This window comes from Mesorhizobium sp. B2-4-18 (assembly GCF_006441385.1).
GTDB lineage: Bacteria > Pseudomonadota > Alphaproteobacteria > Rhizobiales > Rhizobiaceae > Mesorhizobium > Mesorhizobium australicum.
This window is the reverse complement of sequence record NZ_VFUW01000013.1, coordinates 55,080-110,549: the sequence shown is the minus strand read 5'-3', so window position 1 is coordinate 110,549 and position 55,470 is coordinate 55,080. Positions and strand designations below refer to the sequence as shown.

The window sequence follows — 55,470 nt, the reverse complement described above, 5'->3', positions numbered from 1 at the left end:
GGCGACGCGCCCACCCATCGACTTGCCGCCGATGATGAGCTTGCCCGTTACACCCTTCGCCCTGAGGTCGGCGATCGCCTTGATGTATTCCGGGTTCACCGTTTCGGCACGCGGTGGCGGCTTGCGCTGGCCGTAGCGGCGCGCGGCCATATAGTGGAACTCGAAGCGCACGACCTGGAAGCCAGCGGCGGCCAGCGCCTTGGCGGTGGCTGTCATGGAAGGAGAGTCCATTGAAGCGCCGGCGCCATGGGCAAGCAGGATGGTGACGGGAGCGGTCTCGTGGCCGTCGAAGAGGAAGCTGGTCATGGGTGTCTTCCTCATGAAGGCCGAGTTCCCGGTGTTCAAGCGCAAACATTTCAGCCCGCCGACTTCTGCGCCAGCTCCATATCCACGAACTGCACGCCTTTGGCGGCGACCCCGGCCCACTCGGACTTGGAGTCGAGTTCCAGATAACGAGACCACAGCCGCCGCGCCTCAAGCAGATTGCCGGCGTCAAACTCCAGCCGCGCCAGATTGAACACCGGGTCGGCATAAGTCTTGTCGAGCGCGATCGCCTTCTGAAAATGCCTTCGCGCCGAAGCGTCGCGCCCTTGCTCGCTCATCAGCCCGGCCAGGTTGAACCAGGCTTCGACGAAGGCCGGATCGAGCTTGATCGCCCTGGCATAATCATGCGCGGCTTCCGCCACGCGCCCGGACCCGCGCAAACAGTTGGCGCGGTTGAAGGCGGCGATGGCGTCGGTGGGATCGATGGCGAGGCAGCGCTGGTAGAGTGCGGCGGCCCCGTCATGGTCGCCGCTCTCCTCGGCGGCTTCCGCCTCGGCGAACAAATCTTCCAGCGTGTCGTCGCCTTGTGCGGCGGCGCCGAGATCGAACAGCAGCTGCCCGTCGAGCTCGCTCTGGCCGCCTTCGAGGTAGATGGCGTCGGGGCGGCCGTGCTGCGAGCCGACATTGAGCGACTTGGCGGTCAGCGAAGCCACCGGGCCGGAGCGGTGGACGGAGCGCGCGATCGCGCCCCATGTCGCGCCCCCGGCGATCAGCCCCGCATATTTGCGCGCCAGGATCAGGTCACGGAAGGAATAGGGCTCGCCATCATGCTCGAAGGCGTCGAACAGGCTGAGCCTGTCGAGATCGGCGCCGGACAGCCTTGACTGGTCGATCAGCGATTGGCGCGACAGCGAAGAGGCCTCGGGCGCCTTCATCAGCCCGAGCAGCCGCAGGAAACCGTTCTCGCTCATGAGAATGCGCCCGGCCGCGCGCTCGGCGTCGAGGCGACGTTCGATCTCGCTATCGCTATTTTTGGTGAGTCCGGCCTTGGTCAGTCCCGCCTTGACCAACAATGCGCGTCCGAACACGACATGCGTGGTGCGGCGGGTGACGCCGCGCCTGAGTTGGCCGTGCTGGCGCTCCACCTCGCGTGCGGCGAGCCTGAGCGGAAACGCCGCCAGTGCGCCGATCGTGCCGAAGACAGCGCCCGGAACGGCCGGAGCCGTCATTTCTTGCTCTTGCCGACCGCCTTGAGCAGGTTGGCCTTGAGCGGATTTTCAGGCGCACCACCCGCAGCCGCCTTCTTCGCGGCGGGCTTGGCGGGCTCGTCGGCCTTGCTCTTCGACTTGGCCGGCGGCTTCGACTGAGACAGGCTGGCCTTCAGCGCATCCATCAGGTTGATGACGTTGCCGCGCTCCGGTGCCGCCGCGATGATCGGCTTGTGGCCCTTCAGCTTCTCGCGGATCATCGTCATCAGCGCGACCTCGTAGCGGTCCTCGTAATTCTTCGGATCGAAGGTGGTTTCCTTCTGCTTGATCAGCGCTTCGGCAAGCTGCAGCATTTCCGGGTCAGGCTTGCCGGCTGGAATGTTGCCGAAATATTCAGCCGTGCCACGCACTTCGTTCGGGTTCCTCAACGTGCACACGAACATCCCGTTCTCGCGCGCGCCGATCGTCACCACGCGCTCGCGGCTGGACAGCACCAGCCTGGCGATGGCGAGCTTGCCGGATTTGCGCATCGCTTCGCGCAGCACGGCGAAAGTCTCTTCCGCCATCGCCCCGTCCGGCGCCATGTAATAGGGCGCGTCCTGGTAGATGACGTCGACCTCGTCCTCATCGACAAAAGCCTCGATGTTCATCGTGTGGTTGGATTCGATGCGCACCGCGTCGAGGTCGGCATCGTCGATGATGATGTACTGCTTGTCCTCGTACTCGTAGCCCTTGACCAGATCCGCCCGCTCGACGAGCCCCAGTTCAGGGTCGACCGGCTTCATGTTGATGCGGTTGTGGGTCTTCTTGTGCAGCTGGTTGAACGAGATGCGCTCGCTGGCGCTGGTGGCGGGGTATAGCCGCACCGGACAGCTGACGAGACTGAGTTTGAGGTAACCCTTCCAACTTGCCCTGGGCGCCATGATGAACTCCTACGCGGCCATGCACTGACTGTTACTTCGCAGCGCTTCGTCCGAAGGACGAACAAGGCTGCGCAAATCCTACACCGACCCCGCACAATACCGACAAATCCCTGACGAAATCTTCCCGCCGGGGCTGCGAGAGGACCGGCGACAAGATAATTCAAATTGTCGAAAGCGTCGATGGCGTTTGAGCCGACACGCCGGCGACCACAGCGAACGCTCCACGCTTCGTCATCCTAGGGTCTTCGCGACGGAGCTTCGCTCCTGCTTCGCCCTAGGATGACGAAGTTCAGGAGCCCTGGTCGTCGAAGGGTGCCTCAAAGCCCGTTTACCTTTCCCGAGACCACCGGCAAATCCCTGGCGAAGTCGTCGATCTCAGCCCACGGATCGCCCGACGTCTCCAGCAACCCCGGCAGCGACGCATAATTTAAATCCTGCGGTGCATCGATCGCCTCCAGATCGGCCCAGCTCACCGGTGTCGAGGCCGGCAGGTTGGTGCGGGCGCGCAGCGAATAGGGGGCGGCGGAGGTGTGGCCGCGCGCGTTGCGGTGATAGTCGATGAAGATGCGCCGCTTGCGGTTTTCCTTGCCCATTGTGGTGGTGAAGGTGTCGGGCGCGGTGGCGGCTAGATGCGTTGATATGGCGCTGGTTGCCTGATGCAGCTTCTTCCAGTTCTGCTTTTGCGTCACCGGCACGGTGATGTGGATACCGCTGCCGCCGGAGGTCTTTGCGAACGGCACCAGGCCGAGCCCCTCCAGCTCGCCCTTGATGTGCACGGCGGCCTCCACCACCTCGCGCCAGGAAATCCCCTCGCCCGGGTCGAGGTCGAGGACGATCTGGTCGGGCTTGTCGAGGCTCGAGCGATGCGTGCCCCAGGTGTGGAACTCGACGACGCCGAACTGCGCTAGCGCCAGGTATCCTTTCGCGCCCTCGACCGAGAGATAGGACTTGGTCTCGCCCTCGGAATTGCTCGCCTGGAACGTCACCACCGAAGGCGGCATGCCGGTGAACGCATGACGCTGGAAGAAGCAGTCCTTGGGCAGGCCGGTCGGGCAGCGCACCAGCGACACCGGGCGGCCAAGGATGTGCGGCAGCATGAAGTCGCCGACCAGCGCGTAATAGACGGCGATGTCGAGCTTGGTCGGGCCGGTCTTGCCGAACAGCCGCCGCGTCGGGTTTGTCACCCAGATGGTGGCGAGATCGGCTTCGGCGATCAGGCGCTTGCGCGTCGAGGAGACCGGCGTCGACAGGCCGACATCCCTGAGGCCCCGGAACACACCGTGGCGCAACGAATTGTCCGCGGTTCGATTGGCGTAGTGGATGCGCGCCGAAAACAGCGGCTTGACCCAATGCATCTCGCGCATGATTTCACGCGGCACGCCTTCCGGCGGCGTGGCGCCGGATGTGAGCGGCCCAAGCCGGGCCAGCAGGTCGGCCGCGGTCCCGGCATCGAAGCCGGTGCCGACCTTGCCGCGATAGTGCAGTTCGCCGTCCACCCACTCGGCCATGCCGAGCGCGGCCAGCCCCTCGGCCGCGTCCGAAATGGTGTAGCCGGCGATGACGAAATCGTCCTTTTCGAGTGCCTTGGTCTTGGTCCAGCTCTTGGTGCGGCCGCTCTGATAGATCGCGGTGGCGCGCTTGGAGACCACGCCCTCCAGGCCGAGTTCCGTCACCTGGTCGTAAAGCGCTTGCCCGGAACCTTCGACATGGTCGGAGAATTGGATGGCGGAGTTGGCGCCAAGCCCGCCAAGCAGTTCGGCCAACAGCGCCTTGCGCCGGATGAGCGGCACCTTGATCAGGTCCCAGCCGTCGAGATGCAGCAGGTCGAAGGCGTAGAAATGCAGCTTGCTGCCGGCGCCCGCTGCCAGCGCGTCCTGCAACAGCGCAAAGCGGGAAATGCCCTTGGCATCGAGCACGACGATCTCACCGTCGATGATCGTCTCGCGGCACGGCAGCTTGGCGAACGCATCTGGCAAGTCGCCATAGCGTCTCGTCCAGTCGATGCCACCGCGCGTGATCAGCCGCACCTGCCCGTCGGAGATATGCGCCATGGTGCGGTAGCCGTCGAATTTGATCTCGTGCAGCCAGAGCTCGTTCGTATTCTCGGCAAGGCCTTCGCCGCCCGGCGGCTTCGGCACCTGGCTCGCCAGTTGCGGCTCGATGCGGCTCAGCGCTGGCGCCTTGGCCGCGCCCGGCAGGTCGCCCGGCTTCAGCGAACCGGGCTTTGGCGCGGACTTCGCGGCCGGCTTAGGTGGCGCTGCCAGCTCCTCGATGCGCAAGCCGGATTTCACGCTTTCCGGCCGCGCTTCGAGGATATTCAGCCCCGTGTCGGCGGCGAGGTCGCGCTCCTTGAACAGCAGCCAGTTCTTCTTGTTCTCGTCTTCGCCGGGCTTTGGCTTCAGCCGGGTCAACATCCAGCCGCCATTGAGCTTTTCGCCGGCCAGCCGGAACTTGAAGGCGCCGGTGCGCAGGCTTTTGTCGACGTCGTCCATCGGCGCCCAGCTGCCGGTGTCCCAGACGATCATCGGCCCGCCGCCATATTCGCCTTCGGGAATGACGCCCTCGAAATCGATGTATTCGAGCGGATGGTCCTCGGTCTCCACCGCCAGCCTTTTGTCGGCTGGGTTGAGCGATGGCCCGCGCGGCACCGCCCAGCTTTTCAAGACATCGCCAACCTGCAGGCGCAGATCGTAGTGGTCCGCCGTGGCGTGATGCTTATGGATGACGAAGCGGTTGCCGCCCCCAGTCATCAGCCCGCCGGCCGGCTCCGGCGTCTTCGAGAATTCGCGCTTGGCGCGATAGGATCCGAGCTTGGCGGGCGGCATGTCAAAAGCCGAGCCTGGCGGAAACCAACAACCGCCTCGTTCCTTCGCGCCGTGGGGCGCTATCATGGCACCGCTCGCGATTTATCACGTGGTCTCAGTCGTCCGTCGCCGGCGTCAGCTCCAGCTCGGCCGGCGACAAACCCTGCTGCAACTGGCTCAGCCGAAACTCATCCACCCAGTAGGCCTCGCCGTCGACCAGCACGCGCGCACTGTAGGTGCCGCCTGAGAAACGCTGCGCGGTGACGTAGACCTTGTGGCGGTCAAGTGCCTTGCGCACCGCGGCGCGCTTGGAGTTCTGGCCGTTCACGGCAGTGGACATGCGCTTCGCCCTCGGTCGCCTGACACGGAACTCGGCCGCCTTTGGCGGCCCGGCGACTGGCCCCAAGGATGGCCGAGACACGCGCGCCTGTCAATTTCGCGGGCGGCGTCCTTCAGGTCTTCAACCGCCGCAAACGGCGCATCACGCCCTGCACGGCCTTGTAAAGCCGCGGCTTGGAGCGCACGAACAGCTCGGCCTTGCAGCGCAGCCTGATATAGGCGGTCGAGCCCCTGCCCTTCAGCGTCATCGCCTCGCACAGTTCGGCCAGCACCGAGTTCGAGGCGCCGATATGCTGCTTGTATCCCTGTCCGCCGACCGAGAGGTCGAAATAGCCGAGCCCTTGCGCCCGTGCCCACACCATCAGCTTGCCGATCATCGTCAGGCCCGGCGCGACGTTGGCCACCGCGTCCTGGTCGATCCCGAGCAGCAGGGCGTGCAAGGTGCCCTTCATGACCAGCACGTACATGACAGCGAGATAGGCCTGGCCGACGCGCAGCCCGAACAGCCGCACCGAGCCGTCGGAAAGCCCCTGCAGCGCGGCGTTGCGGTAGAACTCCACGATCGGCGCCTGCGTCAAAAGGTCGAAGCGCCCGAGTTCGCGAAAGCGGTTGAGCCTGAGGTCGAGCAGCCTGCCGAACTGCTCCTCGATCATCTCAGGCGTCTCGGCTTCGACCAGTGCGAGGCCTCCGAGTTGTTCGAAGCGGCGGCAGTGCTTGTTGAAATTCTTGGTGAAGGAGGATTTGCAGATACGCTTGACCAGCGTCTCCGGCTCGCCATCCATGACCAGACCCGAGGCGATCTGAATGGAGTCGCGCGCCGCCGAAAGCAGCGCCAGCGGATTGGCCACGCCGTGGATTTCCCGCGGAATCCCCGCAATATGGATGCGGTCGGCCGGCGGCAGCACGGCGCGGACCGCGGCCCAGGCGGCGTCGGCGTTTTGCCTGGTCCAAGGCCTGGCATCGGCCAGCAGCGGCGCCGAATAATCGCACACGCCGCAGCTCAGCCATTCGATCACGGAGTGGCCGAGCGCCCGGCGCCGCATCAGCGGCAGCAGCATGACATGCGCGCCCGTGGCGGCATCATTGACCTCGACGACGAGCAGCTCGGCGCTTTTGGGCATCAGCCGCCCGGCGATCCCTTCCACCCAGGCAAGGCCCTGGTGGCCGGTGCACAAACCGGTCTCCTCAAGACGCTGCCAGAGCTGCCTTACGGTGTCGAAGCTGGTGTGCAGCCGCGCCGTATAGTGCGCGGTGGCGCCCATGCCTGCTCTAACCGGCGAAATCGGTTGAACCGGTGCATCCGCCGTCGCGACCAACCGCACTGCCTGGCTTGCCACATGCCTCTCCCATTCGTTCTGGGGCGCATGGCATTATCCACGCAAGCGCCGAAAACCCCGCATTGTTCCCTGGACCGCGTTGAGCAGCCTTGGGCTGGAGCGTACGAAAGCCTCGACCCGCCTGCGGAACTCGATGGCGGTGGTCGCCACACTGCCCCGCATCGTGAACCCATGGCAGAGTTCGACCAATACCGAACCCTTGGCGCCCATATGTTCCTTGTAGCTCTGGTTGCCGACCGACAGGTCGAAATATCCAAAGCCTCGTTCGCGCGCCCAGCCGATCAACCTGCCCATGATTGCAAGCCCCGGCGAGACATTGGGCACGACGCCCTGGTCCATTGCTATCAGCAGAGCATGAACAGTCCCTTGATGCACGAGCAGATATTGTACCGCGATCAGAGCCTCGCCGACGAGCAGCCCGAAAAGCCGTACAGAGCCGTCCAACAGGCCCTGAATAGCCGCGTTCCGGTAGAAATCGACGATGTTCTCCTGGGTCAGCAGATCGAAGCGACCAAGCTCGCGAAAGCGGTCGAGCCGCATCCGCACCAGTTCGCCGAAGATACGGTCAACCTCGGCCGGTGCCCCGGCCTCGACCAGTTCCACACCGCCAAGCCGTTCGAGGCGGCGCCAGTCCTTGCCGAATTCCTTGACGAAGGATGGCCTGCAGAGACGCTTGAGCACTGTTTCGGGATCGCCGTCGATGGCGAGGCCGAAAGTGGTCTGGATGGAATCGCGTGTGGCCGACAGCAAGGCCAGCGGATTGGCGACGCCCTGGATCTGTCGCGGAATCCCCACGATGTGGACGCGGTCCGCCGGCGGCAGCGCCGAGCGCACCGCCGCCCACGCAGCCTGCGCGGATTGCCGCGTCCACGGGCTGGCATCGGCCAGCAGCGGTGCCGAATAGTCGCAGACGCCGCAGCTCAACCACTCGACCACCCAATGATGGAAGGCCCTGCGCCGCATCAGCGGCACCAGCATCCTGGGTTCGCCAGTCGTGGCGTCGCCCACCTCGACGATGAGGAGTTCGGCGCCTTCCGGCAGCAGCCGCGTGGCGATCCCTTCCGCCCAGGCGTAATTCTGGTGGCCGGTGCACACACCGCTTTCCTGGAGGCGCAGCCAGAGTGGCCTGACCGCCTCGAGGCTGGTGTGCAGTTTTGCCGTATAGGCGTCGTTCGCCGCGACGGAGGTGGGATGCGAGACCTGCCCGCCAGGCAAGTCGGTCATCGCGGCAATTTGCACTGCGTGGCCTGTCACATCCTTCTCCTATCGCTTGACCGCGGCGAACGAAACCGCCCGTCGCCAGGAGCCCAGGCGGCTGTCGCGCTGCTGGTCCGGGTGTTCGATGTTCCACATGCGGTGATGCACGAAATACCATGATGCCACGAGCACGAAGATCTCGGACACCGCCGAACCCAGCAGCGCCCATGGCGGGGAGGCGATCGACAGCAGGATGGCGATCAACGCCAGCCCGACGATGGCGCCGCCCAGGGTTATGAACGCGACGATGCGGAAGTCACCCATTATCTCGAGCACGATGCGGGGCATGATGTAGAGCATGATCGGGACGAAATTCGCGATCACGAAAAACCCGATGAATCCCACCGACGCGTCCTGGAGGGCCTGGGACTTTATCATCGGCAGGACGAACAGGATGGCGCATCCATAGACAACCGCGCCAAGCCCCATGACAACGGCCCACAGCTTTGCCTGCGCCCAGACACGGCGCGTTTCGTTGTTGCGCATCAGCTTGGCGAGTTCGGGCTGCGTCATGTTCACGAAGGCAAGACTGCTGATGCGCAGCGGCGCGAACAACACCAGCACCGCCGCCAGCGGCGCATAGGCGGCCGGCCCGGCAATGCCCGCGACCAGCAGCGCCAGGCATTGCCCCTGGATGTTGGTGGTGGTGGCGCTGAATGCCGACCAGCAGAGCTGGGACCACAGCCTCGCATAGCGCCGCCGTGTCGGCATGCGGAAGCTGATGCGCATCGTGCGGCGCGCCAGCCTGACCAGGACGAAGATGCCAAACACATTGGCCGCCGCGAGCGCATAGAACACGGTCTGCAGCGCGTCCTTGGCCAGCCAGATCGCCAGGCCGGCCATGACCGTGCCGGCGATCGTGAAGGCGGCATCGCTGACGGAAACGATCACCTGCTGGCGGCGCGCGAAGAAGGCCGTGCGCATGTGGCTGCGCAGCGACCATGCGCCGACGAAACAGCCCGCGGCAATTCCGCTGGGGTCGCCCAAGAGACGCATCACGATCGCCGTGCCGACGGCCATTAGCAAGGCAACGACCAGCGCCGCCGTCCCGAAGGCGACGTCATAGGCATCGACGCCGGCGCTGTTGGTGCTCTTGCCCATCCATATCGAGGCCGGAACGGCGGTGAGCGACCTGATGTAGGACAGGCCGACGCCGCCCATCACCATGCCGATGGCAAAGAGGCCGTAGCCTTGCGCCGAAAGCATGTGCAGCAGCGCGATGTTGAGGGCGAAGTGGAAGCCGCTCTGCATTGCCTCGCCGCCGATCATCAGCACGAGACGCCGCACCAGATGGCCAGGAAGTTTCACGGCCGTGTCTCCGCCTGGCGGGCGGTTGCCGCCCGCCCCGGCCTGGCGATGGCTGTCTTCAGCTTGTCGGCGGCTATCGCCGCGATCGCCGCCGCCGCGACCGGTTCGCTGAAGACCGCCTCGTAGCGCGCCCGCCCGGCAGCGACAAAGGAGCGCCAGGCCTCGGGCCGCAGGATGATCTCCTCGAGTTTGGCTGCAAGGGCGGCGGCATCGCCGGGCGGAACATGCCAGCCGGCCTCACCGTCGCTCACCACCTCGACCAGCCCGCCGATCGCCGACACCAGCGGCGGCCGGCCATAGGCCATCGCCTCGATGGCGACGCGGCCGAGCGATTCGGGACGCCGCGAGGGCACGGTGACGATATCGGCCCAGCGATAATGCTCGGAGGGATCGGGGATGAAGGGCAGCACGCTGACGCGTCCGCCGAGCCCCATGCTGCCGACCAGTTCGGCGAGCGCGCGTTCGCGCTCGGTACTTTCGAAGGCGCCGCCGACCAGCCGCACCTCGATCCTCGACTTGAGTTCCGCCGGCAACGAGGCGATCGCCTCCAAAAGCACTTCCTGGCCCTTGATCCTGTTGATGCGGCCAAGCAGCAGCACCTTGAGCGGCCGCTTGCCGTCATAGGTCGTCGCTTCGGCCGCGGCCGGGCCGGCGACGCCGTTATAGACCACATGGGAGCGCGCGTATCTGGGCTCGCCGAACGCGGCGCGTGTGGCGCGCGAGTTGAAGATGAGATCGGCATGGCTCCAGTGCATCAGGCCGACTAGGATCCTGCGCATGGCGCCTTCGGGAATTTCGTGGATGTGCAGCACGGCCTTGTGCGGCAGCAGGCGCGCGGCAAGCGCATAGTCGGCCACGATCGAGGTGTTGACATAGGTGAGATCGCAGTCCCGGAGCCGCCGCCAGGCCCTCAGCACCGCGACCGGCAGCCGCGCCATCTCGATGGTGGCAAGGCGCGCAATCGCCTGGCGCCTCAGCACCCAGAGCGGCTCGAAGACGATCCGGGTCGCATGCGGTTCGAGGATCCGCACGATCGGTCCGCTGCGCGGCAGGACGACCTCGATATCGGCTGAAGGAAACGCGGCGCGCAACGCGGCGACGCTCTCCGCGAAGCTGCGATCGGAACCATAGAGTTCATAGCCCTGATGGACGCATGCAATCCGCATATTCCCATGCATCTTTCTGCCAGGGGTAATTTGACGATCCCGCCGCCTGACAGAACAGGCGACTGGAGACTTCAAGCCCAACACCCCTTTGGACTTCACTTGTTGCCGGCATGGTGACGAGCGGATGTAGAACCCGGATCACCATACCAAATGCTGCACGTCCTCCGCCGGTGTGGCGCACAGAAGTCCATGAGCAAGGATCATGCCGGCCCTGATTTCTCCGTCCGCAGGTCGCCCGGTCGCGGCATTGCCTTGTTTCGATACACATACGCTGGGATAGTTGACCGATAGTGAAACAACTCCGGCCGCTGGAAGAAATATTTTACACCCCGGTGCGATGATGGCTGGAACTGAGTCTGGCACGGATATTCGCTGGGCTGTGGTTTCCAGAGGGACGGCCGCGCATTGCGGAATCGAGCGGACTTGAAAGCGCCAGCAGCCATGAAACCTGAAATGCCCACCATCCTGATCCTCGGGACGCGCGGCATTCCAGCGGCCCATGGTGGCTTTGAAACCTTCGCCGAGAGGCTGGCGCTGTTTCTTGCCGGGCGCGGCTGGAAGGTCGGCGTCTATTGCCAGGAGGAGGTCGAGCGGGTCGACCAAAGGGTGCGGGTCGACACCTGGAACGGCATCGATCTCATCCATGTCCAGGTCGCCTCGAAAGGTCCCCGCGCGACGCTGGAATTCGACTGGCAATGCGTGCTCGACGCCGCCCGGCGGCCCGGCATCTGCCTGGTGCTCGGCTATAATGGCGCGGTCTTCCTGACCTGGCTGAGGCTGATGCGGCGCAAGATCATCACCAACATGGACGGCATCGAGTGGCGCCGGCCAAAATGGGGTATGGCTGCGCGCACATGGTTCTGGCTAAACGAATGGATCGGCGCCTGGGCCTCGCACCGCCTGGTCGCCGATCATCCGGTGATCGCGGATCACCTGGCGACGCGCCGGCCGCGCAGCGCCATCGCCACCATCACCTATGGCGCCGACCCGGTGACATCGGCCCCGGAGGCGCCGGTGCGCGCGCTCGGCCTTGAGCCTGGCAACTACCTGATCTCGATCGCGCGCATCGAGCCCGACAACAACATCCTGCCCATGGTCGAGGCCTTCTGCAGCCACAAGCGCGACATGAAGCTGGTGGTCCTGGGCACGCTTTCCCCCGATATCCCTTACCATGTCGCCGTCCGCAAGGCGGCGAACGCCTCGGTGGTGCTGCCCGGCGCCATCTACGACCAGGCGGCGGTGAAGGCGCTGCGTTTTCACGCGCGCGCCTATCTGCATGGCCACACCGTCGGCGGCACCAACCCGTCGCTGGTCGAGGCCCTGGCCGCCGGCAACATGGTGATCGCTCACGACAACCCCTATAACAGATGGACCGCTGGCGCGGCCGCCATCTATTTCACCGATGCGCGGAGTTGCGCCGAGCGGATGCGGCAGGCGATGGAGGATGACGCGTTGGTCAGGACCTGCGGCGCGGCCGCGAGAGCCCGCGCCAACGAAGCTTTCCGCTGGGACGATGTCCTGCTTGCCTATGAAACCGAAGCTTACCGGCTTCTGGGCGTGAGCGCCGCCGCAGCCCAGCCGGTCGACCGTCCCTCGCCCGGCGCCGTATGACGGGCTGGTCGCGACGGCGGCTGCTGAGGACCGCGCTGTCGACGGCGCTGGTGCCCGCCACGGCAGCACTCTCGTCCGCATCGCCCGCGCTGGCCGCCACCGGCGAATGGCGTTTTCACCGCGGCGTCAACGCCTGGCCCTGGTTCGCGCTGACGCGTGAGTTTCCCGCGCCGCGCACCGACTATGACTGGCCGCCCTTCCAGTCGCAGCGGCCGGTGCCGACACCGGACGACCTTCGCCGGCTGCGCCGGACCGGGCTCGACTTCGTCCGCCTGCCGGTCGATCCCGGCCCGTTCCTGGCCGCCGATGCCGCCACGCGCACAAAATTGCTGGCGATGCTGGACGATGCCGTCGCGGCAGTCATCGATGCGGATCTCGGCATCATCGTCAACGTGCAGGCCAACGGCGCCACCCATTACTGGAATCCCGACCGCATGGTCTCCAGCACAGCCGCGCCCGAATTCGAAGCCTATCGCGCGCTGGTCGGCACGCTTGCCAACAGGCTGCAGCGGTTCCCGTCGGGCATGGTGGCGCTGGAACCGGTCAACGAACCGCCGCAATCCTGCTCCTCCAACGTCTGGTCGAACGTCCAGGCGGCCCTCCTGACGGCGGCCAGGGCGTCATCCCAGACGTTGCCGTTGGTCGTCACCGGCGGCTGCGGCTCGATGGTGAGCGGGCTTGCCGCGCTCGATCCGGAACCGCTGGTGGCCTTCGAGCCGATCCTGTTCACCTTCCATTTCTACGAACCCTATCTGTTCAGCCATCAGGGCGCACCCTGGATGCGCGAGCCGGTCTACCGCGCGCTCAACAACGTGCCATGGCCAGCCTCCGCCGGTTCGCTCGAACGGACACTGGCCTCGGTCAGGGCCCGCATGGCCGGGGACACCGAAACCTCGGAAGCGGACAAGCAGGCCGCCTATGCCGAAACCGAACGCGTGCTGAAGGTCTATTTCGACGCCAGGCCAGATCGCTGGTTCGTCGACAAATATATCGGCCAGGCGCGCGATTGGGCCGACAGCCACGGCATCGCCCCGACGCGCGTCATCATGGGCGAATTCGGCGCGCTGCGCACCGACGCCCGCTACGTCGCCGCCCCCAATCCCGACCGCGCCCGCTACATCGCCGATGTCAGGCAGAGCGCCGAGGCATCCGGCTTCCCCTGGGCCTTCTGGGACCTGTTCGACGGCATGGGCATGATGGACGACAAAACCCGCTCGCTCGACCCGGCGATGGTGGATGCACTCGGGTTGAGGATGCCGGAATAACCGCCTTCCAAATGCGGCCGAGTTCCTTGTCGCCGTAGAGCGCTACCTCGGCACCCCTTGTGCGCCCGGACGCCCCGCCGTCCGCGCTGGCCGCACCGGCCTGTAAAGCGCCAGCGCGATCACCACGAACTTGGTCATCAGCGTCGTCTTGGACGCCAGGCTTTCGGAGGTGTTGAGCAGGATCAGCCAGCCCAGCATCGGCAGCCAGATGCCGGGATGGCAGCGGCGTGCCACTTCGTGCATGAACAGCGCGAAGCCGAAAAACAACAGCAGGGTGAAGAAGGCGCCCTGATAGAGGAGCAGGCGGATGATCGGGTTCTCGATACCCTGTTCGAGGCCGTTGATGCGGCGCAGGCTTTCGATGAGATCGATGTCGGGCCCCACAATCAAGTCGCGCAGTTCGAAATGCTTGAACAACTCGAACATTTCGACGCGGGCATTGGCGCTGCCGCTGTCCGACACGAAGCGCTCCAGCAGCGCGTCGAAGAAGCCGTAGGAGAACAGCATGACCACCACGACCGGCAGCAGCGAGGCGAGCATGACGGCAAGGGCGGCACCCGGCAGGCTGATGCGTCCTCGCCGCAGATAAGCCACGCCACTGAAAAGCAGATAGATGCCGCCGAGCGCGATCGTCGTCACCATCGCCGAGCGCCCGCCAAATACCACCAGCGCCGCGCATTGCAGGCCGATCAGCCCGAGCCGCAGCGGCATGGACAGGGATTTCGAACCGGAGAGCAGCGCCAGCACATAGATCGAGGTGATCGTGGCGTTGGACAGAGGATGGCCCTGGAGCGCCGTCGAGCGCAGGTCGTTCATGAACACCTCGCCGTCGAGCCGGTAGGGAAAGACCAGCGTCTTGGTGGCGAACTCGAACAGCGCCAGCAGCGCGTTGACCGTCATCACCGCGTGCACCACGGTTTGCATGCGGGCGAACGTCTTTTCGTCGGCCTCGGCCAGCATCATCGCCAGCAGCGCCGCCGCCACGAACGTGTCGATCATGCCGGCCATGCCGGGGCGCTGCCTGACGATGACGACGACCAGCAGCATGATCGACATGACGGCTAGCAGCGCGCTGGCAGGCCGCCTGTCGGCGATGGCCAGCGTATAGCCTACCGGGTTGCCGAACGTGCAGGCGCGCCAGGCAAACATCAGCACGAGCAGATAGGTGGAAGGATGGATCTTGGTCGCCGGATTGCCGGTCAGGCCGTCGTAATTGTAGCCCACCAGCCACAGCATGCCGCCCGAAATGCTGAACAGCAGCGCCACCACCGCGACCAGGCCGTAGCCGGTCACCCAGTCGACGGAATTGCCGGTGCGGGGCGCGGTCGGGGCTTGACCCTGGCCAGCCCAGCCGGCCGCCGGGGTGGCGGACCGGGCGGCGCCCCGGATGGCAGCCATGTCAGGCCGCCTCGTCGACCAGCAAGGCGCCGGTCGGCAACCGCCCCATGACCGAAATGGCTTGCGAGGCCGCCGTGACGTCGCGCATCGGCGTCGCGTTCAGCGTGGCGACGAGCACTATCTCGTCGACCATGGCGACCAGCGGTGAGGCGTTGAGATTGTCGGCCAGCGCGCCGCCATCGACGACGACGAGTTCGAAATTGCGGCTCGCCTGGGCCAGCATATGCTGTGTGAAATAGACGCCCTGCGCCTCGGAAAAAGCAGCCTTCGGCCGACCCTTGCCGAGAAGCGCGACGTTGCTGCCGGGCGCGTATTGGCTGAGCGCTTCGAAGGCGTATTCGCCGCGCAGCACGTCGAGGAGACCTGGCTGCGGCTCCTTCTGGCTGCCGCCGGCATTGTTGGTGTCGATGAACAGGACACGGCTGCCCCTGGCAGCCGCCGCGTTGGCCAGCAGGCGCGCCACCCGGCCCCGCTGCGCGGCGTCCTCTGGCGCCGACGTCACCAGGATCGACGGTACCAGTGGCCAGTTCGGCGGACGCCGGCTGGAGGAGAACAGGCGTCTCAACGCCAGGCCGGCGACGGCGTCCATCTTCTGTCCGGCCGGCGCGGCGGCGCCGCCGAAAGGCCACCAGCGGCGGCGCGCTGATTTTGCCGGCAGCACGCCCACCACGGGCGCGTCGATGGCCGATTGCATCTGCGCGCTGGAAAGCACCGTCGGCGATGAATATTCCGCGATCAGCGCCATGCCGGTGCCGAGCCCCAGCCCGCCGAAGAACGCGCCGAACACCAGCAGCAACAGCGGCGGCCAGCTCTTCTTCAGGGCCGGCATGGCGTCGGAGATGATGCGCGCATTGGTGCTGTCGACATTGACCTGCTCGCGCGTTTCCTGCGCCCGTTGCAGATAAGTGGCATAGACGGAGCGCACCGCCTCGAGATCGCGTTGCAGTTCGCGCAGCTTGACCGAGGCCTGGTCGGTGTCGAGCGACTTGCTCTTCATGCCCGCGACCTTCGCTTCCAGCGCCTGCTGGTTGGCCAGCGCGCGCTCGTAGTCGGTTTCGGCGGCGGCGGCGATACGACCGAGTTCGCGCGCGATGAGCGCGCGCGTGTCGCGCAATTGCTGCTGGGCTGCCATCATCGAAGGATGGCGCGGCCCGAGCTCCGTGCCGAGCTGCGAAACCTGGTCGACAAGTGTCGCCTCCTGCGCCCGCAGGCTCGAAATCACCGCCGAGCGCATCGCTTCCGAGGTCGCGTCCGGCGCGCCGCCGGACCGGCGCAACTGGTCGACCTGCGCCTTCAGCGTCGCGGTGCGGCTCTGCGCGGCGGCGAGCTGCGTGTTGATCTCGGTCAGTTCCTGGTCACTGACCAGATTGCCGGCGGCCATCACCATGTTGTTGGCCGACCTGTAGGCCTCGACCGCATTCTCGGCCCGCTGGACGCGCTTGCGCTGCTCGTCCAGCCGCGCCGTGATCGAGTCGGAAGCATCCGTGGCCATCTTCGCGCGCGCGCTCGCCTGATCCGCCAGGTAGGCCTGCGCGATGGCATTGGCGAGCTTCGCCGCCTTGTCGGCGCTCTTGGCGGTAACGATCACGTCGAGGACCAGCACCTTGTCGGCCCGCTTGACCGCAAGCCGCCGGCGCAGCGCATCGAGCGTCTTGCCCGCCTTGTCGGTTTCGGCCGAGCCCGAGCCCAGCACGCCGCCGAGCAGGCGGCTCAACAACCCGCCCTGCCCGTTGAATTCCGGGTCGTCGGTCAGGTTGGTCGCCGCGATTGCCCTGAGCAGCACGCCGCTCGACTGGACGACGGCAACCTGGCTTTCCACCATGGTGATGCCGCCATCAGGCGGAACGCGGCTCGGATTGACGTCGTTGGTGACCACCTGCAGGTCCTGCGGATCGACGATGATCTCCGCCACCGAGCTGTAAAGCGCCGGCGTGAACAGTCCATAGAGCAGCGCCCCGAGCGTCAGCAGCGCGGCGGTGGCGAGGATCAGGAAACGGCGGCGCACCAGAATGCGCTTCAGGTCACCCAGCTCGACGGTCGAGGACGGATAGGACGCGGCCGGCGGTGGCTCCGGCGCATATTGCATCACCTCTGGAGCGTGTTGTTGCGGCAACGAGAGCAGGGATGATTGCAAAGGTCGCTCCGACAACACTCCATGTGCCCCAAAAGCTTAAATTGCGGCTTAAGCTTAGCTATTACTCCAACTGTTAAAACACTGTTAATTATGTTGGGAGCTCTTCTGATTTTTGGCACGGAGTTTGCGTAGCAGAGGCATGGGCCGTGTTGACAGGGCGCGAGCGAGCGGGAAACGAATGGAATGGAGCAACATCTTCCTCCAGTCCGACCGTCGCCCACCGATCGTGCCTAAAAATCGAACACCGGCCAATACCGAATATCAGAATTCTAGGGGTGCGACATGCAGGTGAGCCTGCGCCTGGACAGCGACTGCCTCCGTGCCTTTCACCTGCTGCTGCTGCAGCGCCTGGCCGCGCTCGCCGAGGTCGCGGTCAGCGTCGACGCACGCCCAGCCGGGAGCGGCATTCCAGGCAGCGTCGCGGCACTGTTCCAGCTTGAAACGGTCATCCATGGCTTGCCCGCGGACGGACTGGCCAAGCGCCTGCCGTTGTCGGCGCTGGCACCCTACCGCACGCAGCCCGCCGCCGCGCCCGACCTCGTGCTCGACCTCTGCGGCGATGTGCGAATGGAAGGAACACGCGTCTGGCATGTGACCTATGACGGCGCCGGCGGCGAAGCGGCCCTGCTGGCGTCGATCCTCGATGGCCGGACCCCGCGGGCCTGCATCGAGGAGAACGGCGCCGTCGTCGCCGAAGGACGCCTGGGCACCGAATATGGCGGCATCGCGCTCGCCTCGTTCCAAGACATGCTGGCGCGCACGGCAAGCCTGATCCTGGCGGCGGTGACGGGCGCGGCGCGGGGCGCCCTGCCCGCCCTGCCCGAGCCGGAGGACGGCAGGGGGCCGCCATCGCTGCCCTCGGCCGGCAAGCTCGGCGTCAGGGCGGGCAAGGCATTGGCGCGCCGCGTCGTCCAGAAGATCTACCATCTCTGCTACAACGCCCCGCACTGGAAGGTCGGCTGGCGCCAGACCGGCGGGCGGGATCTGTTCGACCTGCGCGCGCATCCGGCCTCTGGCTGGCGAGAATTGCCCGACGACGGCAGCCGCTTCTACGCCGATCCGTTCCCGATCCTTCATCAGGGACAGGTAACCCTGTTCGTCGAGGACTATATCCACCGCCTGGGCCGAGCCATCATTTCCGCCGTGCCGTTTGGTCCGTCGGGGCCGATCGGCCGTCCGGAGCCGGTGCTCGATCTGCCCTACCATCTCTCCTACCCCTTCGTCTTCGAGCGTGATGGCGAGGTTTGGATGGTGCCGGAAAGCTGCGCCAACCGGACGGTGGATCTCTACCGCGCCACGGCCTTCCCGGGCGGATGGGTCAAGGAAGCGACGCTGCTGTCCGACATCGTCGCCAGCGACGCCACCTTGGTCGAGCATGGCGGCTCGTGGTGGCTGTTCGCCACCGTCCGGGACGGTGAAGGCAGCGCCCGGGACGGCGGCGGCGCCTTCTCGGACGCGCTGCATCTGTGGTCGGCGCCTGACTTTCGCGGCCCCTGGACGCCGCATCCCAGGAATCCGGTGCTGATCGACATCGCCTCGGCGCGGCCGGCCGGACGCATGGTCGAACGTGACGGCCAGTTGCTGCGTCCGGTACAGGACTGCCGCAGGAGCTACGGCGGCGCCCTTGGCATCGCACGCGTCACTCACCTTGATTTGAACGGCATGGAGCAGCGTGTCGAGACGATCTTAACCCCCGGCGCGCTATGGAGTGGGCGTAAGCTGCACACGCTCAACGAGGCGGGCGGCCTGGAGTTCATCGACGGCTCGGCGATCGCGCCGCGCTGGAAAAGAGGTGGCGGTGGTTAACCTAAACGTTTGTTACTACCGGCCACCCGCGCTGGTTGCTTGAGGTTGATTATGGTCCGGAAGATATTTTCCACCACGGATTGTGGAGACAGAAGATGACCAGCATGAAGGGCAGCGAAATCACCCCCGCCGACGCTGACCCCATCGAAGTCGACGTGGCGATCGTTGGCGCCGGAATGGCCGGCACCACGCTGGCAACCGTGTTGGCAAAAGCCGGCCGCAAGGTGGCACTGATCGATCCGCACCGCGTTCATCACGACGAGTTCCGGGCCGAAAAAATCGGTACCGATCAGATACGGCTGTTCGAGAAGCTCGGCCTCGACAAAACGATCATGCGGCTCGTCACGCCGTTTGACGACATTCATGTCTTCCGCCTTGGCCAGTTGTTCGCGCGTGAGCGCAGGCCCGAATACGCATTTTCCTATGGAGCGTTGATCAACGGGCTGCGCGATGCCCTTCCCCCGCAAGTGCCGATAACGGTCGGCAAGGTCGCCGAGGTCTCGACCGGACCGGACCGGCAGCGCCTTGTGCTGAACGACGGCAGGGTCATCACGGCTCGCCTGCTGGTGGTCGCCACCGGTCACAGCGAAGCGGTGCGGCGCGCCATCGGCGTCGAGCGGGTCGAGCAATCGAAAGCTCATTCGCTGTCGATGGGTTTCGACCTCGCCATTCCGCCGCGCGAATGCGGCTACCAGGCCGTCACCTGCTACGGCAGGCGGGCCAGCGACCGCGTCGCCTACATCACCGTCTTTCCTCTCGGCGACAAGATGCGGGCCAACATGTTCGTCTATCGCACCGTGGCCGAACAATGGACGAGGGACTTTCGGGCCAATCCGCAGAAAATGCTTTGCGAATTGATGCCTGAAATATCGGCGCAATGCGGCAACTTCGCTGTCTCAAGTCCCGTCGAGGTCCGGCAGATCAACCTGACCACGACGCAAGGCCATCGCCGCGACGGGGTCGTCTTCATCGGTGACGCGTTCTGGACGACATGCCCGACGCCGGGCGTCGGCATAGGGCGGGTCATGATCGACGTCGATCAGCTCCATTCCGTTCACATTCCACGCTGGCTGGAAACGCCAGGCATGGCGGCGGACAAGATCGCCGCTTTCTATGACGATCCGGTCAAGCTGGCCTCCGATGAGGCCGGCATGCGTGTGAGTGTCTATGCCAGGCGGATCACCACCGAAACCGGGCTGGAATGGCGCGCGCGGCGCCTGCGCAACAACACGGCACGCAGGCTGATGATCATCGGCCGCAAGGTGCGCCATTTGGGAATGCGGCGGGAGCCGGGCATGGCGTGAGGGGGCTTTCCACCCTCTATCGTCATCGTGGTTCTGTCCTGAGGGCCGTACCTCTAACCTGGCTCCACCCCTCCCGGAGAAGGAAACCGCTGGAGCGCTTCACCGGGACAGCGACATCGCGCTCAAAAAGCAGATCCAGTGCCGTTCGGTGGGAACAAGCGGCTTGCCGACAGGTTATTCCCGCAGGAGATCCTGTCATGGTCAAGAATATCGACCGCGCGTTGCAGGATGCTATTCTGGCAATGCGCATTCTTCGCAAATCCATCATTGATCATGGGCATATGGAAGCCATGGCCGAATTTGACGGCTTGATGAGCGTGACCATATCGGAGGCCGAGCGCCAACTCACCAGTTGGCAGACCGGTCATCGCGCCGAGCGATCGGACCACGCAGAATCCTGACGCGATCTCAAAGCTCGGACCCAACGGAACCTTGCCGAACGGCGTTGGTTTCATGGAATGCGACACGCTGCCGGAGGACAAAGTGGCCCGATTGGTCGACAAGCATAAGCTTGAGAGAGCCGATCGCGAGTCGCGGCTCATCCTCGACGCCGAACGGCAGGCCCGCGACGCAAAGACCGAGCGCCTTCGCAAGCAGCGACTGTCCGCGGAGCCAAGCGGCGAGCGACAGAAGCCCGCACCGCCGAAGCGGCGTGGGTGACGGCCTGCTCGTTCGCAAAGGCAAAGGCGCGATCGGTCGATCGCGCCTTTGTTTCAGCAGGCGAATGCGTTCAGGTCGGTAACCCTGAAGGTCCAGCGAGAGCAGTGACGGCCGAAAGCCGTTCGCGCTTCTGCCAGGTTGGCTTCTCGTATTTCTTCACCAGCCATCTCCCCTTGTTGGAAACCGCAGAGAAGACCGGCTTCGCCGCCAATGTCAATCGTACCAGGACGGCCGTGGTGATTGTTCGAAACGCCCCGCGCCGGGTGAATTGGTCTACCGTGCTTTCAAATCCGCCGGCACGGGATAGATTTAGGATCGAGAAAGCGCCACAAGGCGCGTGGGAGGACTTGCCAATGTCAGACACCGCCTTGCCGCTGGTGATCAGCGCGCCCGAGCCGCGCACGCTCGAACTGATCTTCACGCCGCCGCAGCTGGCGCGCCTCAAGGCGCATTATCGCATCGTCGAGACGACGCCCGACGGCGTGGCGCGGCTGCCGGCCCAGGTGCTGGCCGAGGCCCGCTACATCGTCGGCCAGCCCCCGATCTCCCCGCGGACGCTTGAAGCGATGAAGGCGCTGCGCTGCGTCTTCAATGTCGAGAGCAACCTCCTCGACAACATGCCCTACGAAACACTGTTCGCACGGGGTGTCCATGTCGTCACGACGGGCCTAGTCTTCGCCGAGCCGGTAGCCGAGCTCGGCCTGGCCATGGCGCTCAACCTTGCCCGCGGCATCGTCGATGCCGACCTTGCTTTCCGCAAAGGCGAGGAACTGTGGGGCGGCGACGGCAACCAGACGGCGCGGCTGCTTTCAGGAGCCGATGTCGGCATCATCGGCTTCGGCGATCTCGGCCGCGCCCTCAACCGCCTGCTGTCGGGCTTCCGCACCCACACGAAGGTGTTCGACCCCTGGCTGCCGCCGTCGATCCTGAGGGAAAACGGCGTCGAGCCGGCCTCGCTGGACGAGGTGCTGTCATCAAGCGACTTCGTCTTCGTCGTCGCCTCGGTAACCTCCGAGAACCAGGGGTTTCTGGGCGCCGATGCTTTTGGCAGGATGCGCAAGGGAGCCGCCTTCATCCTGCTCAGCCGTGCCGGCGTGGTCGATTTCCCCGCCTTGATGGCGGCTGTGAAGAGCGGCCACATCCTTGCCGCCAGCGATGTCTTTCCCGAGGAGCCGCTGGCAGTCGACCATCCCGTGCGCGCGCTGCCCGGCTTCCTGCGCTCCGCCCATCGCGCCGGCGCCCTCGACACCGCCTTCAAACGCATGGGCGACATGGTGCTGGAGGACATGGACCTGATCGACCGTGGCCTGCCGCCGCTGCGCTCCAAACGCGCCGAGCGCGAGACGGTGTCGAGGATGCGTTCGAAGCCGTCCGACAGGAATTGAGCAACCGCGCGGGTGTGCTCAACCGCATAGGCGGGTTTTGTACCAAACCGTACGCTGAATCCCCTTTGAGATGCACCTTCGGAGGCGTAAAAAACAACCTCAGGGAGGTAGCGATGGTTGGAAGCCATATAGACGTGGCGCGGGCAGCTATCGAAGCCTGCTTCCTGCTACGACATCGTTCCATTGCTGGAAACATCGCCTTTCGCCGCGAAATGGACCATTCCAGGCGCGCGATCGCGCAATCGCGCGAGCTTCTGAAACGCCTTTTCCAACGCGATGACAACGGTCAAGCCTGGGAAGCTACAGACCCGGTTCCCGTTGCCGTCTCAGCGTTCGATGCCGACATTCTGCGCGCTGTATTTCGAGATCTGGTCTCGCAAGCGAACGTGCCCGAGTGTCAATGGCGCGATCTGGCCAAAAGCCTGGTTCACGAGTTTACCGGCTGCGAGCTGGTCGAGACCGGCTTGATAGAATGGCTCATCCACAAATAGTGACCCGCAAAGGTCCGTGAGCCCGTCTCCCAGAGATGCCCGCGCTTCCTGATGGAACGATCGCGCCGCCGGCTGGTTTTGCAAATGGCCGGGCGGTGGGAAGCCCGGCGTACTCGGAAGGCCCGTCACGAGTCGCGTCGGTGGCGGGCCTTTCCATGTCCAGCAGCGATATTGGCCGAAGGTCCCATTCGTGGCCGTGCAGTGGGCGCCCTTCTCCGAACCGGTCCTGGTCGGCCAGGCCTTCGTGCTGACCGGAGCGGGGCCGGCCTGCCTGCCGGTCATCATGCGCCAGCAAGTCGGCAGGATCAGCCTGCGCCACGCGATGCGGATGTGCGGCGTCGTCAGCCTCGACCAGCTTGTGGCCAGCCTCGCGCGCGAACGCTAGAGTGGTCTGGGCCAATGACGATTTGGCCGGGCCAGCAAGAGGATCGCGATGCTCAACACGGTCGACTATGGCGGCAAGGAAGCCGATATCGTCCATGCGCTGGAGGAAGACATCATCTTTGGCCGGCTGGCGCCCGGCACGCGGCTGGTCGAGGACGTGCTGCTGGCCCGCTTCCCGGTCTCGCGCCACACCATCCGCCAGGCCCTCTACCAGCTGGAAAGGCTTGGCGTCGCCACGCGCGAGCGCAACAAGGGCGCCACGGTGCGCCGGCTCGCCCCCGAGGAAGTCCGCCAGATATATGAGGTGCGCGAGATGCTGCAGCGCCAGGCCGCGCTGATGATCCGGCTGCCGGCGAGCGAGGCGCTGATCGCCGAGCTGATCGAGATCCACCGCGTCTACAGCACCCATGTCGACGCCGGCTACCTCAGAGGCATCCATGAGGCCAACGACCGCTTCCACCTCACCATGTTCTCGGCCTGCGGCAACGCCTATCTCGTGTCCTCGATCGAGCACTATATGCGCCTCAGCCTGCCGGTACGGGCGAATTCGCTGGCCGACCGGGACAAGCTCGAAATCTCGCGCCAGCATCATCTGATGATGATCGAGGCGCTGAAGCGCAGCGACAATTGGGTGCTGGCGCAGCTCTGTGTCGATCACCTGCAGCCGAGCAAGGCGTTTTATCTCAGGGAGGTCGAGATGGGACCGGTGGGCCGCGACGCCGGCCAAGGATGATGACGGACAGTGCCGGGGTACAGGTGACGCGCCGCTGCCGCGCCATTCTATCTGACCTTGATGACGACCTTGCCTTTTGCCCGTCCGGTCCCGACATAGGTCAATGCTTCGTTGGTCTGTTCGAATGGGAAGACCCGATCGACGGCGGGGCGTACGGCGCCGGATTCGATGAGCGACGTGATCTTGCCCAGCTGGTCGCCCTGCGCCCACATGAACAGGAACGAATAGTCGACACCGGCGCGTTTTGCCTTGCGGCGTATGCCACGGCTGAGCAGGCCCACGATCAGCCTCAGGACGATGTTGAAGCCTTGTTTCCTGGCAAAGTCGGAATCCGGGGGACCGGAGATGGAGATCAGCTTGCCGCCCGGCTTCAGAACGCGCAGCGATTTTGCGAGCGTCTTGGCGTCCTGGCTGTTCAGGACAACGTCGTAGCCCTGCAGGACGTTTTCGAAATCATCCTTCTTGTAATCGACGACGATATCGGCGCCGAGACTTTTGACCAGATCGGTGCTCGCCGCGCTCGCTGTTGTCGCGACCGTCGCGCCGAGATGCTTCGCCAGCTGGATGGCGAAGGTCCCCACCCCGCCGGAACCGGCCTGGATGAAGACTTTCTGCCCCTTCCTCAGTTTGGCTTTCTCGACCAGCACCTGCCAGGCAGTCAGGCCGACGAGCGGGATCGAGGCGGCCTCTTCCATGCTGAGGTTTTTTGGCTTCAGGGCCACGTCGGCTTCGTTCATGGCTATGGATTGCGCGAATGTCCCGATCCGGCCATCGCGCGGCCGGGCATAGACTTCGTCGCCTGGCTTGAAGCCGCGGACTTTCGATCCGACCCGCACGACGATCCCTGCCACGTCGTGGCCCAGAAGGAAGGGCGGGCGATAGGGCAGGATGGGTTTGAACTCTCCGTCCCGGACTTTGGCATCCAGGAGGTTCACGGCGGCGGCATGGATCTCGACCAGGACATCATCGTCCCGCAGATCCGGCTCTGGCATTTCGGCCAGCCGCAGGGCGCCCTTCTTCTGATATTTGTCGACGACAAAGGCTTTCATCATGGTCACTTTCTGAAAATCGTTTGCTCAGGCAGGCAAGCGGAACTGCTTGCGCAAGATCTTGTCGAACATCCCGGCGGGCGCGAAGCGACGCAGCAGGCTGACCTGCCGGGCCGCCTTGCCCGCGGTGTAGCGCCGGCGCGGCTGGCTGGCGGTCGCCGCTTTGACGACCACATCCGCCACCACTTCCGGCCGATCGGCTTTGGGCATCACATCGGCAAGCAACGCCTTGAAGCCGGCTCGCGCCCGATCGTATTCCTTCAGCACGGAATCCGGTTCTATTCCATTCTGGTCGAAGACGGTGCGCACGAATGCCGGCTCGATGACCGAGACGCGAATATTGAAAGCACGAATCTCATGATCGAGCGATTCCGAATAACCTTCGAGCGCGTGCTTGACCGCGGAGTAATGCGCCGAATATGGCGCGGGTACCAATCCCAGGATCGAGCCGATATTTATGATGCGTCCTACGCCCTGCCGCCGCATCGACGGCAACACCGCATTGGTCACGCGCATGACGCCGAACAGATTGACGTCGAACAGCGCCTGCACCTGCGAGATCGAGGATTCTTCGGCTCCTCCAAACATGCCGACGCCGGCATTGTTGACCAGCAGATCGATGCGGCCGGTCTGCGCGTGTATGGTTGAAACGAGTGCATCGATGGCCTTGTCGTCGGTCACATCGCAAACCAGCATGGTTACTCCGTTCGGGCTGTCGCCGAGCTTGCGGCGGCTTGTGCCGAACACGGTAAATCCCGCTCGCGCCAGCGCTTCCGCGCTGGCGCGGCCGATGCCCGAGGAGGCTCCCGTGACGAGCGCGGTCTTTCCCGAATTCCTGTTCATTTGGTGCTCCAAAATCATGAGGGCTAGCTTTTTCGCCTCGTTAGAATTATGGTCGTAATATCATATTACACTCATAATGCAATAGAAGAAAGGAATCGCAGCCATGCGCTATGAAAAAGGCCGGAAGGACGCCTCGCGCAGCCGGATCATGGAGGTTGCCGCCAACCGTTTTCGCGGTGACGGTATCGCCGCGTCCGGGCTCGCAACCATCATGAAAGACGCCGGCCTGACCAACGGGGCCTTCTATCCGCACTTTCAATCCAAGGCGGCGCTTGTCCGTGAAACCGTGGCAGCGGCCTTGGAGGATCAGTCGGACCAGATCCGCGAAGCTTTGGCTGCCGGCGGCCTGGATATGGCCATCGACACTTATCTGTCGACGGCACACCGGGATAATCCGGGACAGGGCTGCGCGTCCGCCGCATTGCTGCCGGAGATCGCACGCGAGCCTTCCGAAACACGTCAACTCTATACCGAGCGCTTGCTGACCCAGGTGCGCCAAGTGGCGGCGGAACTGCCGCCGCGGACCCGGAATCGGGAAAGCGTTGCGCTGGGCATCTTTGCGACCCTTATCGGCGCCCTTCAGATGGCCCGCGCCGTGGACGGAACGGAACTCTCGGAACGCATCCTCGCGGCAGGGGCAGACGCGGCGCGCACGCTGATCCAGCGGGATAGCGAGGCTTCCTCCTAGGTTCGAGCGAAGCTGTAGCTCAGACGAAGTCTGCAAGGTGCCGGCAAGCTGATCTCGGCTCTCGTAGCAGAGGCGCTTGACGGTCGCTGGGCGCTGAAACTTTCCGCAAGCCGGCCTCGTTGCTGCGCAATCGCTTCCTGAGGCGATGACAAGTCCCTCCAATCAATGCCTCGCTGGCTGCGCCCGCGAGGCCTTTTTTGTGCGGCGACAAGGCCGTCCTGCCGGAACCCGGAACCATCCGCGAGCCGCGAAGTTGTCCAGACGACCTGAAGCCTGGTCGTCCAGCGTCAGCGGCGATGAGCAGCAGCGGGGAAGATTGCTCAAAACCAAGCAGTCGCCTGGAGCCGTGGCTCGCGTTCCAAATACCGCAAATATTTCAAAGGTTAGACAGAACACATTTTGGCTGAATTAGGGTTTTTGGTCTGATAAAACCGGAACTTTCGGGCAAACTGTTTCGTTATAACCTTGATCGTTGCTTCGACGATCACAAAGCAACAGGGAAGGATCCAGTCATGAACATCAAGATGATCTGTCTTGGCGCGATGGCGCTTTCGATGGCCACCGGTTCGGCTCTCGCGGGAGGCAGCACAGGAACATCCGCTCTCGACGATCCTGCCAAGATGAAGCCGTTCTACACGGACTCAGGCATGAAGAAGATGGTCGGCAATGATGACTTCGTCAAAGCCTGGAAGGCCCTCACGCCCGAGGACCAGACCGCCATGAAGACCGCCTGCGCCGACGAGGCCAAGAACGCCAACCCGACCAACACGCATCCGGAGTTCTGCAGCAGCGTGAAATTGAACGGTGGCAGTTGATAACGCGCCGCAGCCGTGAAAACAGCCCCGTTCGCGGGGCTGTTTTCGTGACCGCCGTGCTTTGCCCTGCCGCTACTCATTCGGCCCCCACTCCAAGTGCCTGATCCCACGAGTTTTTGCCTCGATCAACACATTTCCCGCTTTTTTCAAGAAGAGGAAAAAACAGCGTCCTTGCTCTGGCCATGTTGCACTGCGAAATATATGCTGCATTGCAATATCGGCTACCCGGCCGGACAGGTGACGGCTGGGCGCAAACGAAGGAGCTGTCGTGGCGGCATCGTTTCGGCCTGACATACAGGGCTTGCGCGCGCTGGCGGTTGGCGGCGTCGTCGCCTACCATTTCGGCCTGACGGCGCTGCCTGGCGGCTTTGCCGGGGTCGACATCTTCTTTGTCATTTCCGGCTGGCTGATCACCACGCATCTGATGCAGGAGATCACCGAGACCGGCCGGCTCGACCTCTGGCGCTTCTATGCCAGGCGCGCACGGCGCCTTCTGCCGGCCGCCATCTTCGTCATCCTGGTCACGCTCGCCGTCGGCACCTTCATCATGGCGCCGCAGGAACAGGCGCTCTATTCGCGCGGCGCCATGTATGCCGCGGCCTACACCATCAATCTGTGGCTGCTGCGCTGGTCGTTCGACTATTTCGCCGCCGATGCCTTGAGCAACCCCTTCATCCACTTCTGGTCGCTGTCGGTGGAGGAGCAGTTCTATCTCGTCTGGCCGGCACTGCTTGTCTTCGCCGCCTGGCTGCATCGGGGCCGGCGCATGACGGTGGTCGTGATCGGTACCGTCGGCCTCGCCTCCTTCGCGGCTTGTCTCTGGCTCACCAGTCTCTCGCCGGCCTGGGCTTTCTATTTCTCGCCGCTGCGGGCCTGGGAATTCGCCGCCGGCGGCCTGGCGACCTTTGCCGCGCCAATCTTGTGGCGGCATCAGTCCTGGCTGCGGGCGGCACAGGGATGGCTGGGCTTGGCGCTGATCGCCGTCGCCTATCTCTGTTTGAGCGAAGACCTGCCCTTCCCCGGCTGGTACGCGCTGCTGCCGGTTGCCGGCTCCGTGCTGGTGCTGTTGAACGGCGCCGGCGAGCAGGGCGATGCCCCGGCCAGGACTCGCTGGGGGGCCTCGGCGCCCGCCGCCATGCTCTCGCTGCCGCCCTTGCAGTGGGTCGGCACGCTCTCCTATTCGCTCTATCTCTGGCATTGGCCCGTCATCGTCTATGCCACCATGCTGCAGCCCGACCTCGGCGTGGCGCAGCGCATCGGCTGCGCCGTGCTGGCGCTGGCGCTGTCGGCGGCCACCTACCGGCTGATCGAAAACCCCGCGCGGCGCGGCGACTGGCTGGCGGCGACAGCCAGAGCCTTTCGCTTCGACGCCAGCCCGGCCGCAGGACTGCTTCGGCTTTTCCCCGGGCTTGCCCTCGCCCCGGCCCTCGTGCTGACCGCCGCCGGCGTGGCTGCGGCCTACGCCAACGCGCATCTGGCCACGCGCAACATCGACCCCACCCAGCGCGGCATCGAAGAGGCCGCCGAACAGCCGTCCATCGCGCGCGCCGTCGACAAGGACTGCCTGCTCGATTTTCACAAGGTGGAGCCGAAACCTTGCACCTTCGGGCCGGCCGACGCCGCCCACACCATCGTGCTGTTCGGCGATTCGCATGCCGACCACTGGTCGACGCCGCTGGTCGAGGCAGCAAAACGCAACGACACCAAAGTGATCACCTACCTCAAATCCTCGTGCCGCGCTTCACGCCTGTCGACCTTCAACGCCGTGCTCAAGCGCGACTACACCGAATGCGACGCCTGGCGCGAACAGGCGATTTCAGACATTATCCGCAGCAAGCCGCGCCTGGTGGTGATCTCGGAATTCTCGATCGGCAATCTGACACGCGACATGTCCGCCGCCAGCCGCAAGGCCGAGATAGCTCGCTGGCAGGCTGGCCTGCGCTCCACCTTGGAGGCCTTCAGCCAGGCAGGCGTCGAGGCCGCCGTCATCCGCGACACGCCGATCGGCGACAGCTTCGCGAACGCCTGCGTCGCCCGCGCGCTGTGGTGGCGCGAGGCGCCGTCGCTGTGCGACACGCCGAGGGCCGAGGCCGCCAATGACGACGTGGCCGCCGCCGAGCGCGCGGTGGTGAAAAGCATCCCCGACACGCTCTATGTCGACCTCACCGACCGCTTCTGCGGCCCGACCGAATGCCACGTCTTCATCGACGGCAAACTCGCCTTCCGCGACAGGCATCATCTGGCGACGGCCTTTGCCGAGACACTGACAGCACCGCTGGAAAAGGCGCTGTTTTAGAGGGTTCCTTTCCCCTTGTGGGAAAAGGAAGAGCGCCCGCTTACTCGGCCCCCGTGGTCCAATCTCCCTTGGTGGTTGCATGCCTTGCTGGTTGCATCCAGGGGAAATGGACGGCGGCGGCCAAGGTTCAAAACGCGCCCCACCATGCTGACAGGTACGGCCAGGGCGGCATCGCCGGACAGGTCCTTTCGCGCCCCGGCAAACAGCTCGAACGATCGATCCACCGATTTATGGGAACAGGGCCGCGGCTGCAGCGTTTATTAGGCGCACCTTAAGAAGGAGGTTGTCATGAAAAAGCTCTTGCTTGCATCCGTGATCGCGGCCGCTTCGGCGATGGCGGTGATCGCTCCGGCAAATGCCGCCAGCATCACGCTCGGCATCGGGAACGGCTATGATGACGACTACTACGTTCCCAGACATCGCGACTATTACCGTCACTACTCCGACGATAGCGACTATTACGGTGGCTACTCCGACGATGGAGCCTATTACCGCCGTCACCACTATCGTTATGGCGTGTACGACGACGGCTACCGGCCGCGCTATTACGGCATGTACCATCGCCGCTGCCACACCGAGTTGGTGAAGCATTGGCGCCATCACCACCGTGTAATCGAGAGAGTGCGGGTCTGCGGCTACTGACCTTGGGATTTTATCCGGCCGGCGTTAGCCGGCCGGATCAATATTACCGTCCGGCTTGCGTAAAACACCAGCATTGCCGGCGCGCCCGCATCGTCGGGGTTGAACAATCCTAACGTCCCATCATCATCCCATAGTGCACGGCCAGCAGGTCGAGCCCTACCTTCAACAGCTTCGTCACCACGTCGCGGCCTTCGCCATCCTGTTCGGCCACGGTCTTCACCGGCTGTTCCAGGCAGACGACCTTCCGCACGATTGCCGCCACGTCCCAATGCCCGAGCGCCCGTGTCGCGGCGGCGTGCGCGCGGCCGGCGTTGAGCACGCTGTCGGCGATGCCGCCGCCGATGCGGCCGCCGTCGACGCGCTCCGTCCAGCGCATCGGCTTGATATCGGCCTGCTGGCTGCACCGGAAGTGCTCGCGGTAGCGCATGCCGGCCTCGCGCTGTTGGCGGGTCAGCGAGGTGATGCCCAGCAGCGGGTCGACATTGCGCACCCGCACGATGCCGCCGGTGGAAGTGTGGCCGTCATTCGACACCTCGTAGACGCGCCGCGCCTCGGCCGTGCCCGGTGTCAGCCGCTTGCGGCCGAAGGCATCGTCCTTCAGCGCGAAATCATGGCCGACCTCGCGGCGGATGCGCACCTGCTCGGCCTCGCCTCTCGGCAGTTTCGGCGCTTGCGGCCTGGCGGCCTTGGTTTTTTTGGGCATGGGTGGCTCCTTGGTTGCGTTCGAGTGGTGGCCTTGCAGAACCTGGGCTCCTCGGCCTCGCAAGGCGTGGCGGAGGTGGGCCGCGAAGCGGACGGAGCGGAGGCAGCGCCGACAGTCGAAAGTCGCTTCTTCAGGGGTGCGCATTGCGATGCTCAATTCTCAGTCGGCTCTGGCGTGGCCGACGGCGTCCCCCTCTCGGTCCCGGCTTCGCCGGGCCGCCTCTCCCCCGCTTCGCACAGGCGAGGAAACCAGGCCGGCGCCCCTCCGCGCCAGCAACTCCCGCATCACCCGCCGCTCGCGCACTTCGATGCAGAGCTGCGCGCTCGAAGGGCAGAACTGCGCGTTGCCGCTCCTCACCTCGCTCGGTCGAGAGTTGCAGCGTGTCGCCGACGAAATCGGAGACGTAGAGCTGCATGAAGGGCCGTTCGCTCATGCCGTGCACCACCTCGTTCTTACAGCCGCGCTAATGGAACCCGCCGCCGGTCCGGACGTTGTGACGCGTCCATGCCCAAGGGGAGGATTGCTCATGACGGCTTTCATGCCGGTGACCCTGCGTTTCTGCGACAACAAGACCATGCTGGTCGGCTCGGTGGCCGATGCGGCGACAGCGCTTCGTCACCAATGGCCCGACAAAACCGCGCCGGGCTATCTCGAGGCGGCGCGGCTCGTCCGGCTCGCGGTCGAGGGCACTTGCTGCCCGCGCCCCGCCTTCGAGGCCTTCCGCGAGGCGGCCAGGCAACAAGGCATATTGGTGGCCAAGCCAAGAAGCCGCGCGCATGAGTGGCTCGACGCGGCGGCGAGCCCCTGAGACGGCCGCGATGCAACCGGCGGCAGGCCTTGTGCGTTTATGAGCGTCGGCTCGGGAGCCGCGCCAGCACCGAAGGTGAATGCCGTGGGTACGATGAAGACCGGAGTGCCGCTCAAAGTCTCCCTGGACGGCCACGTCGAGGAGATCGAGACTGTCAGCGAGGCCGCCGATTTCCTGCAGCGCTGGCCGATCGAGCGGCGGGGCCACGTCTATCGCAGCGCTCTCAACGCCTGCAGCGCCGCCATCGCGGCGCAGATCTCGCAATCCGATGCAATGAAAGTGTTCACCGGCTTTGCCCGGGTTGCCGGCATTCTGGTTGCCGGTGGCGGCCCGGCGACGATGCTGGAGCGACGGGCGGTGCAGCCGCCCAAACAAGGGCGCCAGATGCCGAAATAGCGGTGCAGCGCGATAGGCGTTCACGGTAATTCTCCCGGTATTGGCGGCGATCGAAACTGGTGACGGCGGCGTGAGAAGCGCCTTTTCCTCCATTCAACGGGGAGAAGGGACCGAGCTTCACCCGGCTTCGCAAACAGGGCGGTGAAAGCGCGCCTGATGATAGCTGCAGTAGCTTTTCATCGCCGTGATGCGCATGCCGCAGCACAGCATGTCCTGGCCGGGCCGTCCGCCGGACGCACCATCTTTAGCATCTTCCTCCAGCGCCAGGTCGAGCGGTGCGCGGCAGCGGGTGAACAGGCAATCGATGAAGCGCATGGCCACGCCATGCGGCTGCCGGCCGATAGGACCGCGCGGCGACGCCGGCACCTTGAAGCGGTAGGTTTGCCCATCAGCGATCAGCACGCCCGCCTCGCGTTGGAAAAGCCGTGGCCGGACGGGCGAAGGGGCCTGCTTCGGCCGCACGGCCGGTGTGCTCCCCGGCTGCGGGATGGCGCCGGCACGGCTCGTTGGAGGTTCCGCCTTGGCGGCTCGGCTCGCCGCCTTGGCCATCGCCGTGCCAGCTGCCGACGGGCCCTTGCCATTGGCGAAGCCGATCGCGCCCAGCATGGCATTGCGATGGACGATGCCGATAATGGCGTTGCGCGATACTGGGCTGCCGCGCTGTGCGCTGAACGCCGCCGCGATCCTGGAGGCCGAAAGCCCATCCCCGAGCCAGGCGGCAATCGCCTGCAATTCGCTGTCACTGTAGCTTGCCATGTCCGTCTCCATTGCGCGGCCAGCGGCCGCCGTGGACGGCGCCGTCAGGCAAGCGTGGGGTTTGCCCGCGGCCGTCATGGGCGCTGTCGGGCCTGGTCGGCCTGTCGGCCGCTGGGATTGCTGTGGACGAGCCGGCTCTCAGCCTCGCCGGGCGACCTGCGGCGAGGCGCGCAAGCCGCGCCCGCGCCAGGTCTCTATCGGGGGGCCGAACCAGCCCTGCCCGTCATCGGCTCGTACGGATCTACGGTGCCGTTCTGCGTGCGACAGGCAACACCCGCGGCCGGGTCGAATGGGGGGCCGGAGCCGCGGGGAGCGGCGGCTCCGGCCGTTCCAGCCGCCGGGAACGGGCGGACCGGACGCAAGGCCGATGCACCAAGGCAATCGGCTTCGCGCTTCGCCCCGGCCGGGGAGGAGGCGGCCGGGGCGGAAGGGAAAGGGCAGGCCGGCAAGGCCGGTCTGGAGGTGCTGTCGACTCTGAGAGGGTTGAGCTTTTGCATAAGTTGATATAAGCATAACTCAAAAATTCATGCAAGCCATTCTTTCATGGACGAAAGCAGGACTTGCCGGTCACATGAGGCCATGGTGAAAACGCAACTGTCGATCAGGGTCGGGGCCGCGATCCGCCAGGCACGCAAGCAGCGTGGCCTGGTCATGCGCCACATCGCCGAGCACAACGACACCGATGTCGCCGCCGTCGGCAACTGGGAAACCGGGCGCAACCTGCCCAAGACCGAAAACTTGCTGAAGACCGCCGCCTTCCTGCGCGTCGACCCCGTGGCGCTGGGCCAAGGGCAGGTCGTCTTCCTCGACGATGCCGGCCCGGTGGCGGACGCCGAGATCGTCACCGACGCCGGCCCGCTGCCGGCCGGAGCGATGGACATTCCGGTGCTGGGCGCCGCCGTCGGCGGCGACGACGGCGACTTCACCTTCAACGGCGAGCCGGCAGGATACGTGCAGCGTCCGCCAGGGGTCCGCAACCTGCCGAGAGTATTCGCGCTCCATGTCCTCTCGGATTCCATGGTGCCGCGCTACGAACCCGGCGACATGATCTATTGCGGCGGCCGCGACGCGGTGCCGGGCGACCATGTGGTGATCGAGACCTTTCCCGACGAGAACGAGAAGAATGGCAAGGCCTTCATCAAGAAACTGGTCCGGCGCACGGCGGGCGAGCTGGTGGTCGAGCAGTACAATCCGCCCAAGACGCTGACCTTCAATCGCTACGCCATCAAGCACGTCTGGCGGGTGATTCCGCTGAAGGAACTGCTGGGATACTAGACCGGGCCTGCGTGGCGTCGGCTATCGCCCGCGAGCCACGATAGCATTCAGCGTCAAGGACAACACCGTGACGGTCTTGCAAGCCTTTCACGGCGGGCGAGACGTTGCCCTCTTCGACGAAGACGACGTCTGCTGACGACTGGCCAGCCGGCGCCCTCAAGCTCGTCTCGACCTCTCCAGCGGCACGTCGCGGCCGCTCAGCATGCGCGCTTCCGAGCGCACGCGCTGGCGCTCGTCGATGAAAGCGGCCTGGATCGAGATCGCCGTGCCAGGCAGCCCGTCGGCCCGGCAGGCCGAGCAGACAATGCGGCCCGACAGCGCGGCCAGCGGCGTGCTCCCATTCACACCGAAGCGCTTCAACTGATCGGGCCGCCACCACCTGTTGCGGCCGCAATCGGCGCACTCGACCGACAGCGAGGCGACCTGCGCGATCACTGCTTCCCTGCCTGGCAACGCCATCACTGCTCCGTCCTTTTGTTCGTGCTTTGTTCCTATCTTCCCGTGTTTCGAAGCAGGAGTCGAGTCGCAGTTTCCAAACTCCTCCAAAAGTCTCCCTTCTATGTACGTTTGAGTTATGCTTATATCACACTTGCAAATGTGAGTCGGCGCGGGATCACCTCGCGCCAGATCCGGGAGCAAGAATGGATGCCGCCGATTTCGCCCGCGCCTGCGGCTACACCGGCGACAGTCCCGCCTTGCTCGAAGCCTTCGAGGCGATCCGCCGCACCGGCATCGCGCAGGCCCGCCTGGATCATTTCAGGCGCAAGGCCGTCATCGACGAGTTGAAGCGCGCCGAGCCGCTGTTCCTGGCCGCGATCGACCCGGCGCTGTCGGCGCACGAAGCCGTCGAGGATGCAGCCCGTTTCATCGCCGGCTGGCGCAACATGCCGCGCTGGCGCCAGGAACGGCGCCTGGCCGATCTTGCCAGGGCGAAGCAGCAGCGGCTCGTGGCGCGCTTCTTCCGCCGTTTCGGCCATCGTCTTTGGGCACTTGAAGCAGCCTGAGGCCCGAGCACGGCTGGACCGAGCCATTTGCGGTTTCAATCCCTGATTTTTCTTTCTAGATTGCGCCTGGGGTGCCTGTTCGTTCGACGCACATAATTTGGAATGTTCAAGACTGCCCGCTCAAAAGTTCAGACCTGGATAACGGCCGGCGCGGGAACCATTGCCGCCTTGTTCGTCGCCGGCCTGATGGGGGCATTCGGCGCCCTGCCCGCCCATGATCCACCACAATTGCCGCCAGACGCCGTCATCGAGGCCGGCCGCTGGCGCCTGCAGCCGGTGCGCGCCTATGTCGGCCATGCCGGGGTCCACGGCGTGCCGCTGAAGCCGGGCCAGAAGGCACTGGTGCTGGAAGTCGACATGACCAACCGCACCGCGCAATCCGACAAGGGCTATTTCAACGTCTTCGCGCCGGACGGCGTGATCCTGTCCGATCCCGTGCCGATGATCGTGTTGACACGCGATTCCACGATGACGCCGGAACTGCATCCCGGCATGACCGAGCGCATGGCCTATGTCTGGCCGCTTGCCGGGGACGCCGCCGTGCCGGCAAGCCTCGCCTTCGGCGTCACCGCCGAGATCTTCAAGCCGCGCGACAATCTCTATGGCACACCAGGCTGGTACAACCCCTACCGGCTCGGCACCGTCACCTTGCCGGTCGCCGACCTGCCGGCGGCCGGGCAGTCGCAGAGTGGGCAGTCTCAGAGTGGGCAGCCGGAAAGCGGCCCATGAGGATACGCGTGCTTGGCAATCTCGCGATCCTTTGCGCCACCGTGGTGCTGAGCTACGGCATGCAGATGACGAAGCCGCATTATGCCGACCTCACCGCACCTATTCCCATCAATGGTTCGATGCATGACACGGTGCGCGCGCGCAGCTTCGCTGTCAGCTTGGACAAGGTGATCTTCGCGCGCCGGCTCAAGACCAATCAGTTCGGCCAGGAGAAGCTTTTGACGACCAGCGGCCTATGGGCGGTGGTAACAACAAACCTCACCGCGACCAGCACCTCCACCGCGGTCGCCGACGGCTTCTGGCAAGGCCCGACCGGGCTGCGTTATCACCAGACGGAGCGGCTGGGCTACCGCCCCGACATGCCGCCGCACGGGGTCGATCCGGGCCTGGACAAGCGTAGCCTGTTCGTTTTCGAGGTACCACCGGACCAGATCCGCGGCGCCAGGCTGCTGATATCGGCGCGCCAGTTCGGCCCGCTCGACGGGCAGGCCCGCATCAGCCTCGACGCGCTGCCGACCGGCGCTGACGGCCAGCCGGCCGACATCCTGCCGGAATTCGACCTCGACGCGGCGCCGGGCCTGACACCGCAGGACAAGACACCGCAGGGCAAGACATGAGCGCCGTTTCGACAGACACCCCGACCGTGGACCGGCAATCCGAGCGACGATGGCGCCGGCGCGGCTTGATGGCGCTCGCCATCCTGCTGCCGCTGACACTGGCCGAGACCAGCCATGACAGCGTCCGCGAATGGCTGCATGGCGAGGACCTTATCGCCAGGGATGTCGAGTTCGGCCAATCCGTGCCGTTCGGCGGCAGCGGCTGGAAACTGGCCGATTTGCGCGGCGGCAAGGCCGGCCGCCTGCCCAACCACGCCTTCGCCGTCATCGCTACCTTCACCGTGACCATTGGCGACCCAGACCTGCAGAAACAATGGCTGGGCTGCAAACTGATGCTGACCGATGCCGCCGGGCGCCGATGGCTGCCCGATTTCATCAGCGGCGTCAGCCTGCCCGACGGCGTGATGAATTGCGCTTCGGCCATCTTCTCCGGCGCCAAAAAAGGCGATGTCATCACCGTCGGCGACATTTTCATCGTGCCCGAGGACGCGGTGAAAACCATTCGCCCCGCCGTCGGGCTGGGCAGCGAACGGCCGTGGTATCTGCGTTTCCAGCGGCCGCCGAAGTGACAGCGCCCCAGGCTCGGCTCTGCAAGGCCGGCGCCAACAAATCCTCTACTTCCGCGCTTCGACAGTCTCGGTCACCCGCTTGGGCAGCGAGAACGCCGTCTCCAGCACGGCGGCGAGAAAACATATCCTGATCGGCTCGATCAAAATGCCGGTGGAGGAATCCTGGAACGGGCTGCCGAACAGCAGCGTCAGTCCATGGGAGAAAATCTGCCAGACATCGAGCTCGTGCGGGCCAATCAGCCGCGTCGCGCCAAGCCACAGCCAGGCCGCGCCCCAGTCGAGCAGGCGGTAGCCGACGATCAGCGTGCACAAAAGCACCAGGCTGGAACTCACCGTCAGCCGCACGCCATTGGCGATCGGCAGGTAGCGCGAACGGTAGCCGGCGATGAAATGCTCGACGAAATCGCGCAGGAATTTCGGCAGTCCGGCATAGCGCCGGCCGAACCGCTCGACGCGGCTGTCGACCCGCATCAACGCCGCGTCGTCGCGCACGTCATAGCCATAGATCAGCGCCGCCATCACCAGCCAGATCAGCGGCAAAAGCATGTAGAAAAACAGATTGACCGCTACCGTCGAGGGCGTGATCGAGGTGATCTCGACCGGCACCACAGATGCCGCGCTCGTCGCCGTTACAGATGCGGCGCTCGTCGCCGTCACCGGGCTCGCCAGCCCGTCGATGGACGCCTGCAGCACGGACCAGAGATTGCGGCTCATCAGCCATTGCAGCGCGCTGTCCTTCCAGCGGCTGATGACGTAGAGACCGACGAAGATCCAGTTGGTCTCGCAGATCACCACCACGATCTGCCAGAACGACGTTGCCGTCGTCTTCGTCTGCATGAACTTGGCCAACCGGCGGATCAGCCATGACACGGCGACCGAAATCAGCAGCCAGCGCGAATCGAGCACGTCGAGCACATTGCCGCTCTGGCCGAAATCGGCCTGTTCGAGCGAGGCGCGCGAATATTGGCGCACGATATCGCCGAGGAACCCCCAGGCGGCGTAATAGGCAAAGAACGGCAGCAGCGCGATGGTGATCATGCGCACCAGCCGCGAGCCGCGCCGGTCAGTACCTCTCGCCTCCTTGCCAGCGACTTCGCTCTCGGAGGCCGCGGCCTTGTCCGCGCCGCGCTGCGCGGCCAGCACATTGGGCAGGCCCGGCCGCAGCACATGGAACATCGCAACCGTCACCACCAGCTGCGCCAGCGCCACCAGCGTCAGCATGGCAAGCCCGGCGAAATGGTTGGCGAGCGCCACCCTGGCAGCCAGCTGCAGCAGGAGATCGCCGGCCAGCACCCCGGCCAGCACCAGCGCCACGAGCTGCGGCCAGAAGCGCCGCAGCAGCGAAAAACTCAAGCTGATCGGCCTGATGATGTCGGCAACCATGAGATTCTTTCACGCTGCCCCCGCGCGAAGCCTTTCTAGCAAGGCGCGGATGTTTTGCAAGAAATGGGGCAGCTTTCCTGGCAAACGGCTAGGGTGAGCGCACAACCTCTCGCTCCTATCGCCTCACCCGCGACTTCAGCCAGCGGTCGAACGCCACCGCCAGGATCAGGATCAGCCCGATGACGATGCTTTGCGTGTAGGACGAGACGTTGTTGAACTGCAGGCCGTTCTGCAGCACGCCGATCAGGGCGGCACCCACCACCGTGCCGCCGACCGAGCCGATGCCGCCGAACAGCGAGGTGCCGCCGATGACGACGGCGGAGATCACCGTCAATTCGTAGCCGATGCCGGCGACCGCTTCGGAAGAATTCAGCCTGGCCGACAGCACGAAGGCGGCGAGCCCGGCGAAGAAGCCGACGATGACATAGACCGAGACCAGGATACGGTCGACCCGCAGGCCCGACAGCCGCGCGGCCTCGGCATTGCCGCCGACGGCATAGACGGCGCGGCCATAGCGGGTGTAGCGCAGCACGATGTGGCACAGGATGGCGGCGATGGCGAAGATGATCGCCGGCACCGGCACCGGACCGATCAGCCCGGTGCCGAACCAGCGCATCGAGGCGTCGAAGCCGGAGATCGGGCCGCCATTGGAAATGGTCAGCGTCAGCCCGCGGAACACCGTCAGCCCACCCAGCGTGACGACGAAGGGCGGCACTTTCAGCCTTGTGATGGCGAACCCCTGCACGCCGCCGGCGAGCGCACCGACCACGACAGCGGCCAGCAGGGCGGCGAACCAGCCAAAACCTTGGCTGCCTGACGTCGACAGAGACAGCGTGTTGGCGGTGCCGCCCTTGGCGACCACGGCCGCGACCATGCCACAGAAGGCGAGCAGCGAGCCGACCGAAAGATCGATGCCGGCGGTGAGGATGACGAAGGTCATGCCGAGCGCGATCAGCCCGGTGATCGAGATCTGCCTGGTGATGTTGAACAGGTTGATCGGGTCGATGAAGCTCGGCTTCAGCACGGTGAAGACGACGACCAGCGCCGCCAGGAACAGCAGCGGCCCAAAGCTCATCAAAAGCCGCGCGATCGTCACGCCGCCGCGCTGGCTCTGTTCCTCGGCGATGCTCATCGTGCCTGCCCCTCCCCATCCTGTGCCGGCGTATCCTGCCTGTCGAGCGCCATCAGTTCCATCAATCTTTCCTCGTTTGCCTCGACGCCCGGCATTTCGCCGGTGATACGCCCCTTGCGCATGGTGACGATGCGGTCCGACACCGCCAGCACCTCGGGCAGCTCGGACGAGATCATCATTACCGCGATGCCGCGCGCCGCCAGCTGCACCAGGATCTGGTGCACCTCCGCCTTGGCGCCGACATCGACGCCGCGCGTCGGCTCGTCGACGATCAGCACTTTCGGGTCGCGCGCCAGCCAGCGCGCCAGGATCACCTTCTGCTGGTTGCCGCCCGACAGGCCCTCGATCGCCTGCTCGGCCGAAGCCATGCGGATCGACAGCATCTTCCTGAACCCCGACAGCGCGTCGCGCTCGCGCCGCTCGGCCATGAAGCCGAAGCCGTTGCTGAAGCGCCCGAGGGAGGCGACGGAGAAATTCGGCAGAATACCAAGGGCTGCAAAGATCGCCTGGTGCTTGCGGTCTTCCGGCACCAGCCCAATGCCGAGCGCGATGGCGTCGGCCGGCGATGCGGGCGCGATCTGCTTGCCGTCGAGCGTGATCATTCCCGCCGCGATGCGATCGGCGCCGAAAATGGCGCGCGCCAGTTCCGTGCGGCCGGAGCCGACAAGACCGGCGACGCCGAGGATCTCGCCCGCCTTGAGGTCGATATCGACACCGTCGAGCACTATGGCGTGCGGCGCTTCGGGATCGCGCACGGTGCGCAAGCCCCGAACCGACAGCACCACATCGCCGGCCGCCGCGCGTTGCGCCGGACGGGCGTAAAGTTCGGAAGCGGCGCGGCCGACCATCTTTTCGATGATGGCGGGCAATTTGATGGGCCCGCCCTGACGCTCGATATGCCCCGCCAGCCTGCCGTCGCGCAGCACCGTCATGCGGTCGCAGATGGCGGATGCCTCGTCCAGCCGGTGGGTGACGAACATGATGGCAACATGGTCCTTGCGCAGCCGGTCCATGATCGACAGCAGCCTCTGCACCTCCGTCTCGGTCAGCGCCGAGGTCGGCTCGTCCATGATGATCAGCCGGCTTTTCAAGGACAACGCGCGGGCGATCTCGACCAGCTGCTGCTCGGCCACCGACAGCGCCGAAACCGGCGTCATCGGATCGATGGTAAGGCCTACACGGGCAATGATGGCGCGGGAATCCTGTTCCATCTTGCGCCAGCTCACCAGCCCGAGCCGGCCGATCGGCGCGCGGCCGACGAAAATGTTCTCCGCCACGGTCAGCGTCGGGATCAGGCTGAGTTCCTGGTAGATTGTGACGATGCCCAGCCGCTTGGCCTCCTGCGGGCTCGCCGGCTGGTAGTCGGCGCCGTCGAAGGTGATGCGGCCGCCGGACGGTGGCATGACGCCCGACAGGATTTTCAGAAGCGTCGATTTTCCCGCGCCGTTTTCGCCAAGCAGGCCGAGGATTTCGCCGGCGCGGACATCGAGCGAGACATCGCTCAGCGCGGTGACGCCGGCGAAATGCTTGGTGAGGCCTTCGACGGAAAGCAGGACGGGGGATGCGGCTTCAGATGGAGACAAGGAGTGCTCCTTGATGCGGTTCAGGCTGTGCTTGAACACCCCCCTCTGGCCTGCCGGCCATCTCCCCCGCAAGGGGGGAGATCACCAGTGTCTCTGACCGCGCTTTTCCTGCAACGTTTGAGGTTGGCGAAAGGAGACGAACAGTCAATCTCCCCCCTTGCGGGGGAGATGTCCGGCAGGACAGAGGGGGGTGCTGTCCCGCCCGCCTCGCCAATCGGCCGATGTCCACCCGCCCCTCACTTCGTCTCGTTCAGCCTCTCCGCCTTGTCGAGATTGTCCTTCCCGATGACGATCGGCGTCAGCAGCACCAGCTTCTCCTTCGGCTCCGTCTTGTCCTTGGCGTAGGCGACCGCGATCTGCACGGCGGTGCGCGACTGCTTGCCTGGGAACTGTTCGACCGTGCCGGCGAGCTTGCCGTCACGCACGGCCACCAGCGCTTCCGGCAGCGCGTCGAAGCCGTAGATCTTGACGTCGCTGAAATTGCGCGCGGCACACGCTTCGAGCGCGCCGAGCGCCATGTCGTCATTGGCGCAGATGATGGCGTCCGGCTTGCCGTTGGCGGCAAGGCCGGCTTCCGTCACCGTCAGCGCCTCGGCGCGGGCGAAGTTGGCGGTCTGCTCGTAGACGATCTGGTACTTGTCCTTCAGCGGATCGAGCACATTGTGCACGCCCTTGTTGCGGTCGATCGCGGGACCCGCGCCCGGCTGGCCTTGCAGGTGGAACAGCTTGGCGCCATTGGGGAACGCCGCCACCACGGCCTGGGCTTCCGCCTCGCCGCCCTTGACGTTGTCGGCGCCGACATGGGCCAGAATGCCCTGGACACCGTCGACGCGGCGGTCGATCGTCACCACGGGAACGCCGGCCTTCACCGCTTCCTCGATGGCTGGCGCCAGCGCGTTGACGTCGAGCGGCGAGATGACGATGGCGTTGACCTTCTGCACCAGCGCCGCCTCGATGTCGGCGGTCTGCTTGGTGGCCGAGTTCTGGCCGTCGCTCTCGGTCAGGTTGACGCCTTGCGCCTGCGCTTCGGCCTTGATCTCATTCAGCATGTGCACGAAGAACGGAAAGCCGAGACTGGGCACCGAGCCGAGAATGGTGAGTTTGTCCTCGGCGAAAGCCGAGCGTGCGGCGAGCATCATGGCGCCCGCGGCCACGGACGTCATAAGGAATTCGCGTCTGTTCATGGGTTCCTCCTCCACAGAAGCGCACGGCCCCTAAAAACCGGGACCGGTTTCAGGAAGGATCATGCGCCGGTTAAAGTGTTGGAGCATCCTCCTTGCGCCAAGAACGCATGCCGCTCCAGCTGACCGCCGCCTAAATTCCTCCGATCGGCGTCAACAAGAGGATGCTACCCCAGGGTCAACCATTTGTGCAACATCGATATAACAGCCAGGACAGCAACTTGTCGGAATTGTCTGAATTTTGGACTCTTCGGTCCGAAGGCCTTCTACGTCAGGAACGCCAAGGAGCGGCTCCAGAGCTGCGCGGCCGCCGTTGCATCGTAGTCGGGCAGTGCCGGGTCGGAAAAATAATGTCCCGCCTTTGGATAGCGAAAAACCTGCACATCCGCTCTCGCTGCCTCCGCGCTTTCCTGCCAGGCGCTGACGTCGGGCTCGGGGAACAGTGGATCGGTGTCCGCGACATGCAGTTGGATGGGCAAGCCGGGTCGTATGTTGGCAGCACGGTCGCCAAACCATGCAACAGCAGAACACCCGCTGCCAGCGGCCGCGACGCCCAGAATTCCGCCACCACGCCGGCTCCCATCGAGATACCCGCCAGCACCGCATCCCCCGGCGTCGAGGCCAGAGCCTCTCGCGCCTTCAGGCAGATGGCACCCCAGCCGATCCGCGCCTTGATCGCGAAACCTTCATCCAGATCATCCGTCGCCGCACCCTGATAAAGATCTGGCAGTGCGACCGCATGGCCGCAGGCGCGAAGGCATTCCGCAAGATGACGCTCGATCGGGCGAAGGCCAAGAACCGAGTGAAACAGGATGATGTCCGTCATGCACCGGCCCCTAGGTCGCCCAGATCCAGTCATTTTTTACCTGCCGGGGCGTGCAGTCTCAAGGCACACCGCATCGGCTTCCATTTTCCCGGTGCGGCACTACCTTTGGGGCGGCCAGGCCGACGAAATGGAGACACCATATGAAGCCGCGCATCATCTGCCATATGCTTGCCTCGCTCGACGGCAGCCTTCATCCGAGCCGCTACACCGAAAGCCCCGACGGCAGCCGGGCTGAGTGGTCGGGCCTATATGAAGAGATCCACAACGACCTCGAAGGTGACGCCTGGATCGTCGGCCGCGTCACCATGGCGGAGATGAGCAAGGTCGCCGCGCATCCGCCCGAGCATGTGGGCAAGGTCGATCGGCCGCATCATTTCGCGCGGCGCGACGCGGGCAGCTTTGCCGTGGCGCTCGATGCCTCGGGCAAGCTGCACTTCGCCAAACCCGATATCGGCGGCGACCATGTCGTGGTGCTGCTCGGGCATGATGTAGCCGACAGCCATCTGGCCGAGCTCGCCACTGACGGCGTATCTTATATCGTGTCGCAAACGTCCGGCATCGATCTCGCCGCCATGCTGGACGTGCTTGCCCGTGAGCTCGGCATCCGCCGTCTGCTGCTCGAAGGCGGCGCCGGCATCAACGGCTCCTTCCTGGCGGCGGGGCTGGTCGATGAACTCAGCCTTCTCATTGCCCCCGCGCTCGACGCGCGGGCGGCAAACCAGGGCTTTGTCGAGTTCGGTGAAAGCGGCCTTGCCGACAAGGTGCGGTTGTCGCTCAATGATTGCAAAGCCCTCGCGCATGGGCTCGTCCATTTGCGCTATGCCGTCACCCCTGGCTAAGGCCGCGTCTTGCGCGCCTCAGTATCGCATCGCGTCCAGATCGGCGATCAGCGTCGGGCCGGTCGGACGCCAGCCGAGCCGCGCCTGGGTCAGCGCGCTGGAGGCCGGCAGGTCCATGGGGGCGAACATCGCCATCCAGCCGAAATGCTCCGCCGCCTTTTCCGGCGCGATCGAAACCACCGGCAGGTTCAGTCCCCGGCCAAGCGCCTCGGCGATCGCGCGCACCTCGACGCCTTCCTCGCCGACGGCGTGATAGCGCGCGCCGGGCTGCCGCTTCTCCACCGCGAGCCGGTAGAGACGCGCGGCGTCCGCGACATGGCCGGCCGAATAGCGGTTGCGGCCCTCGCCGACATAGGCCGAGGTGCCCTTCTGGCGCGCGATCTCGATGAGCGGCGAAATCAGCCCCTGCTTAAGCGTGTTGTGGACCTGCGGCAGGCGCATCACCGACAGGTTGATGCCCGCCTCCAGCAACGCATTCCCGGCGAGTTCCGAGGCGATGCGCGGATTGGGGTGATCGGGGTTGAAGACATCCTCGACGGCCAGTTGGCCGTGGCCGGGACTGCCCATGCCGACGCCCGAGGTGATCACCAGCGGCCGGTCGGAGCCGGCGAGTGCCTGGCCGAGCGCGGCGATGACACGGCTGTCCTTTTCGCAATTCTCGGCGAACCGCGAAAAATCATGGTCGAACGCGGTGTGGATCACGGCTTCCGCCTCCGCCGCGCCGTCGCGCAGGCCTTGGGGATTCTCGAGGGTTCCCCGATACACCTCGGCGCCGGCGGCGGCCAACGCCTCGGCACCGGCATCGGAGCGGGTGACGCCGACGACCTGATGGCCGGCCTGAAGAAGTTCGGGAACGATGGCCGAACCGATGAAACCGGTCGCGCCGGTTAAAAAGATACGCATGCAAAATCTCCTGCACAGTTGCCTGCGTACTATCGCTGCTCTATTATTCCATTAAAGTAGTGATCTTATCATGGTATAATGGCTAACAGGATGTCCAACACTTCCGCCGGTTCGCTCGCGGCATTCCTGAAAGACAGACGCACCCGGCTCGACCCCTCATCGTTCGGCTTTTCCGGGCGCAGGCGCACGCCGGGACTGCGCCGGGAAGAGGTCGCGCAACGCGCCAACATCAGCCCGACCTGGTACACATGGCTGGAACAGGGACGCGGCGGCGCACCTTCGGCCGACGTGCTGAACCGGATCGCCAAGGGCCTTCTGCTGACCGAGGCCGAGCGCGAACATCTTTTCATGCTGGGGCTCGGGCGCCCGCCCGAGGTCCGCTACATCGGCGCCGACGGCGTCAGCCCCAGGCTGCAGCGCCTTATCGACACGCTCGAGGCAAGCCCGGCCCTGATCAAGACGGCGACCTGGGATATTGTCGCCTGGAACCGCGCCGCGCAAGTCGTGATGACCGATTACAGCACCTTGCCCGCTGGCCAGCGCAACATCCTGCGGTTTATGTTCCTGAGCCCCACCATCCGCGCCAAGCAGCACGATTGGGAGAACCTCGCCCGTTTCGTGGTCGGCGCGTTCCGGGCTGATGCGGCGCGCGCCGGCGCGGTGTCAGAGGTCGCCCAACTGGTGGAGGAGCTTTGCAGCGCCAGCCCGGAATTCGACGCGCTGTGGCGGGAAAACGACGTGCTCAGCCATGGCGACGGGACAAAGCGCCTGAAGCATCCCGAACTCGGCGACATCGAGCTGGAATATTCGGCCTTCGCGGTGGATGGCCGGCCGGATCTGAGCCTGACCGTCTACAATCCGGTGGACAGCAAGGTCGCCGACCGGATCCGCGATCTCGCCCGGCGGCACAAGGAGCGAGAGGCGGACCTGTCGCGTTGACTCTGGATCCCATTCAAGGCGGCGTTCGCACACCCGTTCAGCTTGCGCAAGGTCGGCATCCACCCCCACAAATTCTGATTGTCAGGCAACGCATTTGCACGGTTGGCCCGCCGCCAGCCGGCAGCGGGCCAGGCGCCGCTACTGGATGATCTTGACGATCTTGCGGGTGCTTGGATCGACGATCACGGTCCGGTCGTCGACGACGGTGTAGCGATACTTGACGTTGGGGACTTCGTGAAGCTCGACGGTATCGGGCAAGGCCGTGCCGACGTTGAGTTCCACGCCGGGAACCTTGACCGAAGCCAGCGGCTGCTTATGCACATACTCCTTGATCACTGTTTCCTGCTCGGGCTGGATGACGACGTCCTCGGCAGCGGCTGCGCCGACACCTGCGAGCAAGAGAACGGCGGCTACGGCGGCAAGATCTTTTTTCATGAGTACCTCCATCTGAAACCTGCACAGCACAACATTGTCACCGCGCTGCCGGATCGAACTTCAGGCATGTTTGAATGTTCCAGGCTTGGGCTTCGGTCCGGCCAGCACCGGACTTAGGTCCCATCGAAAAACGCAATAGTCCTGCCGGCGCCGCCGCCGGGAACGGCCGTCTTTCGCGCTCGTTGTTCGCTGCAAGTTCATCGCGGATACCTGACGGATGTCGGGCAGCACTGCGGGTGTGTTTTTTGCGAATTGGCGCAGCTACGTCCCTTCCTGCGCCAATAGGGTTCGCTCACTGCTTCAGGCGGTGAGCGAACCCTAAACCCTCGGCGTCAGCCGATAAGTGAGGAGGTTTGATGTTCAGCGACAAGGAAACCCGCCTTATGGAGGCGGCGCTGGTGATGGCGGTCCCGTTGTCGGCCTTGATCGCCGTCCTGCTCGTCAGCCTTACTTTGAACTGGTAGCAGCCCTTGCTGCCTTTATCGCCAATCGTGGGGTCGAGTTGAGGCCATGGGACAACAGATCCGCCCATACAATCCCAACCTGACCATGCTGGCCCGATCTGACCATGCTAGCCGCCAAAGGGAGGAGAATCGCGCCTTTGTCGCCGTGGAGCAAGGCGGACGGTACCGGCGCGCTTTCCGCCACCCCGCTGATCGGGCCTTGCCCTCGCTGCGCAACCGGCGCTCACCGCTGCCCGTGGAAATCGCGGTCCGTTTGTGACCCTTTCAGAAAGGAGCCCGGCCTGCTTTGGCGGAGGGCTCGGCACGTTGCGAGCAGGCCGGGCTATGCTCCGGCTGCCACACTTGGCGGAGGCTCGGGCCGGTGCAAAGGCAGGTTGTGCGTTTATCGCTCGACCCGCAACTCGGACTGAAGTCCTGCGAACCAGGCGCATTGGTCCCAAACATTGAACATAGTTTGCTGGCGCTCGTTGCCGAGAGGGACGCGTGAATTGGAGAAGAGCAATGCAGCTTGGTGAGATCATCGCCAACACCTTGGCCATCCTCTTGCTGGTCTGTTTTCTCGCCAGCACATTCTTCCTTTTCGGAAAGCCATTGTGGCCGGAGCAGCATGCCCGCATGATCATCATCGTGCCGGTTGACGCGATGGCGACAGCCTCGACCAGCCGCAGTGGCCCACCTGTGTTGCCAGGCACCTTCGACACCGGCCTTGCCCATCCAAGGCCGTCCTGATGGGCATCGGCGATGGTGAGCCGACCCTAGCCGGCGCTATCGAGCGCTGCTCGCGGCAAGCCTAGTCGAGCTTCTGGATGCGCCCTTTGTCGAGACGGAACACGCCATCGTTGCCGCCTTGTTGCTCGAAGTCGGTCTGCAGCTCATCCCAGATACCAAGATATCTGCCGCACTCGGCGCAACTGATCCGCGTCGATGGTGTCGCATCGGCCGGGATTTGCAGGCGGATGGTGCCGCAAAAAGGGCACTCCAATCGGTGATCGAGATATTCGCCAGGGCGCGTCTGTAATAGCCTGCGCACAGCTTCCTCCTGGATTTGGGTGGAAGCAGGATGATCGCTCCCAAGCGCCCACGTGTCTTCGCGTCGCGGACGGCCTTTGACAAGTTACGCCAGCCATTGGCGGGGTCAATAAACAAAGACATGACTGCCAATCACCAGCCCAATCCTGGAAGCGTGGCGGCCGCCGCATCTCCAGGCAGACGCCTGACCCCGGCAGCGAATACAGCTTCACGAACGGCCCGGAACCAAACCACCCGGCAGCGGTTTCCCAATGGAAGGGACCGCAAACCACGGAAGCAGCAATGGAACTTTTGACCTTGGAACTTGCCAGGGCGAGGCAGCGACTTAACCGGGCGGAACTCGCCCTTGAACGCGCAAACGCGATGCTGGACGAAGACTGTGGCGTCGGTATCAATCTGCGGCTTTGTGACAGGATAAGATCCGCGCAACAACGCGTCGGCGAAGCGAAGGCTCGTCTTGTGAAGCTCGATCGCGCCAGCACGGATTCAGCTCACTCCGGCTGAAGCTTACGCGCCACCGAGAGAGCTTCCCGCCCGGACCCTCGTTCAGGCAATCGCAAGCTCAGCCTTGATCCAAATCCACCGGCAGTGGCCTTGCAAGTCTCATATCTTGCGCCGGGAACCGGTCGAGCGTTGGTCGCTGAGATGCGGGCGCCAGCCATGCACCCGGTCCCGCCCGGCGGCCTTGGCGCCGTAAAGCGCCTCGTCGGCGCGTCTCAGAAGATCGGCAATCTCCATCGCGGCGCCGTCCGCATCGAGGGTGCTCACCCCAATGCTGACCGTGACGATACCCTTTTCGCTGCCGGCATGCGCCATGGCAAGGTCGCGCACCTTGCTCCTGAGGGTCTCGGCGATGACGAAGGCGCCCCGGGCGTCGGTCTCCGGCAGGATGAGCGCGAACTCCTCGCCGCCGTAGCGGGCCGCCGCGTCGGCCGGACGGCGGGCAGTCGCCTGGATGCAGCGGCTCACGGCGCGCAGGCAATCATCGCCCGCCGGATGGCCGTAATGGTCATTGAACCGCTTAAACCAGTCGACATCGATGATCACCAGGCTGAGCGGCGCCGCATTGCGCCTGGCGCGCGAGAATTCGCGCGCCAGCGCTTCATCGAAGGCGCGGCGCGTCCACAGTTCGGTCAGCCCGTCGCGGTGCGCCAGAAGGTTCAGCTTCTCGTTGACGGCCAGCAGTTCGGCCTCGACCTGCTTGGCCTCGGTGATGTCGGAAAACACGCTGAGGCTGCCGCCGTCGCCTGTCGGCCGGGTGCGTACGTCGAGCCAGCGGCCGTCGGCGAGCCGGACCTGGCGGTGGCTGACAAGCTTCTGCGAGGCCATGATGCCGTCGATCCAGCCCTCGACCGCGTCTGGCGGTGTGGTCCCCTCGCCGCGCGCCGCCGAGGCGCGCAGGATGTCGCGATAGTCGGCGCCGGGCACCCTCATCTCAGCCGTCTTAGGAAACATGGCGCGATACTGGTCGTTGCACAGCACCAGCCTGCCGTCCGGGTCGAACATCACCAGACCGTCGGCCATGTGTGTCAAGGCGTCTCCGAGCCGGACCCGACTTTCCGCCAGCTCGGTCTCGAGCTGCTTGCGCGCCGTGATGTCGCGATTGTGCGTGATCAGGCCGACGACGGCCCCGCTCCTGTCGCGAAAGGGCGCCTTCAAGGTCGCCAGCCAGCCTTCGGTTCCATCCTCGTGGTGAAGGTGCTGTTCGATGGTGGACGAGACGCCCGACGCCAGCACGGCAAGCTCGTCCTCGCGGAAACCTTTCGCCGTCTCGCGCGGATAGAAATCGAAGTCCGTCTTGCCGATCAGCGCCTTGGCGTCTGGCGCCTGCATCAGTTCGGCCGTTGCCGGATTGGCCGCGATGAACCGCCCGTCGAGGTCCTTGACGTTCAGGCAATCCGGCAGCGTCTCCACCACGGCCTTGTAGATGCGCCGCGACTGCAGCGCCTCGAGGCGCCGCCGCTCCTGGTAAAGCGTAAGCCCCGACAGCACCACCGAGACGAAGATGAGCAGGGAGGAAGGCAGCGCAACCTTCGGCAGGACTGTTTGCAGCACATCCCGCGGCAGGACGCTGAGGCCAAGCAGCGACGCCGCCGCTGCCGCCGCGCCGAGGGTCATGATGTCGACCATGGTGGGCCGGCGGCCCCTAAGGGCAAGGTTTCCGGCAACACCGACCAGCATGGCGGCCGCGATCCCCACCGCGCCGGCGAAGGCGCCGATGCCACCCTCGAAAGTCCGGAACGCACCGGCCATAACCCCGGCGACGACGCCGGCGACGGGACCGCCGAAGAAGCCGGCAACGGCAATCATCGTCGCCCTGAGATCGGCGAGCACGCCAGGCTGCAGCTGCATTGGTGTGAGCATCAGGATGATGGCTCCGGCGCCCATCAGCAGGCCGAAGGTCGCCGCCTTTGCGGCGGGCGCCCAGCGGTCCAGCCACACATGGGTGTGGATCCAGACCGACACGAACATCGCCACGACCGCCAGATTGGCCAGCAATTCGGACCAGGGCGAACCCATTGGGCGCCTTTCCTGTTACCGGGCTTTCGCCGTACCGCCTCCTCGATAGACCCTCAATGACAACAAAGTGTTACATCTGGGATTGCCTTTGGTCGAAGGAGCCAGGCCGTCGCGCCCCCCTCACCACCGCATCCCGTCGACAAAATCGATGAATGCCCGCAGCGGCGCTGGCGTCAGGCGGCGGCCGGGGTAGTAAAGGAACGGACCCGAGAATTCCTGCCACCAAGGCTCCAGCACGGGCTCGAGCCTGCCATCGACGAAATAGGGGCGCAGCCAGTCCTCGAACAATGAGACGATACCGCCGCCGTCGACCGCCACGCTGACAGCGAGGTCCATCGCCGTGCCGGTGCTGACCAGCAGCGGGCCGGTCGGGTCGACGCTCACCGTCTCGCCGTTGCGTTCGAAGTCCCAGGGCGGCATGGAGCCGCTGGCGAAGCGGCCGCGCAGGCAGGCGTGATCGAGCAGGTCGCGTGGATGGCCGGGCCGGCCGCGCCGATCGAGATAGGCCGGTGCGGCGGCGGTGGCGAAGCGCTGCCGCCGCGGGCCGATCGGCACCGCGATCATGTCCTGCTCCAGCCGTTCGTCATAGCGGATGCCGGCATCGCAGCCGCTCGCCAGTATGTCGACGAAACTGTCCTCGGCGGTCACTTCGACGCGGATGTCGGGATAGGCCGCGAGGAAGGGCGGCAGAAGGCGCGGCAGCACCAGTTTCGCCGCCACCACCGGCACGTTGAGCCGTAGCGTGCCGGCCGGACGGCCGCGAAACCCGTTGACCACGTCGAGCGCGGCCTCGACCTCGCCGAGCGCGGGACCGAGCCGCTCCAGCAGGCGCGCGCCGGCTTCGGTGGGGGCGACGCTGCGCGTGGTGCGGTTGAGGAGCCGCACGCCAAGCCCCGTTTCCAGCCGTCGCACCGTCTCGCTCAGGCTGGAGGCGCTGAAGCCGGTCGTCCGCGCCGCCTGCCGAAACCCGCCGGCGCGCGCCACCACCATGAATGCCTGGAGGTCACCCAGATCCGTCGCCATTGTTCGCCTTTCCGCACAGCCTGTGCCGACCGCGCCATATTATCGCGCGGGCGGGGACTGTCTATATCGAGCCGATCCAAAGGAGATCGAGACCCATGACCGACATCAGCAAGGCCGGAACTTTCAAGCTCGGCGACCGCACCGTGAAGCGCCTGGGCTATGGCGCCATGCAACTGGCCGGACCCGGCGTCTTCGGCCCGCCGAAGGACCGCGATGCGGCGATCGCCGTGCTGCGCGAGGCCGTTGCCAGCGGCGTCGACCATATCGACACATCGGATTTCTATGGTCCGCACGTCACCAATCAGATCATCCGCGAGGCGCTGCACCCCTATCCCGCGGACCTCACCATCGTCACCAAGATCAGTGCGCGGCGCGGCGAGGATGCCTCGTGGATCCCGGCGATGTCACCACAGGAACTGACGCAGGCCGTGCACGACAATCTGCGCAATCTCGGGCTGGACGTGATCGAGGTCGTGAACCTGCGCTCCATGCATGGCATCCACGGGCCCGCCGAAGGCTCGCTCGAGCCGCAACTCGACACGCTCGCCGAACTGCAGCGCCAGGGACTTGTGCGCCATATTGGCCTGAGCAACGTCACCCGCAAGCAGATCGCGCAGGGACGCGGGATGGCCGACATCGTCTGCGTGCAGAACCAATACAACATCGCGCATCGCCAGGACGACGCGCTGATCGACGAGCTTGCCGCCGACGGCATCGCCTATGTGCCGTTCTTCCCGCTCGGCGGCTTCACGCCGCTGCAGTCGAGCACGCTTGCCGACGTCGCGCAAAAACTCGGCGCCACCCCCATGCAGGTGGCGCTCGCCTGGCTGTTGCAGCGCTCGCCCAACATCCTGCTTATCCCCGGCACCTCGTCAGTCGGGCATCTCAGGGAGAACCTGGCGGCCGCAGAGCTTAAGCTGCCGGCGGATGCCGTCCAGGTCTTGAACGGCATAGCAGGCGAGACCGAGCAGGCCGCGTGACGCGTCGAAAGGCCCCGTTTGGCCGGCTTGCCGCCGGGGCCTCGATGCGGCCTCGGCGGCAGCTTGCTAAGCTGACGCTGCCCATGGCATCTGTCCAATACCACGGATCGACCCAAGCAGCATGGCTTCACGACCACCACCGCCCGGCAGGCCGCCACCCGGCAAGCCACGCAGCGCCGGCCCTCCTGGCGTCAGCCTGAACCGAGCGCTCTCAAAACTCGGCCTGTGCTCGCGCACGCAGGGCGAGGCGCTGATCGCGCAAGGCCGCGTGCGCGTCGGCGGCAAGGTGGTGCGCGATGCCGCGCTGCGCGTCGACATGAACCGCGACAGGATCGTCGTCGATGGCGTCGAGGTGGTTGCCGAGCGCAAGGTCTATCTGATGGTGAACAAGCCGCGCGGGCTGGTCACCACCCGCGACGACCCGCTCGAGCGCGACACCGTCTATGCCTGTCTCGAAGGGCTCAACCTGCCCTTCGTTTCGCCGGTCGGCCGGCTGGACAAGGCCAGCGAAGGCCTGCTGCTGATGACCAACGACACACGCTTCGCCAACCGGCTGATGGACCCGGCCTCGCATCTGCCCAAGACCTATCACGTGCAGGTCGCCATGGTGCCGGATGAAACGCTGCTGGACAAACTCCGCGCGGGCGCCACCATCGACGGCGAGGCCTTGGCGGCCAATTCGATCGAATTCCTGCGCAGCGGCGGTCGCACGGCCTGGCTGGAGATCGTGCTCGACGAAGGCAAGAACCGCCACATCCGCCGCCTGCTCGCCGCTCATGGCATCGAGGTCAAGCGCCTGATCCGCGTCGCCATCGGCAGCCTGCCGCTCGGCGACCTCGCCAAGGGCGTGGCGCGGCACCTCACGCCGGAGGAACTGGCGCTGCTGGCGCAGTGAGTGGGCGGCGAAGCCACTATTCGACGTTGATGCTGACGGCGGTCTGATGGGCATTGCCCATATAGGTGTGGACCGAAAACGTGACCTGGTCGCGCCCCTTGTATCCGGGGTTCGACCGGTAAAACCCCTTGATGCCGTCCACTTTGTGGGCATTGCATTTCCAGCGCTCGTTCGATTTGCTGAAACCGGTATAGAGCTTGGCATGCACGAGCCTGATCTTCCCGTGGCTTGGGCCCGCGACGATCCTGACATCGTTCGCGCCGGCGCTGGAACAGTCGGCATTCAGGCTGGCATCCCTGAAAATATAGATCTCCTGTCCGGAGAGCGCCGCCTTTCCATAGCTTTCCGCCGCCGCCGGCCAGGCGGCACATCCCAGAACCGCCAATGCCGTTATCACACCTGTCGTCCGACGCTTCATTTCAACGATCCTCCTGCTTGTACGATTTAGGGGCAATTCCAGGAAAAGTGCGTAATGGTTTTCCGTCCGGAATTGCGTAAAACAAAGCGTTCGGGCGAGCACTACTCCACCTTGATGTTGGTGACGTATTTGAACGCGTCGCCGTCATAGGTGTGAACCGAGATCGTCACCTGATCCCAGCCCTTGAAGCCAGGGCTCGACCTGTAAAGCGCCTTGATGCCATTCACCTCGTGGGAATTGCATTTTGCCCGGTCGTTCGACTTGTTGTAATGCGTAAACACCCCGTCATGGACGAGTTTTACATTTCCGTGGCTTGGACCCGAGACCACCCTCACATCGTCCCTGCCCGCGCTGGAACAATCCACGTTCAGGCTCGCTCCGCCGAAGAAATAGACATCGTGGCCCGAAAGCGCTGTCTTTTGGGAGGTGAACATGCGGTTGGAAGCAGCCGCCGGATTGACCACAAAAGCCAGAAGCGCCAGGCCGGCCATGGTGCTTGTCGCGCGGTGAGACATTTTTTCCCCCGTTTCAGAAATTTCCCACCGGCGATTTTATGACGGCACAAATCCAGGCTCAAATCACGGAAACAGCCATACCAATCAATTCATGGTTATCAGAACAAAACCGAGTAAAGGCCCGGCGATCGCCCTTATCAACACTCTGCCGAATGAAATGGAGTATTCCTGTCGAAACAACGCCATGAAAATCGACAAGCCATAAACTTTGCCAAGAACAGATTGCCGATTGCGCTGTTTGACACCTGCCGATGATTTCTCCCTCGCGCCGTCCAGGAGTCGCTCAGGCCCGAATAGACCATCGCACCCCCCTCTCCTGACAGAAAGCTGGCAGGAGACCTGGGCTATGCATCGGCTGGGAAACCCGGCCCCGGGCTTCAGCGACCAAGGAACCTAAGCGATGAATTTCGTCTCAGTCCGCATCATCACATCGGATGTCCAGCGCCTCGTGCGCTTCTACGGTGAGGTCACCGGCATGCCGGTGACGGTCTATACCGAAGACTTCGCCGAACTGGCGACGCCGGCCTGCACGCTGGCGATCGGCAGCACGCGCACCTTGATGCTGTTCGGCGGCGACATCGCCCGCCCCGCCGACAACCACACGGCAATCCTCGAATTCCGCGTCGGCGACGTCGATGCCGAATTCGCCCGGCTGTCGGACCTCATCAAGAGCACGACCGTGCAGCAGCCGACCACCATGCCCTGGGGGAACCGCTCGCTGCTGTTTCGCGACCCCGACGGCAATCTGGTGAATTTCTTCCAGCCCGTCACCGCCGAGGCGATCCGGAAGTTTGACAGATAGAGACGGTCGGGATTGGCTAGGGTTTGGGAATTGCCGAAGCCTCCCCGCGTTCGTCATCCCAGGGCGGAGCAGCCGCGAAAGCGGCGTGGCGGAGACCCTGGGATGACGAAACGACGGCGCTTCCGCGCCGAGCCGGTGCCCGCCCTACTTCCCGTTCCATTTGCGCACGACCGGCTCACCGAAATCATGCTCGTAGCCGAGCACGCTGATGCTGGCCGTGTCGAGCACGAACAGCGCCCCGCCTTCCGGCGGCAGGCCGAGCCAGCGGGCGGCCAGCACGCGCAGGAAGTGCGCGCTGGAAAAGATCAGTATGTCGGCATTGGCCTTGCGCAGGCGCTCGATGATCCCGTCGGCGCGGGTGCCGACATCGGCCGCCAGCTCGCCTTGCGGACAGCCGTCGCGAAACACGTTCCAGCCCGGCCGCTCGGCCAGGATCTCTTTCGTCGTGCGCCCTTCATAGGCGCCGTAGTCCCACTCCTGCAGATCGTCCATCTTGACGCTTGTCGCGCCAAAGCCGGCAAGCACGCTGGTGTTGTAGGCGCGCTGCGAGGGGCTCGACCAGACGGCTGAGAACGGTAGGCCTTTCAACCGCTCCGCAACACCCCGCGCGGCCGCCTCGCCGGCCGGCGTCAGCGG

Annotated in this window: 56 protein-coding genes (2 of these 56 running past the window's edge); 27 read left to right on the top strand and 29 right to left on the bottom strand. The window is 64.9% G+C overall.

Features of this window, described 5'->3' with window-relative positions:
- The 9 genes from FJ527_RS26060 to FJ527_RS26020 form a co-directional block, all read right to left on the bottom strand.
- A protein-coding gene (locus tag FJ527_RS26060; protein WP_140824373.1) for an alpha/beta family hydrolase crosses the window boundary here: on the bottom strand, positions 1 to 306 show its 5' end (the start). It extends 339 nt beyond the left edge of the window; 306 of the gene's 645 nt are visible here — the first part of the coding sequence; its start codon is at positions 304 to 306; its stop codon lies beyond the left edge, outside the window.
- A gap of 50 nt (positions 307 to 356) precedes the next feature.
- On the bottom strand, positions 357 to 1,493 hold the full coding sequence (locus tag FJ527_RS26055; RefSeq protein ID WP_140824372.1) for a tetratricopeptide repeat protein: 1,137 nt from the start codon (positions 1,491 to 1,493) through the stop codon (positions 357 to 359).
- Positions 1,490 to 2,395 (bottom strand): Ku protein, encoded by a 906-nt coding sequence (locus FJ527_RS26050; RefSeq protein WP_015316846.1) that lies wholly within the window; start codon positions 2,393 to 2,395, stop codon positions 1,490 to 1,492. Before FJ527_RS26050 ends, FJ527_RS26055 begins: the two co-directional genes overlap by 4 nt.
- A gap of 317 nt (positions 2,396 to 2,712) precedes the next feature.
- The gene (gene ligD / locus FJ527_RS26045) at positions 2,713 to 5,220 is read right to left on the bottom strand and encodes a DNA ligase D (RefSeq protein WP_140824371.1); all 2,508 of its coding nucleotides are present in this window, start codon (positions 5,218 to 5,220) and stop codon (positions 2,713 to 2,715) included.
- 94 nt (positions 5,221 to 5,314) lie between these two features.
- On the bottom strand, positions 5,315 to 5,539 hold the full coding sequence (locus FJ527_RS26040) for a hypothetical protein (protein WP_015316844.1): 225 nt from the start codon (positions 5,537 to 5,539) through the stop codon (positions 5,315 to 5,317).
- 112 nt (positions 5,540 to 5,651) lie between these two features.
- Positions 5,652 to 6,875, bottom strand: coding sequence for a GNAT family N-acetyltransferase (locus FJ527_RS26035; protein ID WP_140824370.1), 1,224 nt, complete (start codon positions 6,873 to 6,875; stop codon positions 5,652 to 5,654).
- Between the two features lie 33 nt (positions 6,876 to 6,908).
- A complete protein-coding gene (locus FJ527_RS26030) occupies positions 6,909 to 8,129 on the bottom strand; it encodes a GNAT family N-acetyltransferase (protein WP_140824369.1) in 1,221 nt (406 codons plus the stop codon).
- A 9-nt stretch (positions 8,130 to 8,138) separates the two neighbouring features.
- Complete coding sequence (locus tag FJ527_RS26025) at positions 8,139 to 9,440, bottom strand: hypothetical protein (RefSeq protein WP_015316841.1); 1,302 nt, start codon at positions 9,438 to 9,440, stop codon at positions 8,139 to 8,141.
- Complete coding sequence (locus FJ527_RS26020) at positions 9,437 to 10,606, bottom strand: glycosyltransferase family 4 protein (protein ID WP_140824368.1); 1,170 nt, start codon at positions 10,604 to 10,606, stop codon at positions 9,437 to 9,439. The genes FJ527_RS26025 and FJ527_RS26020 overlap by 4 nt, the downstream gene beginning before the upstream one ends.
- A 441-nt stretch (positions 10,607 to 11,047) precedes the next feature.
- Between FJ527_RS26020 and FJ527_RS26015 the strand changes: the two genes are divergently transcribed.
- Both FJ527_RS26015 and FJ527_RS26010 read left to right on the top strand, forming a co-directional pair.
- Positions 11,048 to 12,217 carry a DUF1972 domain-containing protein gene (locus tag FJ527_RS26015; protein ID WP_140824367.1) on the top strand — a complete coding sequence of 390 codons (1,170 nt, stop codon included), beginning with the start codon at positions 11,048 to 11,050 and terminating at the stop codon, positions 12,215 to 12,217.
- Positions 12,214 to 13,482, top strand: a complete 1,269-nt coding sequence (locus tag FJ527_RS26010; RefSeq protein ID WP_140824366.1) for a cellulase family glycosylhydrolase — start codon at positions 12,214 to 12,216, stop codon at positions 13,480 to 13,482. Before FJ527_RS26015 ends, FJ527_RS26010 begins: the two co-directional genes overlap by 4 nt.
- A gap of 42 nt (positions 13,483 to 13,524) precedes the next feature.
- Here FJ527_RS26010 and FJ527_RS26005 read toward each other — a convergent pair whose 3' ends face one another.
- The gene (locus tag FJ527_RS26005) at positions 13,525 to 14,880 is read right to left on the bottom strand and encodes a VpsF family polysaccharide biosynthesis protein (protein WP_181166487.1); all 1,356 of its coding nucleotides are present in this window, start codon (positions 14,878 to 14,880) and stop codon (positions 13,525 to 13,527) included.
- Position 14,881: 1 nt separating this feature from the next.
- Positions 14,882 to 17,014 (bottom strand): Wzz/FepE/Etk N-terminal domain-containing protein, encoded by a 2,133-nt coding sequence (locus tag FJ527_RS26000; protein WP_140824365.1) that lies wholly within the window; start codon positions 17,012 to 17,014, stop codon positions 14,882 to 14,884.
- Positions 17,015 to 17,296: 282 nt separating this feature from the next.
- Between FJ527_RS26000 and FJ527_RS25995 the strand changes: the two genes are divergently transcribed.
- The 7 genes from FJ527_RS25995 (at position 17,297) to FJ527_RS25960 (ending at position 23,777) form a co-directional block, all read left to right on the top strand.
- Complete coding sequence (locus tag FJ527_RS25995) at positions 17,297 to 18,820, top strand: formyl transferase (RefSeq protein WP_140824364.1); 1,524 nt, start codon at positions 17,297 to 17,299, stop codon at positions 18,818 to 18,820.
- 95 nt (positions 18,821 to 18,915) lie between these two features.
- Positions 18,916 to 20,124 carry an NAD(P)/FAD-dependent oxidoreductase gene (locus tag FJ527_RS25990; RefSeq protein WP_181166486.1) on the top strand — a complete coding sequence of 403 codons (1,209 nt, stop codon included), beginning with the start codon at positions 18,916 to 18,918 and terminating at the stop codon, positions 20,122 to 20,124.
- Positions 20,125 to 20,321: 197 nt separating this feature from the next.
- Positions 20,322 to 20,525 (top strand): hypothetical protein, encoded by a 204-nt coding sequence (locus FJ527_RS25985; RefSeq protein ID WP_140617918.1) that lies wholly within the window; start codon positions 20,322 to 20,324, stop codon positions 20,523 to 20,525.
- A gap of 612 nt (positions 20,526 to 21,137) precedes the next feature.
- Entirely contained in the window at positions 21,138 to 22,169 is a 1,032-nt protein-coding gene (locus FJ527_RS25975) for a hydroxyacid dehydrogenase (protein ID WP_140824363.1), read from the top strand.
- Positions 22,170 to 22,282: 113 nt separating this feature from the next.
- Positions 22,283 to 22,660: a hypothetical protein gene (locus tag FJ527_RS25970; RefSeq protein WP_140824362.1), complete on the top strand. Its 378-nt coding sequence runs from the start codon at positions 22,283 to 22,285 to the stop codon at positions 22,658 to 22,660.
- A gap of 190 nt (positions 22,661 to 22,850) precedes the next feature.
- Positions 22,851 to 23,045 (top strand): hypothetical protein, encoded by a 195-nt coding sequence (locus FJ527_RS25965; RefSeq protein ID WP_348642097.1) that lies wholly within the window; start codon positions 22,851 to 22,853, stop codon positions 23,043 to 23,045.
- A gap of 48 nt (positions 23,046 to 23,093) precedes the next feature.
- Positions 23,094 to 23,777 carry a GntR family transcriptional regulator gene (locus tag FJ527_RS25960; RefSeq protein ID WP_140725075.1) on the top strand — a complete coding sequence of 228 codons (684 nt, stop codon included), beginning with the start codon at positions 23,094 to 23,096 and terminating at the stop codon, positions 23,775 to 23,777.
- 47 nt (positions 23,778 to 23,824) lie between these two features.
- Here the strand turns inward: FJ527_RS25960 and FJ527_RS25955 are convergent, their stop codons facing one another.
- Both FJ527_RS25955 and FJ527_RS25950 read right to left on the bottom strand, forming a co-directional pair.
- Positions 23,825 to 24,826, bottom strand: coding sequence for an NADP-dependent oxidoreductase (locus FJ527_RS25955; protein ID WP_140824394.1), 1,002 nt, complete (start codon positions 24,824 to 24,826; stop codon positions 23,825 to 23,827).
- Positions 24,827 to 24,853: 27 nt separating this feature from the next.
- Positions 24,854 to 25,669 carry an oxidoreductase gene (locus FJ527_RS25950; protein WP_140824361.1) on the bottom strand — a complete coding sequence of 272 codons (816 nt, stop codon included), beginning with the start codon at positions 25,667 to 25,669 and terminating at the stop codon, positions 24,854 to 24,856.
- A gap of 103 nt (positions 25,670 to 25,772) precedes the next feature.
- Between FJ527_RS25950 and FJ527_RS25945 the strand changes: the two genes are divergently transcribed.
- The 4 genes from FJ527_RS25945 (at position 25,773) to FJ527_RS25930 (ending at position 30,110) form a co-directional block, all read left to right on the top strand.
- The gene (locus FJ527_RS25945) at positions 25,773 to 26,357 is read left to right on the top strand and encodes a TetR/AcrR family transcriptional regulator (RefSeq protein WP_140824360.1); all 585 of its coding nucleotides are present in this window, start codon (positions 25,773 to 25,775) and stop codon (positions 26,355 to 26,357) included.
- Positions 26,358 to 26,869: 512 nt separating this feature from the next.
- Positions 26,870 to 27,172: a hypothetical protein gene (locus FJ527_RS25940; protein ID WP_015316825.1), complete on the top strand. Its 303-nt coding sequence runs from the start codon at positions 26,870 to 26,872 to the stop codon at positions 27,170 to 27,172.
- A gap of 268 nt (positions 27,173 to 27,440) precedes the next feature.
- Positions 27,441 to 29,468 (top strand): acyltransferase family protein, encoded by a 2,028-nt coding sequence (locus tag FJ527_RS25935; protein ID WP_140824359.1) that lies wholly within the window; start codon positions 27,441 to 27,443, stop codon positions 29,466 to 29,468.
- A 300-nt stretch (positions 29,469 to 29,768) separates the two neighbouring features.
- Entirely contained in the window at positions 29,769 to 30,110 is a 342-nt protein-coding gene (locus FJ527_RS25930) for a hypothetical protein (protein ID WP_318013047.1), read from the top strand.
- Positions 30,111 to 30,219: 109 nt separating this feature from the next.
- On the opposite strand, the gene FJ527_RS25925 is transcribed toward FJ527_RS25930, so the two are convergent.
- Positions 30,220 to 30,813, bottom strand: coding sequence for a DUF6456 domain-containing protein (locus FJ527_RS25925; protein WP_140824358.1), 594 nt, complete (start codon positions 30,811 to 30,813; stop codon positions 30,220 to 30,222).
- A gap of 526 nt (positions 30,814 to 31,339) precedes the next feature.
- On the opposite strand from FJ527_RS25925, the gene FJ527_RS25915 reads away from it, so the two are divergent.
- Positions 31,340 to 31,621, top strand: coding sequence for a DUF982 domain-containing protein (locus tag FJ527_RS25915; protein ID WP_140617911.1), 282 nt, complete (start codon positions 31,340 to 31,342; stop codon positions 31,619 to 31,621).
- A 39-nt stretch (positions 31,622 to 31,660) separates the two neighbouring features.
- Positions 31,661 to 32,017: a DUF982 domain-containing protein gene (locus FJ527_RS25910; RefSeq protein WP_140824356.1), complete on the top strand. Its 357-nt coding sequence runs from the start codon at positions 31,661 to 31,663 to the stop codon at positions 32,015 to 32,017.
- A 117-nt stretch (positions 32,018 to 32,134) separates the two neighbouring features.
- On the opposite strand, the gene FJ527_RS25905 is transcribed toward FJ527_RS25910, so the two are convergent.
- Positions 32,135 to 32,773 carry a GcrA family cell cycle regulator gene (locus FJ527_RS25905; RefSeq protein WP_140824355.1) on the bottom strand — a complete coding sequence of 213 codons (639 nt, stop codon included), beginning with the start codon at positions 32,771 to 32,773 and terminating at the stop codon, positions 32,135 to 32,137.
- Between the two features lie 579 nt (positions 32,774 to 33,352).
- Here FJ527_RS25905 and FJ527_RS25895 point away from each other — a divergent pair.
- Positions 33,353 to 34,048 (top strand): helix-turn-helix transcriptional regulator, encoded by a 696-nt coding sequence (locus FJ527_RS25895; protein ID WP_181166485.1) that lies wholly within the window; start codon positions 33,353 to 33,355, stop codon positions 34,046 to 34,048.
- A 156-nt stretch (positions 34,049 to 34,204) separates the two neighbouring features.
- Here FJ527_RS25895 and FJ527_RS25890 read toward each other — a convergent pair whose 3' ends face one another.
- Positions 34,205 to 34,507: a hypothetical protein gene (locus tag FJ527_RS25890; protein WP_140824354.1), complete on the bottom strand. Its 303-nt coding sequence runs from the start codon at positions 34,505 to 34,507 to the stop codon at positions 34,205 to 34,207.
- Positions 34,508 to 34,689: 182 nt separating this feature from the next.
- Here FJ527_RS25890 and FJ527_RS25885 point away from each other — a divergent pair, with 182 nt between their 5' ends.
- The 4 genes from FJ527_RS25885 (at position 34,690) to FJ527_RS25870 (ending at position 36,967) form a co-directional block, all read left to right on the top strand.
- A complete protein-coding gene (locus FJ527_RS25885) occupies positions 34,690 to 35,052 on the top strand; it encodes a hypothetical protein (protein ID WP_140663517.1) in 363 nt (120 codons plus the stop codon).
- A gap of 102 nt (positions 35,053 to 35,154) precedes the next feature.
- The gene (locus FJ527_RS25880; RefSeq protein ID WP_140824353.1) at positions 35,155 to 35,781 is read left to right on the top strand and encodes a hypothetical protein; all 627 of its coding nucleotides are present in this window, start codon (positions 35,155 to 35,157) and stop codon (positions 35,779 to 35,781) included.
- Positions 35,778 to 36,398, top strand: a complete 621-nt coding sequence (locus FJ527_RS25875) for a hypothetical protein (protein WP_140824352.1) — start codon at positions 35,778 to 35,780, stop codon at positions 36,396 to 36,398. Before FJ527_RS25880 ends, FJ527_RS25875 begins: the two co-directional genes overlap by 4 nt.
- Positions 36,395 to 36,967, top strand: coding sequence for a hypothetical protein (locus FJ527_RS25870; RefSeq protein ID WP_140824351.1), 573 nt, complete (start codon positions 36,395 to 36,397; stop codon positions 36,965 to 36,967). Before FJ527_RS25875 ends, FJ527_RS25870 begins: the two co-directional genes overlap by 4 nt.
- Positions 36,968 to 37,012: 45 nt before the next feature.
- Here the strand turns inward: FJ527_RS25870 and FJ527_RS25865 are convergent, their stop codons facing one another.
- The 5 genes from FJ527_RS25865 to FJ527_RS29745 all read right to left on the bottom strand — a co-directional run bounded on the left by FJ527_RS25865 (position 37,013) and on the right by FJ527_RS29745 (position 42,737).
- The gene (locus FJ527_RS25865; RefSeq protein WP_140824350.1) at positions 37,013 to 38,350 is read right to left on the bottom strand and encodes a hypothetical protein; all 1,338 of its coding nucleotides are present in this window, start codon (positions 38,348 to 38,350) and stop codon (positions 37,013 to 37,015) included.
- Between the two features lie 115 nt (positions 38,351 to 38,465).
- Entirely contained in the window at positions 38,466 to 39,482 is a 1,017-nt protein-coding gene (locus tag FJ527_RS25860) for an ABC transporter permease (protein ID WP_140824349.1), read from the bottom strand.
- A complete protein-coding gene (locus tag FJ527_RS25855; RefSeq protein ID WP_181166492.1) occupies positions 39,479 to 41,080 on the bottom strand; it encodes a sugar ABC transporter ATP-binding protein in 1,602 nt (533 codons plus the stop codon). The genes FJ527_RS25860 and FJ527_RS25855 overlap by 4 nt, the downstream gene beginning before the upstream one ends.
- 221 nt (positions 41,081 to 41,301) lie before the next feature.
- Positions 41,302 to 42,249 (bottom strand): substrate-binding domain-containing protein, encoded by a 948-nt coding sequence (locus FJ527_RS25845; RefSeq protein WP_140663528.1) that lies wholly within the window; start codon positions 42,247 to 42,249, stop codon positions 41,302 to 41,304.
- 263 nt (positions 42,250 to 42,512) lie between these two features.
- A complete protein-coding gene (locus tag FJ527_RS29745) occupies positions 42,513 to 42,737 on the bottom strand; it encodes a dienelactone hydrolase family protein (RefSeq protein ID WP_246677809.1) in 225 nt (74 codons plus the stop codon).
- A gap of 475 nt (positions 42,738 to 43,212) precedes the next feature.
- Here FJ527_RS29745 and FJ527_RS25835 point away from each other — a divergent pair, with 475 nt between their 5' ends.
- A complete protein-coding gene (locus FJ527_RS25835) occupies positions 43,213 to 43,911 on the top strand; it encodes a RibD family protein (protein WP_140824347.1) in 699 nt (232 codons plus the stop codon).
- An 18-nt stretch (positions 43,912 to 43,929) separates the two neighbouring features.
- Here the strand turns inward: FJ527_RS25835 and FJ527_RS25830 are convergent, their stop codons facing one another.
- Positions 43,930 to 44,814 (bottom strand): SDR family oxidoreductase, encoded by an 885-nt coding sequence (locus tag FJ527_RS25830; RefSeq protein ID WP_140663534.1) that lies wholly within the window; start codon positions 44,812 to 44,814, stop codon positions 43,930 to 43,932.
- A 90-nt stretch (positions 44,815 to 44,904) separates the two neighbouring features.
- On the opposite strand from FJ527_RS25830, the gene FJ527_RS25825 reads away from it, so the two are divergent.
- Positions 44,905 to 45,753 (top strand): helix-turn-helix transcriptional regulator, encoded by an 849-nt coding sequence (locus FJ527_RS25825; protein ID WP_246677808.1) that lies wholly within the window; start codon positions 44,905 to 44,907, stop codon positions 45,751 to 45,753.
- A gap of 138 nt (positions 45,754 to 45,891) precedes the next feature.
- Here FJ527_RS25825 and FJ527_RS25820 read toward each other — a convergent pair whose 3' ends face one another.
- On the bottom strand, positions 45,892 to 46,188 hold the full coding sequence (locus FJ527_RS25820) for a DUF1236 domain-containing protein (RefSeq protein WP_015316803.1): 297 nt from the start codon (positions 46,186 to 46,188) through the stop codon (positions 45,892 to 45,894).
- Between the two features lie 965 nt (positions 46,189 to 47,153).
- Between FJ527_RS25820 and FJ527_RS25815 the strand changes: the two genes are divergently transcribed.
- Entirely contained in the window at positions 47,154 to 47,381 is a 228-nt protein-coding gene (locus tag FJ527_RS25815) for a hypothetical protein (protein ID WP_015316800.1), read from the top strand.
- A gap of 61 nt (positions 47,382 to 47,442) precedes the next feature.
- On the opposite strand, the gene FJ527_RS25810 is transcribed toward FJ527_RS25815, so the two are convergent.
- Complete coding sequence (locus FJ527_RS25810) at positions 47,443 to 47,682, bottom strand: hypothetical protein (RefSeq protein ID WP_015316799.1); 240 nt, start codon at positions 47,680 to 47,682, stop codon at positions 47,443 to 47,445.
- 281 nt (positions 47,683 to 47,963) lie between these two features.
- On the opposite strand from FJ527_RS25810, the gene FJ527_RS25805 reads away from it, so the two are divergent.
- Complete coding sequence (locus tag FJ527_RS25805; RefSeq protein WP_140617896.1) at positions 47,964 to 48,185, top strand: hypothetical protein; 222 nt, start codon at positions 47,964 to 47,966, stop codon at positions 48,183 to 48,185.
- Positions 48,186 to 48,284: 99 nt separating this feature from the next.
- Here FJ527_RS25805 and FJ527_RS25800 read toward each other — a convergent pair whose 3' ends face one another.
- Positions 48,285 to 50,201, bottom strand: a complete 1,917-nt coding sequence (locus FJ527_RS25800) for a diguanylate cyclase (protein WP_140725009.1) — start codon at positions 50,199 to 50,201, stop codon at positions 48,285 to 48,287.
- Between the two features lie 120 nt (positions 50,202 to 50,321).
- On the bottom strand, positions 50,322 to 51,224 hold the full coding sequence (locus FJ527_RS25795; RefSeq protein WP_140824345.1) for a LysR family transcriptional regulator: 903 nt from the start codon (positions 51,222 to 51,224) through the stop codon (positions 50,322 to 50,324).
- Positions 51,225 to 51,319: 95 nt separating this feature from the next.
- Between FJ527_RS25795 and FJ527_RS25790 the strand changes: the two genes are divergently transcribed.
- Positions 51,320 to 52,204, top strand: coding sequence for an aldo/keto reductase family oxidoreductase (locus FJ527_RS25790; protein ID WP_140824344.1), 885 nt, complete (start codon positions 51,320 to 51,322; stop codon positions 52,202 to 52,204).
- Positions 52,205 to 52,325: 121 nt separating this feature from the next.
- Positions 52,326 to 53,099, top strand: coding sequence for a pseudouridine synthase (locus tag FJ527_RS25785; RefSeq protein ID WP_181166484.1), 774 nt, complete (start codon positions 52,326 to 52,328; stop codon positions 53,097 to 53,099).
- A 16-nt stretch (positions 53,100 to 53,115) separates the two neighbouring features.
- Here FJ527_RS25785 and FJ527_RS25780 read toward each other — a convergent pair whose 3' ends face one another.
- A complete protein-coding gene (locus FJ527_RS25780) occupies positions 53,116 to 53,619 on the bottom strand; it encodes a hypothetical protein (RefSeq protein WP_224583969.1) in 504 nt (167 codons plus the stop codon).
- Positions 53,619 to 54,032, bottom strand: coding sequence for a hypothetical protein (locus tag FJ527_RS25775; RefSeq protein ID WP_140824343.1), 414 nt, complete (start codon positions 54,030 to 54,032; stop codon positions 53,619 to 53,621). The genes FJ527_RS25780 and FJ527_RS25775 overlap by 1 nt, the downstream gene beginning before the upstream one ends.
- Positions 54,033 to 54,432: 400 nt before the next feature.
- Between FJ527_RS25775 and FJ527_RS25770 the strand changes: the two genes are divergently transcribed.
- Positions 54,433 to 54,834 carry a VOC family protein gene (locus FJ527_RS25770; RefSeq protein ID WP_140824342.1) on the top strand — a complete coding sequence of 134 codons (402 nt, stop codon included), beginning with the start codon at positions 54,433 to 54,435 and terminating at the stop codon, positions 54,832 to 54,834.
- A gap of 144 nt (positions 54,835 to 54,978) precedes the next feature.
- Here FJ527_RS25770 and FJ527_RS25765 read toward each other — a convergent pair whose 3' ends face one another.
- A protein-coding gene (locus tag FJ527_RS25765; protein ID WP_140716521.1) for a histidine phosphatase family protein crosses the window boundary here: on the bottom strand, positions 54,979 to 55,470 show its 3' portion. 90 nt of this gene lie beyond the right edge of the window; the window shows 492 of its 582 coding nt (coding positions 91-582); its start codon lies beyond the right edge, outside the window; it ends in the stop codon at positions 54,979 to 54,981.

Coding starts and splice junctions, on each gene's coding strand:
- FJ527_RS26055 (WP_140824372.1), bottom strand. CDS start 1,493: ATGACGGCTCCGGCCGTTCCGGGCGCTGTCTTCGGCACGATCGGCGCA.
- FJ527_RS26050 (WP_015316846.1), bottom strand. CDS start 2,395: ATGGCGCCCAGGGCAAGTTGGAAGGGTTACCTCAAACTCAGTCTCGTC.
- ligD (WP_140824371.1), bottom strand. CDS start 5,220: ATGCCGCCCGCCAAGCTCGGATCCTATCGCGCCAAGCGCGAATTCTCG.
- FJ527_RS26040 (WP_015316844.1), bottom strand. CDS start 5,539: ATGTCCACTGCCGTGAACGGCCAGAACTCCAAGCGCGCCGCGGTGCGC.
- FJ527_RS26020 (WP_140824368.1), bottom strand. CDS start 10,606: ATGCGGATTGCATGCGTCCATCAGGGCTATGAACTCTATGGTTCCGAT.
- FJ527_RS26015 (WP_140824367.1), top strand. CDS start 11,048: ATGAAACCTGAAATGCCCACCATCCTGATCCTCGGGACGCGCGGCATT.
- FJ527_RS26010 (WP_140824366.1), top strand. CDS start 12,214: ATGACGGGCTGGTCGCGACGGCGGCTGCTGAGGACCGCGCTGTCGACG.
- FJ527_RS26005 (WP_181166487.1), bottom strand. CDS start 14,880: ATGGCTGCCATCCGGGGCGCCGCCCGGTCCGCCACCCCGGCGGCCGGC.
- FJ527_RS25995 (WP_140824364.1), top strand. CDS start 17,297: ATGCAGGTGAGCCTGCGCCTGGACAGCGACTGCCTCCGTGCCTTTCAC.
- FJ527_RS25990 (WP_181166486.1), top strand. CDS start 18,916: ATGACCAGCATGAAGGGCAGCGAAATCACCCCCGCCGACGCTGACCCC.
- FJ527_RS25985 (WP_140617918.1), top strand. CDS start 20,322: ATGGTCAAGAATATCGACCGCGCGTTGCAGGATGCTATTCTGGCAATG.
- FJ527_RS25975 (WP_140824363.1), top strand. CDS start 21,138: ATGTCAGACACCGCCTTGCCGCTGGTGATCAGCGCGCCCGAGCCGCGC.
- FJ527_RS25970 (WP_140824362.1), top strand. CDS start 22,283: ATGGTTGGAAGCCATATAGACGTGGCGCGGGCAGCTATCGAAGCCTGC.
- FJ527_RS25960 (WP_140725075.1), top strand. CDS start 23,094: ATGCTCAACACGGTCGACTATGGCGGCAAGGAAGCCGATATCGTCCAT.
- FJ527_RS25955 (WP_140824394.1), bottom strand. CDS start 24,826: ATGAAAGCCTTTGTCGTCGACAAATATCAGAAGAAGGGCGCCCTGCGG.
- FJ527_RS25950 (WP_140824361.1), bottom strand. CDS start 25,669: ATGAACAGGAATTCGGGAAAGACCGCGCTCGTCACGGGAGCCTCCTCG.
- FJ527_RS25945 (WP_140824360.1), top strand. CDS start 25,773: ATGCGCTATGAAAAAGGCCGGAAGGACGCCTCGCGCAGCCGGATCATG.
- FJ527_RS25940 (WP_015316825.1), top strand. CDS start 26,870: ATGAACATCAAGATGATCTGTCTTGGCGCGATGGCGCTTTCGATGGCC.
- FJ527_RS25925 (WP_140824358.1), bottom strand. CDS start 30,813: ATGCCCAAAAAAACCAAGGCCGCCAGGCCGCAAGCGCCGAAACTGCCG.
- FJ527_RS25915 (WP_140617911.1), top strand. CDS start 31,340: ATGACGGCTTTCATGCCGGTGACCCTGCGTTTCTGCGACAACAAGACC.
- FJ527_RS25910 (WP_140824356.1), top strand. CDS start 31,661: ATGAGCGTCGGCTCGGGAGCCGCGCCAGCACCGAAGGTGAATGCCGTG.
- FJ527_RS25905 (WP_140824355.1), bottom strand. CDS start 32,773: ATGGCAAGCTACAGTGACAGCGAATTGCAGGCGATTGCCGCCTGGCTC.
- FJ527_RS25895 (WP_181166485.1), top strand. CDS start 33,353: ATGGTGAAAACGCAACTGTCGATCAGGGTCGGGGCCGCGATCCGCCAG.
- FJ527_RS25890 (WP_140824354.1), bottom strand. CDS start 34,507: ATGGCGTTGCCAGGCAGGGAAGCAGTGATCGCGCAGGTCGCCTCGCTG.
- FJ527_RS25885 (WP_140663517.1), top strand. CDS start 34,690: ATGGATGCCGCCGATTTCGCCCGCGCCTGCGGCTACACCGGCGACAGT.
- FJ527_RS25880 (WP_140824353.1), top strand. CDS start 35,155: ATGTTCAAGACTGCCCGCTCAAAAGTTCAGACCTGGATAACGGCCGGC.
- FJ527_RS25875 (WP_140824352.1), top strand. CDS start 35,778: ATGAGGATACGCGTGCTTGGCAATCTCGCGATCCTTTGCGCCACCGTG.
- FJ527_RS25870 (WP_140824351.1), top strand. CDS start 36,395: ATGAGCGCCGTTTCGACAGACACCCCGACCGTGGACCGGCAATCCGAG.
- FJ527_RS25865 (WP_140824350.1), bottom strand. CDS start 38,350: ATGGTTGCCGACATCATCAGGCCGATCAGCTTGAGTTTTTCGCTGCTG.
- FJ527_RS25860 (WP_140824349.1), bottom strand. CDS start 39,482: ATGAGCATCGCCGAGGAACAGAGCCAGCGCGGCGGCGTGACGATCGCG.
- FJ527_RS25845 (WP_140663528.1), bottom strand. CDS start 42,249: ATGAACAGACGCGAATTCCTTATGACGTCCGTGGCCGCGGGCGCCATG.
- FJ527_RS25835 (WP_140824347.1), top strand. CDS start 43,213: ATGAAGCCGCGCATCATCTGCCATATGCTTGCCTCGCTCGACGGCAGC.
- FJ527_RS25830 (WP_140663534.1), bottom strand. CDS start 44,814: ATGCGTATCTTTTTAACCGGCGCGACCGGTTTCATCGGTTCGGCCATC.
- FJ527_RS25825 (WP_246677808.1), top strand. CDS start 44,905: ATGTCCAACACTTCCGCCGGTTCGCTCGCGGCATTCCTGAAAGACAGA.
- FJ527_RS25820 (WP_015316803.1), bottom strand. CDS start 46,188: ATGAAAAAAGATCTTGCCGCCGTAGCCGCCGTTCTCTTGCTCGCAGGT.
- FJ527_RS25815 (WP_015316800.1), top strand. CDS start 47,154: ATGCAGCTTGGTGAGATCATCGCCAACACCTTGGCCATCCTCTTGCTG.
- FJ527_RS25805 (WP_140617896.1), top strand. CDS start 47,964: ATGGAACTTTTGACCTTGGAACTTGCCAGGGCGAGGCAGCGACTTAAC.
- FJ527_RS25800 (WP_140725009.1), bottom strand. CDS start 50,201: ATGGGTTCGCCCTGGTCCGAATTGCTGGCCAATCTGGCGGTCGTGGCG.
- FJ527_RS25795 (WP_140824345.1), bottom strand. CDS start 51,224: ATGGCGACGGATCTGGGTGACCTCCAGGCATTCATGGTGGTGGCGCGC.
- FJ527_RS25790 (WP_140824344.1), top strand. CDS start 51,320: ATGACCGACATCAGCAAGGCCGGAACTTTCAAGCTCGGCGACCGCACC.
- FJ527_RS25785 (WP_181166484.1), top strand. CDS start 52,326: ATGGCTTCACGACCACCACCGCCCGGCAGGCCGCCACCCGGCAAGCCA.
- FJ527_RS25775 (WP_140824343.1), bottom strand. CDS start 54,032: ATGTCTCACCGCGCGACAAGCACCATGGCCGGCCTGGCGCTTCTGGCT.
- FJ527_RS25770 (WP_140824342.1), top strand. CDS start 54,433: ATGAATTTCGTCTCAGTCCGCATCATCACATCGGATGTCCAGCGCCTC.